Source organism: Marinomonas sp. AWM4_232, assembly GCF_056158325.1.
Genome location: NZ_JBSWTA010000001.1, coordinates 1842501 through 1900171 on the forward strand (window position 1 = coordinate 1842501; position 57671 = coordinate 1900171).

Consider the following 57671-nt stretch of genomic DNA (forward strand, 5'->3'; position numbering starts at 1 on the left):
GGTCAACGACTTAATTTTAGTAGCAAGCTTAACCATTTAGGGGAGGCGTAGGAAAACCGAGTCTTAATAGGGCGTTCAGTTGCTAGGATTAGACCCGAAACCGGGCGATCTATCCATGAGCAGGTTGAAGGTTGGGTAACACTAACTGGAGGACCGAACCCACGTACGTTGAAAAGTCCGGGGATGACTTGTGGATAGGAGTGAAAGGCTAATCAAGCTCGGAGATAGCTGGTTCTCCTCGAAAGCTATTTAGGTAGCGCCTCGCGTATTGCCATTGGGGGTAGAGCACTGTTTGGGCTAGGGGGTCATCCCGACTTACCAACCCCATGCAAACTCCGAATACCAATGAGTATGAGCGCGGGAGACACACGGCGGGTGCTAACGTCCGTCGTGAAAAGGGAAACAACCCAGACCGTCAGCTAAGGTCCCAAAGTTACAGTTAAGTGGGAAACGATGTGGGAAGGCTTAGACAGCTAGGAGGTTGGCTTAGAAGCAGCCATCCTTTAAAGAAAGCGTAATAGCTCACTAGTCGAGTCGGCCTGCGCGGAAGATATAACGGGGCTCAAACTGTACACCGAAGCTACGGGTTTACACGTATGTGTAAGCGGTAGAGGAGCGTTCTGTAAGCCGTTGAAGGTCAAGCTGTAAGGCAGGCTGGAGGTATCAGAAGTGCGAATGTTGACATGAGTAACGATAAAGGGAGTGAAAACCTCCCTCGCCGGAAGACCAAGGGTTCCTGTCCCATGCTAATCAGGGCAGGGTGAGTCGGCCCCTAAGGCGAGGCTGAAAAGCGTAGTCGATGGGAAACGGGTTAATATTCCCGTACCGATGTATATTGCGATGGAGAGACGGAGAAGGCTAGGCCAGCACGGCGATGGTTGTCCGTGTTTAAGGCGGTAGGCTGAGTACTTAGGCAAATCCGGGTACTTAAGGCCGAGAACTGATGACGAGTCCTCTTTTGGACGAAGTGGTTGATGCCATGCTTCCAGGAAAAACTTCTAAGCTTCAGATATACATTGACCGTACCCCAAACCGACACAGGTGGTCAGGTAGAGAATACCAAGGCGCTTGAGAGAACTCGGGTGAAGGAACTAGGCAAAATGGCACCGTAACTTCGGGAGAAGGTGCGCCGGTTAGGGTGAAGGACTTGCTCCGTAAGCTCTGACCGGTCGAAGATACCAGGTGGCTGCGACTGTTTATTAAAAACACAGCACTCTGCAAACACGAAAGTGGACGTATAGGGTGTGACGCCTGCCCGGTGCTTGAAGGTTAATTGATGGGGTTAGCGTAAGCGAAGCTCTTGATCGAAGCCCAAGTAAACGGCGGCCGTAACTATAACGGTCCTAAGGTAGCGAAATTCCTTGTCGGGTAAGTTCCGACCTGCACGAATGGCGTAACGATGGCCACACTGTCTCCACCCGAGACTCAGTGAAATTGAAATCGCAGTGAAGATGCTGTGTATCCGCGGCTAGACGGAAAGACCCCGTGAACCTTTACTATAGCTTCACAGTGAACTTTGAACCTACTTGTGTAGGATAGGTGGGAGGCTTTGAAGTGCAGACGCCAGTTTGCATGGAGCCAATCTTGAAATACCACCCTGGTATGTTTGAGGTTCTAACTCAGGTCCCTAATCGGGATCGAGGACACTGTGTGGTGGGTAGTTTGACTGGGGCGGTCTCCTCCCAAAGAGTAACGGAGGAGCACGAAGGTGCGCTCAGCATGGTCGGAAATCATGCAAAGAGTGTAAAGGCAAAAGCGCGCTTAACTGCGAGACAGACACGTCGAGCAGGTACGAAAGTAGGTCTTAGTGATCCGGTGGTTCTGTATGGAAGGGCCATCGCTCAACGGATAAAAGGTACTCCGGGGATAACAGGCTGATACCGCCCAAGAGTTCACATCGACGGCGGTGTTTGGCACCTCGATGTCGGCTCATCACATCCTGGGGCTGAAGCCGGTCCCAAGGGTATGGCTGTTCGCCATTTAAAGTGGTACGCGAGCTGGGTTTAGAACGTCGTGAGACAGTTCGGTCCCTATCTGCCGTGGACGTTTGAGATTTGAGAAGAGTTGCTCCTAGTACGAGAGGACCGGAGTGAACGAACCTCTGGTGTTCCGGTTGTCACGCCAGTGGCATTGCCGGGTAGCTACGTTCGGACGGGATAACCGCTGAAAGCATCTAAGCGGGAAGCCTCCTTCAAGATAAGATCTCACTGGAACTTAGAGTTCCCTAAAGAGCCGTTCGAGACTAGGACGTTGATAGGTTGGGTGTGTAAGCGTTGTGAGGCGTTGAGCTAACCAATACTAATTGCTCGTGAGGCTTGACCATATAACACCAAAGTGGTTTTGCTGAGATTGTTCCAGACAATCTCGAGTACTTCCTCCATCCATGGAGGTCGTGCACTACAAAGATTTACGATACAAACCAACGGTTTGACCTTGGTTATCGACTACTTCAAAGTCTAATTGTTAAAGATATCAAGTTTACGAACTTGCGTGTTTTGATCAACAGAATCAGAACGAACGCAAACCCGTTTGCTTGACGATCATAGAGGCGTTGAACCACCTGATCCCATCCCGAACTCAGAAGTGAAAAGCGCCATCGCCGATGGTAGTGTGGGAGATCCCATGTGAGAGTAGGTCGTCGTCAAGCTTTTAATTTAAGAAGCCCTGATAGCTCAGCTGTCAGGGTTTTTTTACGTCTGAAGAAAATCCCTCGCCTTGATCTCCCCTGGGGTTCTATCCCCGATCGAATCGGGTCGTACGAGTCATCTGATCGAGAAAGGTACCGTCCCATTGAGTGTGTCTCTGCTCTCATCAAACATCTTTATTTATCTCTTATTTAAATAAATTGCTCTTTTGGAATCGACTCACTGGGTGACGATAAGTACTGCTATTCATATCAATCGCAACCTTGCTTAAAAGAGTTAACACTGATTCAACATTAGGCATCGAGTTTCTAATTTTCAATGTTCTTTTGAAGGCTTTGTTCAGTCGCTCAATCCAGTTGGTGGTGTAAATCATATTTCGGATATCATACTCGAAGCTTAGATAAGTTGAGTAATATGAGAGCCAATATGGATCAGCTAGCCTTTTCATATGAGGGTAGTAGCGCTGCCACCGTTGGGCCACTTGTTGTGCTCTGTCTAGCAACTGTTCTTTTGTATCCTCCCGATTTTCAATTTGAAAAATCTCATTCAAGTCACTGACGACGGCTAGGCGATGCTGCTTTTTGACCTTGTTCAGTATGGATCGCTTGAGATGTAGCACACACTTTTGAATTGAAGCATCAAAGTGCTTTTCTAATGTGCTATCGAGTTCGGTAAGGTTATCGATGACGAATAAGTCTGTTTGCTGCATTCCCCTGTCTTTAAGATCTTGGCAAATCTCATCCCAAAAACTTGATGACTCTGTTGGTGCATTATAGATACCAATCACTTCTCGAGTCATATCAGGTAAAACCGCTAACGCTATGTAATACGCCTCACTGGAGACTCTTTCTCGTTTGGTTTTCACAAACGTGGCATCAAGATATACGATGGGATAATAGCTGTTTAGTGGCCGTTCTCTAAACTCTCGCATTGCATCGGACAAGCTAACAGTAATACGAGAGATCTGGCTTTTTGACAGATGCTGACCGTAGATAGTATGTGTAATGGATTCGATATCACGCGTTGTTAAGCCCTTAGCATACAGCTCAAAACACAACTCATTCAGCGTGTCCGATTGATTCCTCATAATATTGAGTAGTGTCGGCTTGAAGTGCCCTAATCGATCCCTTGGGATTTGCAGTGATAAAGCCTCTCCGATACCAAAGCCATTCACGTTGCGATAGCCATTTGCTTTATTGCCTTGTACAGCAGCCTCAAGATAAGCTGCTCGCTCGGCCTTCATCAGGCTGTTGATCGCCATCTCGAGTAATTTATTGATACCGTCAGGCTGCAAAGTTAGCTGATCAACGGCGGCTTGTATCTGTTGAGTGTTTAGTTTTAAAGTGTCCATAGTCTCTCTTTTGTTAAATGGTTTGTTTTTTGGTCGAAACAAAAACATTTAATGAGAGAGAGGCGCCTAATACAACGTCCTTTACTAGACACACTTCTGGGGACGGTATGTCGAGAAATTGATGGAGGTACAGGGGGCTGACCCTTGAGGTTATATGAGGTCTAATTGCTTATCCACATAAAACTGTTGTTGCTGGATTCTTGCTAGAACGTTTTTCTATGTTGATAACTAATATACTTATTAACATAAAAAAGCCCAACATGGAGAGTTGGGCAAAGGAAACCTAAATGATTTGAAAAGCGCATTCAGCGGCGGGCGATGACCCAGACTGCGTGAACGATACCAGGAATGTAGCCTAACAGAGTTAATAATATGTTAAGCCAAAAGGCACCACCTATACCTACCTGTAAGAACACGCCAAGTGGTGGCAGTAAGATAGCAAATAAGATACGTATTAAATCCATATCGTTAAATCCTCATTAGTAGTGGTAACTACTAATAACTTTGTATGAGTTGATGTATTTCAGCAAGCTATTTGGCTACCTTTACACAGTATCATGATATTTATTGCGTAATAGCAAGGCAGTCACCACTATTGTAAGACCTCTTTACTTCATTATGAATTGTTTCACTTTGAGAAATAATTAAGTGCATTTTAGGGTGATTTAATTCATACCGTTATCAGTTAATCTACATTCAATGATTAACTGATAACGGTATCCTAATATGCTTGACCAACGCACTGCCCCATATGCTCTACTGTTACTACGCCTAGCTTTAGGTGGTTTATTTCTAATGCACTTTGGTTTGAAGTTCTTTGTCTTTACTCCAGCAGGCACAGCGCAATTCTTCGAATCACTGGGCCTACCGGGCTTTTCTGCATACCTTGGTATGGGCTGGGAACTAATTGGTGGTATTGCGCTAATTCTTGGTGTCTACGCGCGTTTCTTTGCCATTACCTTAATTCCAATTCTACTTGGCTCCATTGTAATGGTTCACGGTGCTGCGGGGTTCTACTTCAATAATCCAAATGGCGGCTGGGAATTTCCTGCATTCTGGGCATTGGCTCTAACAGTGTTTGCATTAGCAGGCGACGGTAAATTCGCTCTTAAGCCAACATTGCGTTATGGGGCTTAACGACGCTTTAGTCCATGGTTTGGTTTGTACTGAGCAGGAGCATAGCCGCGAAGAATATCTACGGAACGAAGTGCTTTATGCTTGGTCGTACGTCCCGAGACTCGAGCCCGCCAGTTCTTGAAGCTTGAAAGTTTTAAGTGTGAACGCATAAGCCGAATGACGTCTGACTCATTTAGACCATACAACTCTTCAATGGCTTCGAATGGGGTTCTATCTTCCCATGCCATTTCAATGATTCTTGAAATGGCAGCATCGTCTAAAAGTTTAGCTTCACTCATCGTTTAACTCTCAATATAGTAATGGCTACAAAAAAGCCGCGGTAATTGCCGCGGCTTTTGCGTATAAGCTATACGTTTGCGAGTTTAAAATCGGTTTTAGTCGCGGTGATTTTTTTAACTAAAAAAGCCAGTAAAACACCATACATAGGGATGAATAGACCTAAACTTATGATTAGCTTGAAGCCATAGTCAGCTAAAGCAATTTCTTGCCAGTGTGACGCCATAAATGGATCTGGGCTCTGATAAAAGGCGATACCAAAGAATGCTAGAGTATCCAAGCCATTGCCGATAACTGTGGAAGCCGCAGGGGCTATCCACCAGCTACGCAGCTGTCTTAGACGGTTAAACACATGTACATCTAATATCTGCCCTAGAACATAAGCCATTAAACTTGCAGCAGCGATACGCGCGACAAACAGGTTGAAGTCCGACAATGCGCCAAAGTCTTGAAAGACACCTTCATAAAACAATACGGACAAAGCGTATGAAGCGATTAAAGAAGGAATCATCACCAAGAATATGATCTTGCGCGCAAGGGGCGCACCGAAAATTCTAACGGTTAGGTCCGTTGCTAAGAAAATAAATGGAAAAGTAAATGCACCCCATGTGGTATGAAAACCGAAGAGGGTGAATGGGATTTGTACTAAGTAGTTACTTGATGCGATGATCAAAAGATGGAAAGCGATTAAATAGCGCAAAGCCTTACCTTTTTGCGCAGGAGTAAACGAACTCATAGCGTTACCTTTTTAGTTGGTTTGGGGTGAGGGAACCCAAATGCTTCAGGGGATTATTCAACCATGTGGTCAAACAAGGGCGCTGATTATACATTAACCAATGGTAGTGTCTACGATTGGTTACGGATTCGAAGGAGAAGCAAAAAATGAAACGATTAAAGTGGCTGGTGAGTGCCAGTTTGCTGTGTTCTTCGTTCCTACTGCATGCAGGTTCGCTTCATGTAGATAAGGCGATTGAGCTATTGGCTGTTGATGGGAAAGTTTTAAAGTCTCTGAATACGACTCCTAGGGATTTAAAGTCTGGCGATCATCAATTGGTGTTTCGTTATAAGAGCCGCCTACGTGATGGTAGCGGTGAAGTGGAATTTAAAACACTGCCTTATCTGATGACGTTTTCCACCTTGGCCAGTGATGAGGTGCAGATCTTAGCACCAGATTTGTTTACCAAAAGCCAAGCCGAGCTCTATTTTGAAAATCGTAATATGTGGCGGGTGCAATTTAATAAAGGCGCGATTAAAACGATCAAATACCAGCCCTTATCGGAAGAAGACGTTCCGAAAGAAGCAATCCAGTCATTGTTAGATCAATATAATAAAGCGCAAGAAAATGAGTTTGTTCAAAGCAAGGTGGAAGATCCAACTAAGAATGAACTATTAAAATCAATCCAGCTACTTTACTTGCAAGGCAATGAAGAGCAACGCCAACAGATAAAGGAATGGGTAATAAAGCAGTAGCGCCCCGAGTAACGCATTTTATCTAGAGGCCAGCCTTGACCCGTAATAAGGTAAAGGCTGGTCTATCTAATGTAATAGATTAATGAATAAAGTTTGCCGTCAGAACAAACGCATCCATATATCCAAGCTCACCGTTAATTGGCTCAATAGGCGCTGCATAGTGGAAAAAACGGCGATCATTTAAGACAACAAATTCACCATTATTAAGAGGATGCTTCATCATGGCTGGGCTGGTTTCCATTGTATGGACACTTACTTCACCGCCAGTGATGTTGTGGCGTTGAATCACATAGATGCCAATGCGATCAAAACCATCCTGGTGAATGCCTTCTGGCGCAACTTCAACAGGGTTATGATCAGCAAAGATACGCATTTGATGAACCTCTATTGTGCTGCCGTCCGCAATATCAGTCATCTTTTGGAAATGCTCGAATAACTCCAGAAAAGCTGGATCAGATACTGTTTCGTTTTCTATTTCTGGGTAGGTTCGCTGAACATTTCCTTGAAAGTGATTAATACTTTCGTCTTGTACGAATGCTTTGCTTGGAAGACGTTTGAGTGAGTCGTTGCTAAAAGTAAACCGCGAGTAACGGCGTAATCGGTAAGAACCATCGGCGTATGGGTTGTCTGGTAAGTTGTCAAAAGAGGGGGCGAGATGGTTTACACTTGCTTGAGGTAATTGACCTACTTCAAGACGAAAAGCCTCTTGAGCTGATTTAGTCGTCAACATAGTAATTTCTCCTCGTTGGCAGATCATGCACAACGTATGATTATTTTTATTAGAGAGCCGGTAAGCTCCTTACTAAGTTTAGACTGAAAAAGGTGGGCGGGGAAACCCACCTTTACGATCAAAAAGGTTATTTAGCGGTAATAACATCCATGACCAGTTTGCCATCTACTTTGATTGGACCATCCTCTTTGGCTCCTAGAGTGTATTCAAAGACACCTGTCTTCATGCCCCCATTTTCACCGTGTAACATCAGCATCAGCATTTCACCGCTTTTTACTGGTTCTTGCAAAATAGCACTGACATTACTGTTCTTGCCTTTAATAACGGGGGCGTAGCCAACCACCGGACCAGGTTTCATATTGCTATCGGTGCGGTGCACTACTAGCCATCCATTTGCTTCAGACTTGATTGTGCTGGCTGTAACATAACCATGAGAGACATCTTGATCCATACCTTTGACCGCCAATCCGTGATGTGCAGCGTTAGCAGTGGTAACCGTTCCCGCAAGGACCATTCCTAGAGAAAGAGCTTTGAGTGCGTTAAGTTTTGTCGCTTTCATAATAACCTTCCTGTAAATACCTGATTCGTGTTGGGTACTAACACGTCGTTAGTACTTGTATACACGGTGCTTATTTAGAAAAGTTTCATCGCTGCGATAATTTATTTATTTCTATTGGTTAAGCTACGTAGACATAGAGCTAAAAACTCCTTAGCTGGGACTGGCTCGCTATAAAGATAGCCTTGTAGCTGATCACAGCCTATTTGAGTTAAGATCGTCTCTTGAACATGTTGTTCAACACCTTCAGCAACTAATGAAATCCCTAACTGTTTTGCGAGTGTGTTAACTGCTTTGATGATGGCTAAATCATAGTTTTCTCGATCATCGTGAAGATGAGATACAAAAGATCGATCAATCTTTAAGGTATCTAGAGGTAGATGACGTAGGTAGCTCAGGGATGAATAACCAGTACCGAAATCATCTAGGGCGACTTTAATGCCAAGAGAGCGCACATAGGTGATCAGTTCTGTCGAATGCTCTATGTCCTTCAGTAATTGACTTTCGGTTAACTCAAGCTCGATCAAGTTGGTTGGTAATTGTGTAGAGTTTAACGTAAGTAATAGTCGATCTAGCCAACCAGGGTCTGCTAACTGTGAGGCAGATATATTCACCGCAACTGGTAAGTTATTTATTCCTAAGTCATTGAGCTGTTTCGCATATTCACAAGCCTGCTTAAAAATCCAGTCCCCTAAAGGTAGGATGGCTCCGGTATCCTCTGCAATAGGAATAAATTCAGCTGGGGATAACCTTCCAAGTGTAGGGTGATTCCAGCGAATTAAAGCCTCACAGCCGCATACTTTTCTAGAGAGACCGCCTACTTTGGGTTGATAATAGAGCTCAAACTGCTCCGATTGTATGGCGGGGATGATACTTTGCTCTATCATTTTGCGACGCTTTATCTGCTCGTGTATAGATTGGGTGAACATCGTTGCTTGGTCACCTCCCGCTTTCTTGGCAACGTACATTGCTGCCTCGGCGTGGGCAATTAATTCGTCAGGACCGCTAGCATCAAAAGGCAATCGTGCCACTCCTAAACTAAAGCGAATCTGAATGCTGTGCCCGCGAATTTTGAAAGGGGTATTGAAGAGTTCGGTAATTTGAACAATTAAAGCATCCAAATCGAAGTCAGATTTTAGAAAGCAAAATCCCATTAAAAACTCATCACCGCCAAAACGTGCGATGAGGGCTTCTTCGGCACCGGGAATAGGGTATGAAGATTGTTCGTTGATGCGCTGCCAAGTGTTTCGTAACTGGTTTGCAAACAAAGTAAGCAAGTCGTCACCGATCACAAAACCGAAATTCTCGTTGATATCTTTGAAACGGTCGATATCTAAATACAGCTGAATAATTTGAGCGTTTTGAGGGACTAATTGACAGGTCAAATGTAACTTATCGCGATAGCATCTTCTATTGAATAAGCCTGTCAGGGGGTCGATATTAGCCAAGCGCTGTCGCTCATAGAGGCTAGGTGTAGCGCTCTTCGTTTCATAAAAAACACCAATATAATGAGTGATCTGCTCTTGGTTATCTCGGATAGCCTGAATTTTCAGCCATTTGGGGTAAACCTCAGCGTTTTTCCTGCGATCCCATATTTCTCCCTCCCAATGACCAAGTGTAATTAGGTCATGCCACATCGCTTGATAAAATGTTTCGCCATGATGACCTGACTTTATTTTAGCTGGGCGCTGACCTATTAGTTCATCTTCTTTATAACCAGAAATGTCTTGATAGGCTTGATTGACATGCAAGATATATCCTTGCGCATTGGTCACAATGACAGCATCACGAAACAAGTTCATGACTGAGGATGAAAATGTAATATTAGTAGGAGTTGCTTCCATAGATACCTGCTCGATGAGTATGGCATCCAAGACTATAGATAAAATTTATAGTTAGATTGATATATATCAAAATTGTTTAAAAGGCATACAAAAAATTACGGCTATGTCGTGCTTGTCAAGCGGCACTTGCTAACTTAGATGTCTTGGTAGCCATAGGGCAATATCAGGGAAGATGCATAATAGCAGTGCTGCGACACACATCAGAACAAAGATAAAGCGTTTGATGCGATCAATGCAGATGCTAATAAACCGGATACTCGCATAATTCTTCTGTCCCTTTTCCGTGAATGTCGTTCTACTATAAGGTGTATAGATATTGAGCTGAGCTATAAAACGACGAAGAATGTTTTGTTTGCGACACCTGAGGTACTTTTTTAATTATGTTGAAGAGGAGCATATGGCAGAGTTTATTGTATTAGGCGCCGGAATGGTTGGTATTTCTTCAGCGTTAGTACTGCAAGAGGCGGGGCATACTGTAACGGTGGTTGATCGAACTCAACCAGGTCTAGAAACCAGTTTTGGTAACGCGGGGATTATTCAAACGGAAGCGGTGGAACCGTATGCCTTACCACAAGATGTCAGCACGCTGTGGCGCTATGCCATTGGCCAAACTAATGACGTGTTATGGAAGCTGGAACCTACACTTAAGATGGCGCCTGCTCTGTGGCGCTACTTCTTGAACTCAGCAACGGATAAACACCGCAAAATATCCATTACCTATGCAAAACTTGCTGCGCTTGCGACAGCTGATCATGCGCCACTTATTGAAGCGTCCGGTTCAGAGGAGCTGATTATTCGTAATGGGTTGTCCATGTTGTATCGAGACGAAGCCAGTTTTGAAAAAGAAAAAGCTCGTGCTGAACGCTTAGATCGAGAGTTTAGCGTACGTTCTCGTATTGTGGATGGAGTGACTTATCAAGCTGAGGAGCCTGCTTTGAAACAGGCTCCAGCGGGAGCCATTCATTGGTTAGACAGCTGGAGCTGTAAAGATCCAAGTGGGCTGACGCAAGCTTATGCCGCATTATTTGAGCAGCGTGGGGGACGCATATTACATGGTGATGCCAGCAGTCTGACACAAACGACAACAGGCTGGGTGGTGAAAACGGAGCAGGGCATTGTTGGTGCTGAGCAGGTTGTGATTGCTCTTGGTCCTTGGAGTCCTGAATTACTGAAGTGCTTTGGTTACCGCATTCCGATGGTTTATAAGCGTGGATATCATGGTCACTATCAAGAGACGATGTCTCTCAATCGTCCATTCTTAGATGTGGCGAATGGGGTGCTAGCTGCACCGATGAGTCGCGGAATTCGTGTGACTACGGGCGCAGCATTAGTGGATTTAAACGACCCTGCCGATCCAGAGCAACTTGAGCGAGGCGTCAATGCCTTAAGATCCTTACTCGAAATGGGAGAGCGAGTGCAGGAGAACCAATGGTATGGCACGCGTCCGTGTATGCCAGATATGCTTCCAGTTGTGGGTAAAGCACCAAAACATGATCGTATGTGGTTCCATTTTGGTCACGGTCATCAAGGTTTTACACAAGGTCCAACCACAGCCAAAATTCTAATGGCGGACATCGCTGGAGAGCGAGAGAGTCAGTGGTTGTTACTTGAGCCAAGTGCACGTTTTTAGACGCTTCCTTTGGTTTGAGTCAGTTTTATTGGATGCTTTTTGCTAACTTGTAAACAAAAGGAAGATTAGAGATCAAACCTTTTAATGTGTTGGGGATGGCGCTAACTTAAATACTGAATTAACGCACAGGAGGTACAAGATCATGGCTACAGCAAACAGCACTACCCAAGCGAAGAATGGATCACAAGCGAAAAACAATACTCAGTCGAAAGCACATGATGCCGTAGACAAAGCTGCAGAAACAGCTCATAAAGGCGTTGATGGTGCCGCGGCGGCGGCTGAAAATGGCCAAGAGCAAGTAGAGGCGATGGCGCAACAAATCAGTGCTCAAGCTCATCAGATAGCGGACACTGCTCGTGAGCAATCTGAGAAAGTCAGCAATGCAGTGGGGGCTTATGCCAAAGAAAATCCACTTAAGACAGTGGGCTTTGCTTTCCTTGCAGGTGCCGTTGCAGCAAGCCTTCTATGCAAGCGTAAGTAATCAACACTCGATCACGGAAGCCAGTGCATGACGCCACTTGATGAGCGCAATCACACTACTGAAACACCCGCTAAGGAAGCGGCTGTTACCGCCGATCAGCTGACCATGAGTCACAAAAAGTGGCTCAAAAGCATCCTCGGTCTTGGCGCACTAGAAGCCAAGATCTGGATGGCTTCTGGGGCTCAGCTCATCGCTCTGATGTGTGGGGTTGTATTCTTATTGGTCACCAGCTGGCTTCTATTGATTGCGTTGCTTGCCACCGCAGCATGGTATGCAGGTTGGTCTCTAATCGGGATTTTAGCCACTGCTTTGGTCGCCACGCTTATCAGTTCTTTTGGCTTAGTGTTACTGATACGCAAAACTCTTAAGCGAATGGATTTAACTCGTACGTTAGATGCGATCATCCCAACAGACAACGAGGACGACTGATGTTTGGTTTAAATGACATGTATCGAGAACGTGAAAAACTCTACATGCGCTGTAAACGCCAGCAAGCTAAAGCAGGTGCAGATCGTACATTGGCGAAGAAGCAAACCCTTGAAGCTATTTCGAGCACTAAAGGTTTACTGGTGAGCTTTGCCTTGGGATTAACCACACAATGTGAAGCCGCCCTTCAATCTCGTCGAACGCTATTGAAAGGCATTCAAACCGAAGTGTTGGGCGTTATCAGTCAGTATGTGGCTGCACGGTTTAATCCTGAACCTGAACAACCGCAAGCCAAAGAAGATTAGCGCCAAGTAGGATGCAGCGCGCACTCGCCTTGTTCACTTGAGATCCACATCTCGCCGTCTTGGATAGTAACGTTTAACTGCATGGTACGAGCACACAACCCTTCCAGCGCTTGGATTTCAGATTCTGCGAGCTGAAGAACACGCAAATTATCAAAACGGCTGGTTTTGCCTTTGTTCTGCTCCCACCAGATATCTGACTTATCGTTGTAGTTCACAACCACGACATCTTTTGCGCGACCGCAGGCTTTACGCAGGCGCTTTTCATCCGGCTGACCAAGCTCTACCCAAAGCAAAATCTCATCTGAGAAATTCTTCTGCCATAGATCCGGCTCGTCATCGGTGCTCAACCCTTTGGTGAACGACAACTGCTCATCGCCTTCTTTCTCATCGGCTAATAATGCAAACGCAGCTAGGCGTGTCATCATGCGTTCTTCGGTTTCAGAAGGGTGCAGCGCTAGGGTTAAATCGTAACTTTGGTAATGGTGTCGATCCATGTCCGACACTTGCACAGAGGCTTTGTAAATCGTTGCTTTGATAGCCATTTTTGGAGTTCTACTAATTCAGAAAAGATGGCGCGCATTGTACTCCTAAATAGCTGCTGATGGGGAAGTTCTTCAGGCTAGGGTGTTTCTCAGATCAACTCTGAGAACCCATCAAGACAAATATGTTTAACATGGCAGATAGCGGGCGCAACGAGAGGAACAGAAAAAGCGCCTGTCTACACTACGCAAAATTGGGTATGCGAATATCGTATATAAATAAAATGATTTCACAACTGCAACAGTTGGCAACTTTTTGATACGAAATTAATCACTTTCTAAATTGACGGTATCTGCTTAGATGTTCGATCATTTATTCAGTTTAAAAAATTATTAAAGGTTTGAAGCTTATGCAAAACACTTTGTTTGTAAAAAAAGCTCCTACTTGTCCAGCGACAAATATGGCCATTGAAACCAAGTTAGATGAGCTTTCTCGACCTTGGAAAGTAGCTCTGATTGACGATGAAGAGGATGTAATTAAGGTTTCAGAACTGGTTCTGAAGCGAGTTTCTGTTGATGATCGACCTTTAAAGTTTTTGAAAGCTAACTCTGCTAAAGAAGCTAAAGTGCTTTTCGAGAACAATCCTGATATCGCAATTGCCTTAGTTGATGTGGTCATGGAAGATGATCACGCTGGCCTTGAACTGGTCAAATGGATTCGAGAGAGCCATAAGAATACATCAACGCGTCTGGTACTGAGGACTGGCCAACCTGGTCAAGCACCAGAAGAGGATGTCATTCGTGATTATGATATAAACGATTACAAGAATAAAACGGAGCTAAACTCTACTCGTTTAAAAACAATAATTTATTCCGCGATTCGTTCGTACCGAGACATTAAAGAAGTTGAAAAGGGCCATAAAGGCCTTGAAGAAGTAGTGCGCTCTACCACTCGAGTATTACAGGCTTCCAGCAGTGAAGAGTACGCCCACCTCGTTGTTGGTGAAGTAAAAAAGCTTTTACAACAAGAACGAGTTGAGTTCAGCTTGTTTTATCAAATGCACAATGCATTAGGAGATGTGGAAACTATCCAGCTCATGAGTGATGGATTGTCTTTTAAAGTAGATAATATTGGCGATACTTCCTTTTTCAGTAGTAGTACCCATGAGCACTTCATGAAGTCGCTTGAACTCAAAGAAGATGTTGTTATTAGCGATAAACTATTTTGTTACACGACCTTATCTGAAAAAAATGATTGCTGCATTACCAGCGTAAGTATTCCCTCAAACATCACTGGTTTAACGCGTCGATTACTTAACGTTTTCCTCACTAAGGTGTCCATCATCTTTGACAGTTTGACGGCCAAAGAGGAGATCGAGAGAACTCAGCAGGAGTTGATGTTTGTATTAGGCGAAGCTATAGAAAAACGCAGCAAAGAGACAGGTTGTCACGTTCGTCGTGTTTCTTTAATTTGTGAGTTTTTGGCACAACGTTTAGGGCTAGAAGATAGTTTTGTTCACTTGATTAAGCATGCAACACCTATGCATGATATAGGCAAAATAGCGATACCTGAACATATTCTTCACAAACCAGCTAAGCTTGACCAAGATGAATGGCGAACGATGCAAACTCACGCCAAGATGGGACACGATTTACTACAACACTCCAGTCGAGCGTTAGCCAAAGTGGGCGCTAGTATTGCTTTGCACCACCATGAAAAATGGGATGGTTCCGGATATCCTCAAGGGTTGTCTGGTGCAGATATTCCCATTGAGGGACGGTTGATGGCCATTGCTGATGTTATCGATGCGCTAGCAGCGCGTCGCTCTTACAAAGAGCCGTGGTCGAATGACCGTATTTTAAAGCTACTTATTGAGGAGCGTGGAAAACATTTTGACCCCGAGATATGTGATTTGGCGATCAAGCATTTTGACCAGATCATGGCGCTCCGAAGCATTTACCCAGATGAATAAGTTTCTGATATGAATTACGTATTGGAAAGTATATTACTGAGTGTGTCTCAGTCGAAATACATTGATGAGGGTGATTTAGCGAGATCTGCGCGACTTATACTGGATACCTTAGTAGAGGGATTATCGGTTAGTCGCTCGGGAATATGGTTGATGAATGAAGATCATGACTCTCTTATATGTCGGTTACTGATAGACGTGCATAACAATACCGAAGATGAAGATATGGTATTAACGCGCAAGAGCTATCCCAAGTACTTTGCTGCGTTGGATGAACAGAGAACTATTCGGATAAACGATGCTGAGTACAATACGATTATTAGTGAGTTCAAGGACAACTACATCATCCCCTTAGGTATTGGCTCTAGATTAGACACCCCAATTAGGCATGCAGGTAAAATGATTGGCATCGTTTGTTCAGAATCTACTATTCGGGGGCGTGTATGGACTGATGATGAAGCCTCTTTTTCTGGGGCTTTGGCAGACCTTTATGGCAGGGCGATTGCGTCATTCCAACGAAATAAACTGCAGCATGCTTTGCGCGAAGCGAATGCTCGGCTTGAGCAGAAAGTGGCTGAGCGTACTAAGGAATTACAAAAGGCCTTGCAAGAATTGCGCAGCACGCAAGATCACTTAGTTGAAACTGAGAAAATGGCTGCTCTCGGAGGGCTTGTGTCAGGTGTTGCACATGAGGTGAATACTCCTCTAGGGGTCGCAATGACTTCTTTTAGCCACATTAACGAAGAAGTACATAGATTAAGAGAGGACTATCAAAATGGGAGTCTGGATGAAAGCAGCTTTATTAGATTTCTAGAAGAGTTTGACATGGCTTACGGCATTGCTCATTCCAATATGGAGAGAGCGGCTAAGCTTGTTGCGGATTTTAAGAAGACTGCTGTCGACCAAACTTCTAATGTTGTTGAGCCTGTCAATCTAAAGCGTTCAATTGAAGCTTTACTGACAAGTTTACATCCACTCTATAAATCAAAAGGCATTAAAATAGTTGTCGATATTGACGATGCCGTTTCCCTTGTTACGTACTCTGGGGCAATTGACCAAGTAGTGACAAATTTAGTCAGTAATAGCTGTATTCACGGTTTCCCTGCAACGAATAGCAATAATGAAATTAGTATTCTTATAACTAAGTCAGAGCAAGGTGTTGTGATTGATTATTTGGATAACGGCCTAGGAATGGACGAAGAGGTACGTAAGCGTGTATTCGAGCCCTTTTTCACCACAAATAGATCTAATGGCGGTTCAGGGCTTGGCATGTCGATCACCTATAACCTAGTCTGTAAGAAATTGTATGGATCGATCAAAGCTCTTTCCGCAGAAGAAGGTGTCCATTTTCAAATATTCCTACCCGAAGTAATCGCCAAGTGATTAACGGATTTGGCACGAATAATAAGAAAACGCCATTATAAAAAGATAATTATTTTCATTTGTATTATTATATATGCATTATTCTACGGTCTGCTTCCTACCGTCTATGCGAATCGTATATGTCTCTATATAAAAAGCTCAGCGTCTGGGAAGTGAACTGTTCTCATTTTTAGAGGCCATTAAAATGACGATAATGCAAGCCATTGGATTAAAAAAGCTACTCTGCACTTTAGGTCTCTTAATAGGAAGCGTTATGATTCAAGCGTATGCCCAAGACATCTCAAAACCTCAGCCTGTGACGTACACGCTGCCAAACAGTTATTACGTCGATTGGCAGGTCGAGGGCCAAGTGTCGCCTTATCGAGTGTTTGTGTCTGTTCCGGATGCTCCAGCTCCTGAGGAGGGGTACCCTGTTGTCTATCTACTGGATGGTAATGCATTCTTTTCGTCAGCTGCCATGGTTAGCCAAACATTGACGCACGAGCGTGCCGGAGGCAAACAACCTGCGATCATCGTTGCAGTTGGCTATCCCATTGATGGTTTATATGACATAGAGCGACGCTGGTACGACTTAACGCCACCAACGCCAGAGACACCAAAAGCACCACTGAAACATATGGATCGTTTTAAAGACATCCAATACGGTGGTGCAGATGACTTACAAGAGCTTTTAATCGAACAAATACGCCCATGGTTAGCGCAGCAATACGCCATCAATGAACAGCAGCAGATCTTGTTTGGGCACTCGCTAGGCGGTTTGTTTACTCTCTATACCCTTCATACTCGCCCCGATGCGTTTGCGGCGTTTGCCGCAGCCAGTCCTTCGCTTTGGTGGAATGAGGGGTACCTTAAACCAATGTTAGAACAACAGTCGCCAGAACATCTAAAAGACAAATCTTTGCTGATGGTTGTTGGTGGGGAAGAAATGGATTTTATGATCTCCGATGCGAAACTTGCTCAGCAATGGTTTACTGAGCAAGGCCTTCATAGCGAGCTGCGTGAGTTGCCTTACATGAACCATGGTTCGGTATCTCTTCCCGCGTTAACTATGGCGCTACAGGTACTATTGCCTGAGGCTAAACCAGCGACACCATGATTGTCTAGAGAAGGGCTGCCAAGCTAGGCCTGTTTGGCCATGAGAGGTAGCCCTGCTGTCAGCTCAACGGCTTTGAGGCGAGCCGTTTGATCGTGCAGTGGGAACGAGAAAATCATTTCGTCTACTCCTGTTAGCTCAATAAACTGGTTCAGTTTTTGTTCGACAGTCTCTGGAGCACCGACCATCGCATAACGCAGTGTTTGGTTGATCATTGGCATTTCCGCCGCAAGCACCGCACTTTGTAAGTCCTCTACAGGCTCTGGGAAAGGTCGGTTTGCGTTACGACGCAAGTGAGCAAACTTAATCTGCGCTGAGGTAAAGTGGTACTTTGCCTCTTTATCTGTTTCCGCTACGGATGCCATCACACCAGCAGAGACGTAGGGTTTATCTAATTGTTCTGAAGGCCGGAAGTTGGCGCGATAGATATTTAACGCTTCAAGCAACATATCGGGTGCAAAGTGTGATGCAAACGAAAACGGCAAGCCCATATGGGCAGCAAGTTGCGCCGAATACAGGCTCGAACCTAACAACCAAATGGGAATATTCGTGCCTTTCCCGGGGATGGCAATGATGGGCTTAACTTTATTCTCATCGGCAAAATACCCCTGCAGCTCTTCGACATCATCTGGGTAGGTATCCACAGGCCCGCCTAAGTTGCGACGCAGGGCTCGAGCTGTGGCCATGTCCGTTCCTGGCGCTCGACCCAGACCTAAATCGACCCGACCAGGGAACATTTCAGCGAGAGTTCCAAACTGTTCAGCTATCACCAGTGGTGCATGATTTGGCAGCATAACACCACCAGAACCAATGCGAATACGTGTAGTGGCTTCGCCTATAGCGGCTAATAATACTGCTGTTGCAGCACTGGCAACACCGCGCATACCATGGTGTTCAGCCAACCAAATACGTTGATAACCTAAGGCATCAGCAGATTTAGCCAACGCCTTACTGTTTTGAATCGCTTGTGCAACGGTTTGCCCTTCGCCTACCGGAGCCAGATCTAAAATTGAAAATGGGATCGACATACGCCCCTCCATTGAATTCATTATCTCCACACCATGAGGGCGCAGATTTGATGAAGCAAGGTGGTAGCGATGTCATCCTTTTTATTTAGGGTATTCGGTTCTACTGATAATGCGATGGAAGCAAAAGCCTATGACAACAATTAAAAGGCTGCCTATCAGAACTGGATTGAAAATGAATTCCCATGATGCACTTGTCATCATTATAAGTAATGGGTTGGCGCCTGCTGGAGGGTGAAGCGTATTGGTTAGCATCATGATCATGACACCAAGTCCCACGGCTAAGCCAAGCATTAAAGGAGTGCTGTCCATGTAGTGTGACATCAGCACGCCAATGCAAGCTGTCAGAAAGTGACCGCCGATAATATTACGCGGCTGTGCCAAAGGGCTCTTAGGTAAAGCAAATAAGATCACCATGGTGGCACCAAACGGCGCCATGATGCCCAAATACTCGGGTGATAATTCTCCGCCCAGTGCGAGCAAAGATATGCATAAACAAGCCCCTAACCCTGCGACCAAGGCTTTTGGGATTGGGTGAGTACTAAGTGAGCGCAGTAGCATAGCAACCTCATAAACAGTTGTAATTTTCAAAGTAGACCGATCTGTCTACTTGTGAATAGTAGACAGATCGGTCTACCTCTGTCAAACTCTTTGTCAAATTAGGGAGTGCTATGACAAAACGAGACGAATTAATCCACACGGCATTTAGATTGTTCTATATGAACGGTGTGCACAGTATTGGGATCAATCAGGTATTGCTGGAAAGCGGTGTCGCCAAAAAAACCTTATACAGTTACTTTGAAAGCAAAGAAGCGCTGCTTGAGGCTGTGATTGCCTACCGTGATGAGTGCTTTCGTAGCTGGTTATTTGGCGTATTGGATGCTCAACATGACGAGCGAGCGATGGTGCAGGCCATGTTTGATGGTCTGCATGATTGGTTTAATGATCAAGTCGAAAGTTTGATGCCTTTTCAAGGCTGTTTTTTTGCCAAAGTGAACGGTGAATTTTATCAACATCGCGTGAACGAACTGTGTTTCGAGCACAAACAAGCGATCGTGGATTACTTAACTGTTCGGTTGACTGAGTGCTATGGTGAAAAGCAGGCGCAGATGCTGGCTAATCAGCTGGCGTTGCTAAAAGAGGGGGCCATCGAGCAAGCCTACTTAGGAAAAGACCGTCATGCAGCCAAGCGGGCATGGGGGATGGCCAAATTGTTGTTACAGTAGACAGCCTGCTTAATGCAGGCCGGACGCAATTTCTTCCGGCGCTTTTGACTTCAAGAGACACTGATCCGCACGCTTAACTAACGCTTCCAAAGACTATTTTTTGTGGATTTGCGCGTCATCTAAGAAAATATTCAGCATCTTATCGCAGCATCGCGACTTTCTTGAATGACGATCTCATCTTAATTCAGCTATCGTATACTACGAAGTTAATGTCTAATTAGGAATTGTACGGTTTGTCACTGGTTAAGCGAGCGAGGCCTTTAAATAACTTTACAATTGACCAGATCCAAACACCAAGTAGTAGCAAATATCCAACGAAGAACAGCGCCAATACAAAGCCGATCAAGCTAAGTCCTAAGCCCCACCAAAAAATACCGATGATGTTCTGGTAATGATCGTAGAACATCGATCCTCGGGCATCTCTAGCTTTCGCCATGGCCCACACGGCTCCAATTAACCAAAAAATGCCAGTAAACAAGCCAAGCACCATGAAGAGATAGGCCAATAAGGCGTGTTTTTTAGCCTGGTCATCGTGGGGCGACATCGGAATATCATTTAAATCCATGGTGCTTGGTTTCCTTTATATGGAGCTTTTATCCCAACTCTATCACGCAGTTGAAAGCCACCACAACGCGATCCTTTTGACCGAAATAGGGCAGTGCTGAGTGCTTTAAGTAAGAGGGGAAAATGACAACCTGACCTTCTTTAGGCGCAAAGTCCCAAAAGCCTTGGCCGCCTAAGTAAGCCGTGCCTGGGTCAGCGTAATGTTCAGCGTTGACGCGTGGATCATAGAAACGGTTGATGCCATTGCGCCCTTCAAGGTTTGCTTCACCTGGATCAAGGTAATAAATACCACACCAAGAGCAATTAGGGTGTGAGTGCGCATCGTGATAGCCACCGTTTTTAGTGATGTGGTACCAAGACTCAATGACATGGGCGTAGGCTTCGCAGTCTTCTGGCCAATGTTGTTGGTTCACCTCAAAAGCCACTTCAGCGATCAGCTCTTCTACCATGCGACGAAGCTCCATGACTTCTGGCACTTCGTCTTCAAGAAAGTCCAAACGGCTTTCCGATAAGTTGTGCTTGGCCTGTACTGCCACCTCGCTGTCGACCGCGTTTTCTTGTTCTTGCTGACGTTGATAAATATGTGCCAGCAGGGCGTCTTTTAGAAATTCGTGGTCAGAAAGCTCAGTGACAAACAGTGGCGTGGTCCAAGCATCAATGGCTTCAATCGTGGGTGTTTCCATAGTAACAACTCATACAAAAGTGAATGGTGCGGATTTTAGCAGAGATTTGTGCCAATACCGGTGTCATTACTCAAGCGTTTTCGCGAAAATGGTGAGGCACTCATTGTTACTTAATAAAGGTTGAGCGTTATGCATCACTTAGCAGGATTGCTAAATAATTACTTTGGCTTTGATCAGTTTCGCGAAGGACAGCAACAAACGATCGAACAACTGTTGGCTGGGCATTCATCCCTTGCTGTATTTCCCACGGGCTCTGGTAAATCTCTGTGTTATCAGTTTACCGCAACCCAGCTACCGAATCTGACGTTGGTGATCTCGCCGTTGATTGCGCTGATGTACGATCAGCTGGCGTTTTTGCAAAGCAAGGGCATCCCAAGCGCGAGCCTTGATTCGACTCAAACCAAAGAAGAAAGTCAGGCCGTGATGCAACAGGTGCGTGATGGCCAGATTAAAATCTTGATGATCTCTGTAGAGCGTTTTAAAAACGAGCGTTTCCGTCGTTTTATTCAAGGTGTGCCGATTTCCATGTTGGTGGTGGACGAAGCACACTGTATCTCCGAATGGGGACACAACTTCCGTCCTGACTATTTAAAACTGCCGCAATACCAGCAAGAGTTGAACATTCCTTTGGTGTTATTGCTTACGGCGACGGCCACTCGTCGAGTGCAAAAAGACATGGCGCTCAAGTTCAACATCGCGCCAAACCATATTGTTCAGACTGGTTTTTATCGCCATAACTTGGATATCGATTTAATCTCGGCCCAGGACCAAGACAAGCAAGCCTTATTACGCCAAGTTCTGAACGACACCCAAGGGGCGGGCATTGTCTATGTCACACAACAAAAAACTGCCGATGAATTAGCCGCGACTCTACAGCAGTCAGGCTATTCCGCCGTGTCTTATCATGCCGGCCTTGGCAATGAAGTGCGTGCCGCGATTCAAAACGACTTTATGGCCGGTCAAACACGTATCATCGTTGCCACCATTGCCTTTGGTATGGGCATTGATAAGTCTGATATTCGCTTTGTGGTGCATTACGACCTACCGAAATCCATTGAAAACTACAGCCAAGAAATTGGCCGTGCTGGGCGTGATGGTCAGCCGAGTCGCTGTGTCATGCTGGCGAGCCTTGATGGTCTTCATGTGTTAGAAAACTTCGTTTATGGCGATACCCCCGAGCCTCACGCGATCCAAGCACTGTTGCAAGAAATCTTAAACAATACGGTCAATGGTGAATGGGAAACTCAAGCTTATGGTCTGTCGCAAGCGACCAACATCCGAGCGTTGCCGCTGAAAACCTTATTAGTACAAATGGAACTCGCTGGTGCGATTGTTCCGCGCTACAGCTACTACAGCGATGTAAAACTTAAATGGAATCAAAGCCTTGAGCAGATTCGCGCTGCTTTGCCTATTGAGCAACAAGCGGTGTTTAATCAAGTTGCGCAGCAAACGGTATTTAAGAAAATTTGGGGTGTGCCGGATTTTGAACGTTTGCATCAACAAGGCCTAGAGCGTGGTGCGGTCTTAAGCTTACTTGAGCAACTGGCGGATCGAGACCTGATTACCCTAGAAACCAAAGGTCTTACCGAAGTATATGGCGTGCGCACTGAGCAGTTAACTCCCGCACTTGCCGAAGAGCTACAAAGCTATGTAACGCAAAAAGAAACCTCGGAAATCGAGCGCATCGCCACCATGATTCGTTTCTTTGAGCTTGATCGCTGCTTGAACCATAACTTGGCCCGTTACTTTGGTGATCAACAAGCGCCAGAGCATTGTGGCCATTGCTCCGTGTGTCGTGGCAATGTTTTATCTTTGGATAAGAATAGCAGCTATCAAGTGGTAGATAGCTTATCAAGTGACATGCAAACGGCGAAACTTTGGCTGCTGCAAAAACTTCCGCAGAACCAAGTAACGCCAGTCCTAATTGCACGCTTTATGGCAGGGTTAACGCAGCCTGTGTTTACCCGCTTAAAAGGTCGACAAGAAGCAGGCTTTGGAAAATACGAAGAACTGTCATATCAGCGTTTATTGAGTGCAGCGCAAGCGTGTCTTGCTTAATGATTCAGACGTGGAGCAACCGACTTGGGCGTTTGCCCAAAGAACTGTCGAAAGGCGGCGCTAAAGTTAGATGGATGCTCATAGCCCACCGCGTAGGCAGCTTGTGTTACCTGATAGCCTGACTGAAGAAGCTCCCATGCTTTGAGCATGCGAGCTTCCAATAAGAATCGATAAGGACTTTGATTAAAGTAAGTTTTAAAGCCCGTTTGTAGTTTGCTCTCGCTCAATCCCACTTGAGTTGCAATGTAAGCAAGACTCAGTGGTTGCTCCATATTCTGTAACATAAAGGCTTTTGCATTAAGTAACTTTGCTTCGTCTATCCCTCGATGAGCAGATGTCGCGGAGTCTTCTTGATGCGTTAGTTGCATCAGTTGCTCACTTAGCAAGTTCATCACCAAGATATGCTTTTCTAGAGGGCGTTCACTGCGATTTGATTGGGCCAGCAAAGCGAGTCGTTGAACCAAATAATTGCTGCTGGAGGTGGTCATCGCATGACGATGCTTTTGTGGTGATTTAAGGTTCTTTGCTGCGCTAGGAAAGGGCATCTGATAGCGTTCAAATAGGCTTCCATCGACAATAATACGCAGTTGATTCACAACACTACCTGCCTGATAGCAGCGTTCACCGACGCTATGACCAAACGTTGTGACAGTGGTGTATTTTGGCTCAAACACAAATTCATCACGATGTAATTGCTTTGGTCGGTAGCACGATTTGCCTGATAAACCAAAGGTTAAGCTAAAGGTTGTATTGTCCTGTTCCATCACGCTGCTTTCGACGACATCCGTTTTAGGAGCATAGTGCGAATAAGCAATGCTTAAGCCAGGCTCTAATAACAAACGGTCGGTGTAGCAGTGCCCGAGCGCCGGCTCCAGCTGACGCCTTGACCAACCGTTTTCTAATCGAATATCTGGTTGATACAGATCTTGGTGGATACGTTGAGCCATAACGATTCCTTTAAGCTTTACCCTTATCTTGGGTTTGCATAAATAGTTAACAGGATTTCATAAGTTTTTAAATGATAATCACTTTCAATAGAGCATAGCATTTCTACTCATCTGGTAAAGGCTTATAGCATCCGAGGACTGAGTAAATGAGGCAATTCCCCCAAATGAGTAACAAACTATGGCTAACCGCTGTTGCTGCTAGCATAGTTTCAGCGCATGTTTCAGCAGAGCAAGCGCCCCGTACTTCTTTATTACCTGAGCTAACGGTTATTGCTGATAAGCAGCAACAGTCGATTGATGATGTTTCCGCTCATGTCACTGCTTATGATGCTGAGCTGTTGCAGCAGGAAGGTGCGGGCAGCTTGTCTCAGTTAGAGGGCAAGATAGCTGGCTTGAGCTTTCAACCATTTGGCCAGTCTGGTGTGAACTCCCCTGTGATACGCGGTTTGACCGCAAACTTCAATGCATTATCGACTTCCACTCTTTTGTTGGTTGACGGTGTACCCACATTGACTGCACAAGGGTTCGAGAACAGTCTGTTAGGTGTGGATCGTGTTGAGTTGCTACGAGGACCGCAGTCCACGGTATATGGCCGTAATGCTCAAGCCGGCGTGCTGTCGATTTACAGTAATGATCTAAATGGTGAAGAACGTACCCGCATAGGCGTTGAGGTTGGCAGTCGTAATAAACAAGGGCTGCAATTTGCAACGAGTCAATCGTTTCAGGGTGATCGCTTGCGTGTCAGCTTAGCGGGAGAGCTATTAAAACAGGATGGCTTCATTGACCATGCTAACCAAGCTGACACAGTGGATGATCGTGAGCACCAAAATATCAACACTGGGCTGCGTTGGTTAGTTTCTGACGATACGGATCTTACTTTGCGTTATCGTCAGCAAGAGTACGATGATGGCGCCATGCTATGGGGACCTGTAAGAGGTGAGCGAGCGCAAGTCGTGTCAGGCACAGACAGCTGGAACCGCTCACAAAGTCAGACATTCTCTGCAAATCTGATCCATGATCTAGATGCCGATACACGTTTGCATTCAATTACCGCTTATAACCAGCACCAAGATCGAGTACAGCAAGATACCGATTTTCAAGCAATTGAGATGGCGTATATAGGCCGAGATCACACCCTAAGAACACTGTCTCAAGAGTTTCGTTTAGAAGGGCAATTAGGCACTACCGACTGGTTACTGGGGGCTTACCTAGAGCAACAAGATCATGATCTACGCACTTATTCTAAAACATATTTTGGTACGACAGACTTACAGGCTCAGCAGAAAGGCGAGGCCTACGCACTGTTTACCAACTGGACCACTCCCTTAGCCGAAGATACGCGCTTACTTTATGGAGTGCGCATCGCACAGGAAGAGATACGCTTATTTCCTAATGATGCAGAACAGCGAACTCAGGACTGGCAAACAACTTCGCCTCAGGTAACACTGCAATACGATTTGACACCTCAGCACATGTTGTATGCAAGCTATGCTGAAGGCGTACGAGCTGGTGGATTCAACACACTTTCTCCAGCGGTAAACTACTCTGCTTTTGACCCTGAAGAAAGCCAAAGTATTGAACTGGGGTTAAAAGGTCAGCTGAATTCGTCTGCTTTGCGTTATAGCTTAGCTATGTACCATATGAACATCGACAATATGCAGGTCACTCAAATGCCTGCCATGGGCGTTATTTATCTAACCAATGCGGCTCAAGGTACATCCCAAGGAGTGGAAGCGTCGCTCGATTATTACTTTGATGAGCGCTGGAGTACGGAACTAGGGCTGGCTTGGAACAACACACGCTTTGACGAATTTATTGACGGTGATAATGACTATGCCGATAAGCGCAATCCGTTTGCTCCAGAGCTTAATGGCCATCTAACCATTCGCTACGAAGACTTGGATGGTTGGTCTGCTTCTGCCAGCGTCGTAGCGAACAGTTCGGTTTACCTCGATGCCGCTAATACCTACAAGCAAGACGGCTACGCCATACTCAATGTGGCAGGCCAATATCCGCTAAATGAACGCGCGGTGCTGTCTGCCTATGTCAATAATATCGCGGACCAAGAGTACGATGCCGTGGGTTATCAAAATGGCAATGTGACCGTGTACAGCCCACCGCGTGAAATAGGTATGAAACTGACTTGGGATCTTTAGAGGGATTTGATGATGACTACGACAATGCCACATGATTTACAGGCAGCATGGGATTTAGCCGGAGCCCAGGTACAGGCCAAAGCGCTCGAGGTCGCTTTGCAGAAGCGCTTATTTGAGGCCTTGGTGGAGCCTCAGGCATTAGGGGATATTGCAAAGAAGCTGGCGCTCACTTCTAGTAAAGCTCGGGTATGGTTAGAGCTGCTTTGGAGTATGGGTTACCTTGAAAAGCAACCTGAGGATCACTTTTCTATCGGTGCAATCACTCGACGTTACTTGCTGGTTGATGCGCCGCAAAGCTGTGCTCAAGCGGTGTTATTTCGACTGCGGGCCCTGCGACAGTTTAGTGAACAATTTGAAGCGATCTTAGACAGTGAAGCAACCACTATTTCTGCAAGCGATATCAGTCCTGCGTGGGCTCAGGCAGCCAAAGCTCAGATTTTTGAAGAGCAGCGAGCTGTCACCGTACCTGCACTAGAACGCATATTAACCCGCTACAAAGCGCTTCAGCTTGACCCGAAAAAGCCAATTCATTGTTTAGATTTAGGAGCCGGAGCGGGGCTGGTTTCCATTGCTCTGCTGAAACATTTTCAGAATGCTACTGGAGTGGCGTTTGACTTCCCGGCAACGGTTGACGTAGCGAAGCAGCATATCGCTGAGGCAGGTTTCTCCGATCGCTTAGCGGTACAAGCGGGCAACCTTAACGAGGACTACCCCACGGGACAGTTCGATTTGATTTGGTGCTCCTCCGTACTGCATTTTTTAGATCGTCCGCAGCAAGTATTGCAACGGATTGCGGCGAGCTTAGCGCCCAAAGGTTATTTACTGCTATTGCATGCAGAGCACACTTCCGACGTACAGCAGTCGGTGAAAATTCTGCCCTTTTATACTCCGATGACTATAAAAGGGAACTATCTACCGCAAGCAGACGAGTTGCCAGAAGCACTCCGTGTATTAGGGGTACAGGTGCTGCAATCAGAGTGGTTGCATGATTTTCCTATGGCGCCAATCCGTTTCTATCTCTGCCAAAAGGAGGCCTAATGCAGCGCTCGTATTTTGCTTTGCATGGGGTAATGGGGTGGTGCAATTTCACTCTCGCCGCCAGCGCTATTTATCTCTATTTAGGTGTTCCTTTGGCTATGCGTGAGTACGGCTGGAGTGGTACTGAGATCGGTTTGTTTCAGGCCTCTGGGTTGCCTGTGGTGTTGAAGTTTTTAATGGCATCACCAGTGGATAAGTTTCGCTTCGCACATGGCAACTATCTTAAATGGTCTGCGTTGTTATGCATCGGCTTTGTCGTGTGCTTATGGGCTTTGGCTGGGGTAGACATCCGCTTTCAGTCATTGTTCTTGATTGCTTTAGGCATGACCTTGGTAAGTACGTGGTTGGATGTGCCGATTAACGCATTTGTGCTACAGCGTTTACCTGAAAGTGAGCGAGGCAAATCAGGAGCGATACGCTCGGCGGTGACAGCGCTGGCCTCGGTAATAGGCGGCGGGCTTATGCTATTGGTCTATGACCGCTGGGGCTGGCAGTGGCCATTTTACAGTTTTATGGTCATGACGGGAGTTGGTGCGCTAACTATGTATTGGGCTTATTGTCGATATCCGGTGCAATGCAACAAGCCACAACAGAGTACAGTTGTTCCGTCCTTATGGGGCATGTGGCGCAGCTACTTTCAACGCCCGAACCAGCTTGTTTGGAATGTAATACTGATGCTGCACTTTCCATTTATTGGAGCCGCATGGCTGTACCTTAAGCCTACCTTGCTAGACTTCGGGTTAACTGTCTCTGAGATTGCATGGCTTTCTACTTGGGCGGGGCTAGTCGCTGCGTTTGCGGGATTCTGTTATAGCCAAACACTCAAGCATTGGTCGTTAAGTCGTGCCTTATCAGCTTTTTCCTTAGTCAACGCGATTGCCTTATTCGGTATGTATGGCACATCTGTGATGCAGTGGCATGATTGGCGTTTAACGACCGCCGTGATGTCGGTCGCCATTGCCCTTGGGCTGTCGTCTGCCGTGCTGTTTGCCGGCATGATGCGTCAATGTCGTTCAGAGCTGGCGGCCAGTGACTATGGTATTCAAAGTAGCTTGTTTTCTTTATCGCGTATTGTTGTACCGATCAGTGCGGGTGTGCTGATTGATCGGCTTGGCTTTAGTGGCATGTATCTTGGACTAGCCTGCTGCGCGTTGTTGGTGAGCCTCGTCTGTTGCTTTTTGTTTGAGGCAAGAAATAAACATATTTCTGTTGCCTCTAGGGGCTAATGACTTGGGTGAGTGCTAAACTAGCGCCGTCTTAATTTATTGTTAGCACGGTGCTTGTTTATGAGTTTCTCCACCCTAGGTCTTCACGCGGATTTACTGTCAGTCCTCGATACGCTTGGCTATCAAATGCCAACGCCGATTCAGCAAGCGGCGATCCCTGAAGTCCTAGCGGGTCATGATGTAATGGCGGGAGCGCAAACCGGAACGGGTAAAACCGCTGCCTTTGCTTTGCCTTTGATTCAACGTCATGTAGAACGAGAAACATCAGAAAAAGCCATTCGTGTGTTAGTGCTTACTCCGACGCGAGAGCTTGCTCAGCAAGTGCACCAAAGCTTTGTAAAATACAGCCAAGGGTTAGGGTTAAATACGGTCGTGGCGTACGGTGGCGCGAGCATTAACCCGCAAATCGATGCGTTAAACGCAGGGTGTGATGTCTTGGTAGCAACGCCAGGTCGCTTGCTTGAGCTAGCGATGAAAGAGCTGATTGATCTAAGCACCGTGGAAACACTGATTCTTGATGAAGCCGATCGAATGCTGGATATGGGCTTTATTATCGATATCGAACGCATTTTAAAACGCCTGACTGAAACACGCCAAACGCTGTTCTTCTCAGCAACATTTAACGATGAAGTGTTTGCGCTGAGCAAAACCATTTTAAAGCAGCCTAAGTTGATCGAAGTCGCTGAGCGAAACGCTACGGCTGCCAAAGTTGAGCAGCGCATCTATGAAGTGGATAACAAGCGCAAAGCGGGTTTAGTGGCCTATTTGATTGGTTCAAAGAATTGGCAGCAGGTACTGATCTTTACGCGTACCAAGCAAGCCGTGGATGAACTGGCAAAAGAGTTGGGCAAAGATGGCATCAGCGCTGCAGCGGTGCATGGGGATAAATCCCAAGGCGCTCGTGATCGCGGTTTAGAAGAATTCAAAACCGGACAAGTGAGAGCATTGGTCGCAACAGATGTCGCAGCTCGCGGTCTAGACATTGAGCAACTGCAATACGTGATCAACTACGAGCTGCCGTACAACGCTGAAGATTACATTCACCGTATTGGTCGTACGGGGCGAGCAGGCAAAGAAGGCTTGGCGGTTTCCTTGGTCTCAGCAAAAGAGAAATATCTACTCGAAGACATCGAGAAACTAACCGGCGAGCACTTCGTGCCCCAGTGGATGGAAGGCTTTGAACCCAATTTAATGGTCCAAGAAGAACAAGCTAATTCGAAACGCAAACCCTCAAAAAAAGCTCTACGTGCTAAAGCCTTAGGTCAAAGCAGTGGTGGCAAAGCGAAAGGCAGCAAACCTCGTCGTCGTTAGTTTCTAGGTGTTGAGGCTGATTCAATACGAGCCTCACAGCTAATAAAAACCTCTTGAAAATTATTTTGCACATAGTTGCAAAATTTAATCTCATTGAAACATTTCTCTTCTATCGTTGCTCACAACTTAATCAAGTAATGAGCGATAGAAATATGTCTGTAATGACTGACATGACTTGTTCGACCCCATGGCAGCGGTGGCGCTACAAGTTAGAAATTGCTAAACGAGCACCGACCCTGTTTATTGGTCTCGCTTTGCTGTTTATTTTTGGCTGGCTGATTGTTGCGCCGATTGTGAACATGATGTTTGAAATGTTCACCGTACAAACGGGTGATGAAATACGTGTAGGTGCTGAGGTGGGGCAGTTTACAAGCTATTACCTTGAACGCGTATTTTCTTCACGAATGTCTTCGATTATTTTCTGGAAGCCTTTGTGGAACACCTTGATGGTCGCAGTCACTGCGATGATAGTTTCCATGGTCATTGGCTCAATCTTAGCTTGGTTGCTAGTTCGAACCGATTTAATGGGGCGTAAATGGCTATCTACAGCGTTAATTATTCCTTTTATGTTGCCTGCATGGACCTTTGCTCTGGCGTGGACAACCCTGTTTAAGAACGCCACCATTGGCGGCCAGCCAGGGTGGGTAGAAAACATGGGTTACCAGTTGCCAGACTGGGTCTCTTATGGTGCGTTTCCTACCATTGTCATTATGACGTTGAACTACATTCCATTTGTTATTTTGTTGGTCGGAAATGCGTTACGTCGCCTCGATAGTCAGCTAGAAGAAGCGGGTAAAATGCTGGGCGCCAGCCGATCAAAAATTGCATTGTCTATAGTCTTTCCTCTAATGCGTCCGGCCTTGATGTCTTCGGCATTGCTGATTTTTGCGGATGCCATTGGTGAATTTTCGGTGCCTTATGTCCTTGGACTGCCGGTTCACTTTGAAACCTTAGCGACGTCGCTATATCGTGCTATTGGTACCCAACAAACGGGTGTGGCAGCGGTCTTTGCGGGTGTCATTTTAGTGTTTGGTATTGCAACACTCGCTCTGGACGCATGGATGATGCGTGAGGCGCGTCGCTTTGCCATTATTGGCTCGAAAGGAGCCATGGAGCGTCGCCAATCATTGGGTATTTTGCAATGGCCCGCGACAATCTTAGCGCTTGTGATGGTGTTCATCGGTGTGGTTGCGCCATTGGGAGCCTTAGCTCTGTCGACGGTGATGCATATTCCTGGGCGATTTGAATTATCCAACTTCACGCTGGATTATTGGGTCGGTACTAACCTAGACACCGTTGCCATGCAAAATGGCATATTGTTCTCGTCCGAGTTTTGGGCGGCCGCTTGGAGTTCTATCAGTATTGTCGGCAGTGCTTCAGTTTGTGCGGGCATTCTCGGTTTGTTGACAGGCTATATTGTGCTGCGCTCACCACTTCGCGTGATCTCGGTAACCTTACGGCAGGTGACGTTCTTTCCATACTTAGTGCCAGGCATCGCCTTTGCCGTGGCATTTTTAACACTGTTTGCCGTGCCACATGGGCCTATTCCAGCACTATACGGAACCCCCATTATTCTTTTCTTAGCTTTGATCGCAGATCAAATGCCGTTTGCCAGCCGCGCAGGGATATCTGCAATGACACAACTGGGCAGTGACGTAGAAGACAGTGCGCGTGTCTCTGGGGCTGGTTGGTGTCGCCGTATGTGCTCGATCATTATTCCCATTCAACGTAATGCTTTAGTGACGGCTGTATTGATGCCATTCATCTCTGGCATTAAGGGAGTCAGTCTATTCATCATTTTGGCAGTGCCTGCCACAGATGTTTTAACCACCTTCTCAATTCGATTGATTGATTTCAACTACACCCAAGCCGCTAATGCTGTGGTTTTGATGATCGCCTTGATTGCTTTACTGGGCACGATTGCCATTAACAGATTGACCCGAACCGGTCTAGCACAGGGATTGGAGAGCTAACCCATGCCAAACATTACTCTAAACAATATATCTAAGCGTTATACCCCAGACCATCCGCCCGCGGTAGATCAAGTCTCCATGGAGATCGAAGACGGCGCTTTTATGTGTGTACTGGGGCCTTCTGGCTGTGGTAAATCGACGATTTTACGCATGATTGCTGGCCTTGAAAATCTAACTGATGGTGAAATTGCCGTTGCGGGTAAGTCCCTCGATCATGTGCGTAAAGGTATCTTTATTCCTGCGGAGAAGCGACACATCGGACTTGTGTTCCAATCCTACGCTTTATGGCCGCATATGACGGTGGCGCGCAATATTGAGTTCGGTTTGAAACTGCAAAGAATGCCCGCGCAGGAACGTAAGCAGCGTGTGGCTGAGATGGTTACCATGCTCAAAATTGAAGGGCTAGAAGATCGTTACCCTGCACAGTTATCCGGTGGACAGCAGCAACGTGTGGCCTTGGCGCGCACTTTAGCGATGAATCCTGGTGTATTGCTATTAGATGAACCGCTTTCCAATCTAGATGCTGCACTACGTCTATCTATGCGCGCAGAGCTGACTCGCCTTCACAAGGAATTCGGCACAACGATTGTGTTTGTGACCCATGATCAATGGGAGGCCATGACCCTCGCCACGCAAATCGCGGTGATGAACAAAGGTACATTGCAGCAAATCGGTACGCCAGATGATATTTATGAGCGCCCAGCGAATCGCTTTGTGGCTGAATTCATCGGTAATCCACCAATCAATATGCTGTCAGCAGAGTCTTGCGTGGCTCAGCAGCTGATCAACCACTCTGGGCTCTCTGTTCCTGCTCTTATGGATACGGATCAAGCTATGCTAGGTCTACGTCCGGAAGGATTACAACTGAGTTCGGATGCTTCAGGGCAAGGCTTACCTGTGATCATTTCCGACATCATGCCTACTGGTGGCGCTTGGATTATTGAACTGCAAAACAAAGCAATCAATGACAAAAACGAAGCCATCAACTTGGTGTACACCACACAAACGCCGCCGTTGTGGCGCAAAGGCGATCATGTCTTGTTGCGTACGGCGCCTCATGCCATGCACTTATTTTCCAAGGATGGAGAGCGTCTCTCTCTGTCGATCAGCTCCAAAACAACCGCGTTTGCGGAAATGAATACCCCTAATCTATGTCAACCCAAAACTGAGGACATCCTATGATTCGCAAAATCTCCAGCCTACTGTTGGTGGGTACATTGGCTTCTGCTGCTAACGCTGAAAAGTTTGATCTTGAGGCGTTGATCGAAGCCGCGAAAGCGGAACCACCATTGTCAGTGTATGACTCGACCGGAAAAATCAAAAAGCAAGCGCAAGCTTTTGCTAAGAAATACGGTATCGAAACCACTGGCACGAAAATCAAAGCAGGTGCCAACATTAAGATGGTCGTTAGTGAAGCGAAAGCGAACAACGTACGTTCTGATGTCGTGATCATCTCAGACGTACCAGCTGCTTCAGCGCAACTGCTGCAAACAGGTTACACCTACAGCTATTTGCCAGAAGATATGGTCGACAAAATCCCAAGCCAGTTTAAAAATCCACTTGTGGTTTCGAACTCTCCCGTGGTTTGGTCTTATAACACGGCGCTTAATGATACTTGCCCAGTGGATAATATTTGGGCACTAACTGATCCCGAATGGAAAGGTCATGTATCGATGCCGGATCCGCTCAACAAATCTGTCTATACGGACTTCTTTAACCAGATCGCTATGCACCATGATCAAAAGATTGCTGATGCGTATGAAGCACATTATGGCAAACCGCTTAAGACTGATTTGAACAATGCTACCGAAGCATTTGTCGCGGCATTGGCTGCCAACCAGCCTCTTCTGACTAACTCGGATAGTGATGTAGCAGCTGCGGTTGGCGCACCAGACAGTACTGAGAACTTTATTGGTATTATGTCTTCTGCGAAGTACCGCGAAAATGAAAACGGCATGAAGCTGGGTATTTGTGACACGATCAAGCCAATGACGGGCTTGCTGTACCCAAAATTTATGATGATCACAAAAGGAACGGATAGCCCGAATGCTGCGAAGCTGTTCGTGCATTACATGTTGACCGAAGAAGGTTATGCCCCACAAGCGATAGACGGGAAAATCTCTACTAATATCGACAACGAAATCCCTGCCCAAGAGCCATCAGGTGTGGCAGCTCATCTAGATGAGCTTCTGAAATACGACACTACAACAGCGCAAGATGATTGGGCTTCTCGCCAAGAATGGCAAGACCTTTGGGCGCTGGCCCGTGCTGGACAATTGTAAACAACACCCATAGCTCGTTCAGTTCGCTGGAGGTGCTATGGGCATTTTTTGAAAACGCAGACCAAACAGTCTGTTTTGCTATAAAAAGGCTTACTTTGAAACACTCGGATTCCATTGAAACTCGCGCAGGGTTTCTAAAAACGTTGATAAAAAAAGCATCAAACCGTGCCTTAGAAGGGTTTTTAAACCGTACGGCGGGTGATTATGATTTAAAAGGCCCTCAAGACTTTCTCACCGAAACAGATCTCGCCGTCGAGGCTTTAATCAAAGATGAGATTACACTGGCTTTTCCTGAAGATGCCATTTTGGGGGAAGAGGGTGGTGGCGAACCCGAACATTTCACATGGGTGATTGACCCCATTGATGGTACGGCTAACTTTGCCCGGGGCATTCCACATTTCTGCGTGATTATTTCATTTTGCGTCGATGGCGAAGCGCAGCTGGCAGCCATTGCCCAACCGGTGACACAGGAATTTTATTTTGCACAGCGTGGTCAGGGAGCGTTTAAAAATGAGCATCCCATTCGCACGTCATCAACAGTCGATATGAACAGAGCGCATTTTGAGCTAGGGTGGTCTCGTCGAGCAACTATTGAATCTTATTTAGATACGCAAAATTACTTATTAGGCCTGGGGGCTAGTATCCGTAGAGGAGGCTCTGGCGGCTTATCTTTAGCGTGGGTAGCGGAAGGCCGCACCGATGCCTATCTAGAGATCAGTATGAACAGTTGGGATTGTGTTGCAGGTATGTTGTTGATCGAAGAAGCGGGTGGCCGCGTAGGTAATTGGCCTCGCACTTTAGCGGATCTAACTGAAACAGGTCCAGTATTAGGCTCAAATCCCTATTTGGCGGAACAGGTAGCGACCGTCGATTTTCCCGGTTTAGCGCTGAAGGATGAATAATGAAAACTGAAGCTGAAATTCTAGATATCAAACGATTATTCAAGCTCGCGGATGAAGGTCGTGCACCACTGCATTTGATCCATGAGAACTTCCTAGGTCGTGGGATTGATCTTTACATAGGCAACAAGCAAGCTGCCTCAGATCCAGAGCTGTTGGAAGAACATAATATTGGCACGGTATTTAACTGCGCGGTGAATCTCGATATCAATCTGGTGACGAATGTTGACCCGCTCAGCAAATCATTACCATTTGGTTGGTCGCCTGTGCGTTATTACAAATGGGGTATTGTTGATGGCCCAGGTAACCCGCATCCCATGATGTTGGCGGGCTACTATCAACTGCGCAGCATTATTGATCAGGAATTGCCAAGAAAGGAGAGTTATCCGTGGACAAAAACAGGTAATATACTGATCAATTGTCGCGGAGGGCGCAGTCGTTCAGTCACCTTGACTGCTCTTCTCCTACATTTGGATGAGCCTGAAATGTACCCCACGTTAGATGCTGCAGTAGCGCATATTCGAGAAGCTCGACAGCTGATCAAAGAAGAGTGGCCAGAAGCACCCAAGCAAGTGCTGGTCGATGCCGCACAATGGGCTGCTGAGCAAGTGAAACGAATCAGGCCTTTTTTGCCCGATGAGAATTCGTGAATGACAAAGCTTAAAGGTCCGGCTAAAAGTCGCGCGGCTTCCGCTACGGAAGTAGCGCGCTTGGCAGGTGTTTCTCGATCTGCTGTCTCAAGAACGTTTACTGACGGAGCGAGCGTCTCAGCGAAAACCCGTGAAAAGGTATTGGCCGCCGCTGCTGAATTGAATTACCACGTTAACCATCTAGCGCGAAGCATATCAAAAGAAAAGAGTCGTCCAGTGTGCCTGTTGGCGGCCAATCTTGATAAGCCGTACCATAATTTGCTGCTTGATGCGTTGACGCGACAACTTCAAGCCGATGGTCGTATGGTGATGATTATTAACGTCACTTCAGACCCGCAAAGTGCCGATGAAGCACTGCAAAAAGCACTCAGCTACCGAGCTTCCGCCAGCATCGTCATGTCTGGCACACCGCCAGAGGCCATGGTGCAAGCCTGCGTTGAATCGGGTCAAAAAGTTATCTTAATCAACCGCAGTAACGACATCGAAAACGTGCATCATGTGCAAATTGATTACAATCAGGCGATGCATGATGCCGTGGATCGTTTTTTGGAAGCGAGGTGCAACAAGTTGTGTCTAGTGAGCTCAACTAAAGGCACGCCTAGTTTGCTGGCTCGCGAGCGCTTTTTTATCGAAGCGGCCAAAGAAAATGGTGCTGACGTTAGTGTTTGGCGTAGCCATGACACCAACTATGAAGATGGTCAGCGTGCCGCACGTGAGTTGTTGTGCGAGCCTGAGCGGCATCAAGCGTATTTTTGTATTACAGATCTTGTAGCTTGTGGTTTTCTAGATACCGCGCGTCATGAATTCGGTGTATTGATTCCCGATGACATCAGCGTACTGGGGTTTGACGATATTCCCCAGTCTGGCTGGCAGGGATACAACCTAAGCACCTTTGCCCAGCCTTATGATGGGATTGCTCAACGCGTCACTGCGATTCTGAATGAGCAACAGAATGAAAATCTAAGCACAAGACTGGCGGTTATTCCCAAAATGCGCGGCACCATTCGCCAGCGCAGGTAAAAGGGCTAGCTATAACTACTTCATGCTTTTTGATTGTTCTCAAGTGTCTGGCCACCTAGCATGTGGCCTGACTTTTAACATTTAGAGCAAGAGACGTAGTATGGAGCTAGACATCCAGACCAGGACCTTCGCAGGCGTAGAATTCCAAGTTACCGTGGTGGAAGGCATAGTCTACTTTAACCACGCACAACTGCTGGATCTAAGCGATCGCATTATGACCGAAAAAGCTAAGATTACATGTCGTGGACATCGCCGAAGCGCAAAAGTACCTTGATGATTCCCAGAGATCTTTGCCGAAATGCGCGAATGGAGCCCAGAGCCGGGCATTGCCGCGACAGTGAAGTTGGGGTAGCTAGCGTCGTTTTTTTCTTTTAGAGGACGGCTTTTTTGTAGCGCTCTTGAATACCCCTGCCTGCCGTCCTTGTTCTTGTATATATCGCTTTAAATCGCCTACTTCTGATTTTAGTGATTTATGCTCTAAAGCGAGCTTCTCAAGAGGCACCATAATTTCTAGGGCCTGCTTAAATCGCTTGATTTTGAGCAACGCCTCAATAGTATCTATGTGGAAGTTTAAAAGAGTTCTTTTTATCTCTGGACTGTAAACTTCGATGATTCCATCAGATGCTTTTTTAAAAGCTATTGCAGCCTGTTGAAACTCTCCAAGCTTACTTAACGTAACTCCAATATTGTTGTAGCTATAAATAGTGTGAGGGTGCTTCTCCCCAAGCACTCTCTGTCTTATTAAAAGAGCTTTTTCTAGATAATCTAGCGATATCATATATTGCTCAATTGCACGATACGCTACCCCTAAATTATTATATGATACTGCCAAGTCAGGGTGCTCTTCACCAAATGTAGCCAAAACAATTTTAGCTGATTTTTCTTGGTACTCTACTGCTTTTTCATTCTCATTAAGGGCATTATAAACACTTCCAATATTATTGTAGCTATTTGCCACACTTGGATGCACTTCGCCAAATATTTCTTTTCTAAGAAGTAATGCTTTTTCTTGATAGTCTAGAGCATCTTTATATTTCTGTAGATCAGTGAAAGTAGCTCCAATGTTGCTATAGGCGGTTGCTAACTCTGGGTGCATTAGTCCTAGAGATTTATTTAGTATCTCGATTCCTTTTTTCTGATATATTAATGCGGCCTCATGCTGATGTAGCGAGCTGTAAGTACCTCCAATATTATTATAAATATTGGCTAAATCAGGGTGCCATTCACCTAGAATACTTTCTGTTAATGATGCTGACCTTTTTTCAAGATCTAATGCTATAGAGTAATCCCCTAAAAGATAATATGTATTGCCAAGGCTTTGATAGCTTTTTGCTATATCTATGTCTGAATTACCAAATAATAGATTGCGAATTTCGAACGCTTTATTATGATAGTCGAGAGCAATATGGTGGGCGCCAAGTGAATTATAGGTATGTCCAATACTGTCATAACTGTTTGCTACATCTTTATGTTGATCACCAAATATAGCCTTCCGTAGATCTAATGACTGGTGTTCATATTCTAGAGCTTTTTGAAATTGAGCTAGTTTGCAATATAATTCTCCTAAATCACTTAATAATATTGCTTTTATTCTATGTTGATTTTCTGAATTCTCCTTTTCATCGCTCAGAAAAAGAGCTTTATTTAATATGCTAATACCTTCCTTATACTCACAAAAGTACCAAAGGGACTTTGCTTTGAGCGTGAGCAATTGAATCGTCTGAGGCCATTCACGGTTTTCTGAAATAACTTGCCAATGATCTAAATGATCTATCTCTGCTTGGTATTCTTTAATATACTCGAAACCTTCACGACGGCTTTGGAACCAGTCCGTAATACGAGCACAAATATCTCTTCCCCAATCTAGATGGTTTTCTATGGGGTGCAAATGATTTTGAATTTCTTTTAGCAAACGATGAACTGAATAACGCTCACCTTCCTCCATAGAAAGAAGTCGCAGCTCAACTCCAAGTGCAAGAGGCTCAATGAGTTCTTCCTCCGAGACATTTAATAGATGTGAAATTAATGAGGTTCCCATTGAGGCACTGGCACTAAAGCTGAGCAAGCGAACAATATCCTCTAACAATGGCGACTGAAAGATTTCTTGTTCAGTGAGAGACAAGGTACTGAAGAGCCCTGCATTATGATCGGTTAAGCTGTCTATGTATTTGCTGTTTACAGCTTGTGGCAGGTTGTTACTTAACAGGCTTTTATACTTTGAGAATGTAATGCTAGGAAACTTACGTAGATAGGCTCCGGCTAATTCAATTGCTAGAGGTAGGTGGCCTAAACTACTAGCGATTTCGTGGCAGTCATTTTGCTCGGGAAGTGTGAGATCGTCTCGTTGAGCCTCTATTAGCAATAACTCTACAGATTCATCAGGGGTCAAAAGATTAAGTGGTAAGGAGTTAAACCCTTTAATATCGATACGGCTTGTTATTAATACATGAGGTGTTGCATCGACTTCAGGTAGATATTCTTTTATCTGTTCTAAGGATTCAACATTGTCAAAAATAATTAAGCGGTCAGAGCTGTTTGTCAGCTGCTTGCGAGCGATCGATAACTTATCTGCTGGCTCTAGATAGTGGGAGAACCATTTGGCTCGTTCAGCAGCTTCAACAAGCTGGCTATCAATATCTTGATCGGCAAATAGCCAAAAAACGCCCTTGGGGTATTCATCTTTAAATCGATATGCATATTCAATAGCAAGCTGTGTTTTGCCAAGTCCGCCCATACCGCGAAATGCCGCAGCATGGCCAATACTCGTCGGTCGACCTGAAGTGAGCTGTTTTCTCAGGTCTTGTAAAACTGACTCTCGACCGACAACACCATCGCCTTTTTGGCGATAGGGTAGGTTAAATATTTTATTACTCGGGCTGAATGGTTCATTAATTTGCTTAGCGCTCGTTTTACCAATAGAGGTTAGATTTCCTACGGTTGCACACTCAGTGATAGCTTCTAATACCTTAGGTAGGTCTGTATGATCTTTATAAGTGATAGGAGTAAGCGGGAGATCTAGTGTTTCTATGCTTTGCTTTTGACTTTCCTTGATTAGAATATAGTGATTGTTGGAATTTCCTTTAAAACAATCGCGAATTTCTTTAAGCACACTTGCAAAAACTGTATCGCTAAAACTGAATCCAATGAACAAAAGTGTATGTGTAGTGAACAGTGTTTGTAATGTTCTAAGTGCTGCTTGGTACTGTTCTGTTGATGATTGACTGCCGTATAGTTGTTTATAACCACTTGGGGTTAAGATCAGTTTATCTACATTAGATATGCGACCATGTAAATGCCAGATTGTCGGCCTTTTCAGATTGCCAGCAAGGAAGCTCGCTTGAGCGTGTGCGGACTCAATATCCCAATGTTCTAAATCAGACTTATGCTCATCAGGGCAGGCCCAATCGAGTACCTTATCATAATTAGTAGTGATGAGTAGCTTTGGGTTGAGTGACCAAATCGCTTCGGCGACATTCAAGCTTTCAACTGAACAGTCTGCTTTTTTGAAATCCAGCTGATCTTTTAAAAATTTATTCCAGCTCTGATGACCTAGAGTGTTCCTTGCCAGCTCGGCAGCCTGAAGGTAGCTGTCCTCTTCCCCATGTTCTAGGTGAGCTAAAATAAGTTTTGCAGCAGAGTCTTTAATTCCAAGCTCTTTGATTGTATTTGCGCTATTTTCTAATAGGGTTTTCCAGCTTGGATATAGAGAATTGTCAGAGCCGTCTTTTTTGACAGACATGGATACGCCTGCTCCAATAAATGGGATAAGGCGCTCATTGTTTAGTGCTTGAATTAAGTCTCTTGAAAATGAGGCCTTGTTATATTGTTGGTTCGGCATGAATCTAGCTTAGTCCCTGTCATAGCTTTAAGCATCCATTTTAATAATTTCTAAGACCTAGTGTCATTATTTAATAGCTATAAACCACTTCGGGTCCATTTCAAAGAAATCCGTACGGATATTGGAGTCAAGGTAAGCGGCTGAGTCGTAGACCATGGCTTCGCCGTCGATGCGTTTAAACACTACCCAGTGCCAGCAGTTTTGGCCGTCACGTTCGTGATGTTTGATCGAAAGTAGAGCCGTGTCTGGTAGGTCGTCCCATAGGGTAAAAGGCGTTTCCTCCGAAGAAGTGCTGACGCCTGCATGGTTGAGTAATGTGCGGACGTATTGGGTGTCGGAGTAGAGGGCAGGATCGTCTGCGTAGATGCCAAGTTGGTTGGCGATGGCTTTTATTTCAGGGTAAGTCTTGCCCAAAATATTGGCAACAGCGGCGATACCACAGCCAGTGGCTTCTTGCTGTACAACAGGGGAATTCATACTCTCTTCCTTACTACAATTTGCTAAGCAAGAGAGTAACGGTTTTGGAGGGTGAGACCAATACTGTTTACGACGCCATCACCCAGTCAGTCGCTTCTTGTTTGTGTCTAAACACTTTTAAGTTTGGTGAGATGAGCCAGCTTAGGGTGCTGATCATAAGGTTGTGCCAGTGGTTTTGGCCGTATACGGCGATGCGTTTAAATTCAGGACCGATTTGCAAACCATGGAGTAGTTCATTCCAAGCGTTTTTTGCGCTGATACTTGTGAGTTCACTTAGGTCGACGAACAAGCAACTTCTTGGGAATGTATGGCATACACCGCACTGTTTGTCATGTCGGACAGTTTGTTAAAGTCGTCACTGCTAGGTCGGCCAGACGGCTTGATGTTGAGCACTAATGTAGTGTGATGACGTTGGACATTCAGTGAAATATGGCTTGTCTGATTGATCATGATACCGCACTCCAGTTTCTGCGTTTTGATCGCTTTAATGTAAAACAAAATCACACGCTGAAAAGTCGATTAACTCAGTATCAATTGTCAGTGAAAATCTAGGAGATTTGAGCTTGTGTCAGTGGGGTTAACAAAGCCTACACGGTTGTGAGGCTTTGTTAGTTCAGTGTAAAAATCAGGCGCTCAATACGCCTGACTCGAGTGTGTTAACGGTTATTTAAGATAGCGATGTAATGGTCTGTGCGACCTGTTTGGTCTTTAGGAGCAACTTCTCGTATTTGCTGAACCCCTTCAAAGTCAGCTCGAAGCGATTTGATTAGAGCAAACATCATCATAAAGATAATAAAAGCAAATGGTAATCCTGCGGCCAGAGAGGCTGTTTGTAGGGCTTTTAGCCCGCCCGCGAGTAATAATACCGCCGCTACAGCGCCTTCACTTAACCCCCAGAAAATACGGTAGCTAGATGGTGGATTCTCATTTCCCATGGATACCAAAGTGGTAATGACCAGGGTGCCTGAGTCAGACGATGTGATGAAATAAGTGATGATAAGAATCACTGAGATAAAGGCGACAATTTGTGTCAGCCAGCCAAGGTTCAACTGTTCAATGACAACAAAAAGAGGCTTAGAGATATCTTCGTTTACGGCTGCGATCACTCCGCCAGTACCAAAGCCCGCGTCAGCGAAAAGCTCCATAAACAGGCCAGTTCCACCAAATACTGCCATCCATAAGAAAGTGATTAATGTCGGAACGATCAGCACTCCCAGACAAAACTCACGGATAGTACGGCCTTTAGACACACGAGCAATAAACATCCCTACAAATGGCGCCCAAGCAATCCACCAGCCCCAATAGAAAACTGTCCACCAACCTTGCCATTGTCCTTGTGGGTCTGGATCAACCCAAAAGCCCATCGGGATAAAGTTTATAATGTAATCACCAATATTGGTTACAAAGAAGCCAAGAACAAAGACCGTTGGGCCAGCAATAATAAAGATGGAAATCAGAACGATCGAAAGCCACATGTTCACTTCGGACAGAATCTTGATGCCCTTACCCACACCCGATACCGCAGAAATCGTTGCCATAATCGAGACCACAGCAATAATAATCACCTGCTGAGTTGTGCCCACTTCAATACCAAACATATAGTTGAGTCCAGCATTGATTTGGCCTGCGCCAAGCCCCAGCGTCGTTGCCACACCGAAAAGGGTACCAAATACAGCTAAGAGGTCGGCGACGTGGCCACGCCAGCCAAAAATCTTATCACCAAAGATTGGGTAGAGTGCTGAGCGGATCGTCAATGGTAGATCGTGACGGTAAGTGAAGTAGGCCAAGGCGAGTCCGACAATAACGTATACGCCCCAACCATGCAGCCCCCAATGGAGAAAGGTAACTTGCATCGCTGTTTCAGCCCCATCAATCGTGTTTGCCGCTCCAGGTGCGAGAAAGGGGTTGTTCTGGATGTGGTAGGCAGGTTCTGCAATGGACCAAAACAATAATCCAATCCCCATGCCTGCTCCAAATAACATGGAAAACCATGAAAAGTAGCTAAACTCTGGACGATCATCGTCTTTTCCAAGACGAATCGTGCCATATTTAGAACACATTAAGTAAAAGGTAAATCCGACAAAGACACACATGGATAAAACGTAGAACCAATCTAAATTGGTTTGAATCCAGGATTGTACCCCGGAAAATAAAGAGGCGGCTTGTTCGACATCGTAAAGGGTGAAAATGACAAAGGCGAGGATTAACCCCTTAGAGAAAAGGGCCATGTTTGGGTTTAAATCCCGAAACATACCTTTCTCCGCGAGGATGACATAGTCCGTGTCAGAAGCTTTTGTTTTCTTATTCATAAGTAGACCTGTAGAGTGCTCTTGATCTTTTTAAAGTTACCGAGCAATGTGGAAGCCGTAAACGACCCTAGAATTTATATAGGGTATAAATACAGCTAATGCTAAGTGCATGAAATTAATTTTCGGGTATTGAATGGGCTCTTTGGAACAGTTTGAAAGATATAATTTTGTTTATATCAATAAATAAGCTATCGATTTCAAGGCATTGTTTTAAATCGAGTTTTATTGCCTGGTGCTAGATTAAACTGAGTTACCGTAATTGTGTTTTTTGGTTTTTTATTATTGTACAAACCTAGCTGCCCATAGGGTAAGTATTATACTGCTTTATGTACCAATACTTTTACCTCATCTCTGAAAGTTGAGAAAAGGTTAACATTTCGACGTTTATGAGCAAGACTTTACTCACAGGAAGATTAAAAAATGTTGTTGATAGATCGCGCTCTAAGCGCTTAGTTGCCTCTCTATGTAGGCTCTATTTGTTGAGATAAGGACGTGAGTCAGGTGGCTACGAAAGCCTATGTGAAGTTTTTATGAGTTATAGAAAAGCACCAAAAACCCTTCAAGGAAAGGGCCTTTTGGCGCTATTGTCACGTCATAGGATTTACATTTTTGCTGCTAGCTTGTCAGAGATACGTTGCGCGGCCACTTTTGCAGCGGGCTCGAACTCTTCTGTGCCCGTTGCCAGTTGCTCCGCTAGGATCTTCTTCATGCGACGAGACCAAAACTTGGTGATATGGCTTTCCACCATATCGGCCACGTCAGACTCGGTTCCCGCACTCACATTGTTTTGCGCAATGTGATTGATCATGGTTACGATGCTTTCTTCTTCAGTATGAAACATAGTTTATCTCTCAATACCTACTTATTTAACAACATCAGCGGATGACGCTGAGCCACGCAAGAACTTGTATTGGCGCTCGTGGTTGTCTTGGAAGTTCTTCTGCCACTCAGATGGCTGAGACACTTTCTCGACTTGCACCGCAGTGACCTTGTACTCAGGACAGTTAGTCGCCCAGTCTGAGTTGTTCGTGGTGATGACGTTTGCACCACTGCCTGGGTGGTGGAAGGTTGTGTATACCACGCCCGGTTGCATACGTTTAGCAACACGCGCACGCAATACCGTATGACCTGCACGGCTGGTGATGCCCAGCCAGTCACCGGTCTTGATGCCGCGTTCTTCTGCATCATGAGGGTGTAACTCAAGGATGTCCTCATCGTGCCAAGCTTGGTTGTCGGTACGACGGGTTTGCGCCCCGACATTGTATTGGCTCAAGATACGACCAGTCGTTAGTAACAGTGGGAAACGGCTGTTGGCACGCTCTGTTGTGGGTACGAATTCTGTCACCGCAAATTTCGCTTTACCTTCGTCACCGATTGGGAAACTTTCTGTGTGCATGATTGGCGAGCCCATTGGGAAGGCATCGTTACATGGCCACTGCAAGCTGCCGTGCTCTTCTAAACGCTCATAGCTTACGTTGGCGAAGCTTGGTGTTAGGCTGGCAATCTCATCCATGATTTCAGATGGGTGAGAGTAGCTCATTGGATAACCCAATGCGTTGGCAAGATCTACCGTTACTTCCCAGTCTTCTTTCCCTGCAACGGGTGCCATCACTTTACGAACGCGGTTGATACGACGCTCAGCGTTAGTGAAAGTACCGCTTTTCTCTAGGAAAGTAGAACCCGGTAGCAATACGTGTGCGTATTTCGCCGTTTCGTTCAAGAAGATATCTTGTACGATCAAGCAATCTAATGCCGACAATGCCGCTTCAACGTGTTGTGTGTTCGGGTCAGACTGAGCAATATCCTCACCTTGAACATACATTGCGCGGAATTCACCAGCGAGCGCAGCATCGAACATATTTGGAATACGCAGGCCTGGCTCGTCGTCCAGTTCAACGCCCCATGCTTTTTCGAAACGGGCACGGGCAACAGAATCTGCAACGTGTTGGTAACCTGGCAGCTCGTGAGGGAAAGAGCCCATGTCACAAGACCCCTGTACGTTGTTCTGACCACGTAGAGGGTTTACCCCCACACCTTCACGACCGATGTTACCGGTTGCTAGGGCAAGGTTGGCGATACCCATGACCGTTGTTGAACCCTGGCTGTGTTCTGTGACACCAAGACCGTAGTAGATCGAAGCGTTTTTCGCCGTGGCGAACTTACGCGCTGCTTCACGTACTTTCTCAGCTTTAACGCCTGTGATTTCTTCTACTGCTTCTGGTGCATGACGTTCATCGATGATGAACTCGCGCCATTTCGCGTAGGCTTTGGTATCACAACGAGAGGCGATGAACTCTTTGTCTTCAAAGCCTTCCGTCACAACCACGTGTGCTAGGGCGTTAACCATCGCAACGTTCGTACCTGGGCGTAGTGGCAAGTGTGTTGCGTCGCCTAGGTGTGGTGTGCTTAGTAGGTCGATCTCACGTGGGTCGGTCACAATTAAGCTTGCGCCTTCACGTAGACGGCGACGCATGAGCGAGCCGAATACCGGGTGAGCGTCGGTTGGGTTTGCTCCGATTACCAAAATACAATCTGAATGCATCACCGAGTCAAAGGTTTGTGTCCCCGCTGATTCACCTAGGGTTTGCTTCAGACCGTAACCGGTTGGGCTGTGACAGACACGCGCACAGGTATCGGTGTTGTTGTTACCGAATGCCGCACGGATCAGTTTCTGAACCAAGTAAGTTTCTTCGTTGGTACAACGAGAAGACGTAATACCACCGATGCTTTCACGGCCGTATTGCGCTTGAATGTCTTTTAGGCGTTTCGCCGCGAAACCGATAGCTTCTTCCCAGCTAACTTCTTTCCAAGGCTGGTCGATAGAGTCACGGATCATAGGCGCTTTGATACGGTCTTTGTGGGTGGCGTAACCGAATGCGAAGCGACCTTTGACACACGAGTGACCGTGGTTGGCATCGCCTTCTTTCGCTGGCACCATGCGTACTAGCTGGTCGCCTTTCATTTCAGCTTTGAAAGAACAGCCGACACCACAGTAAGCACAGGTTGTGGTCACACTGTGCTCTGGTGTCCCAATGTCGATGACCGAGTTTTCCATCAGGGTTGCGGTTGGACAGGCTTGCACACAGGCACCACAGGACACACACTCAGAATCAAGGAATGGCTCGTTTTGGCCGGCTGCCACTTTCGAGTCAAAGCCACGGCCATCGATGGTCAGTGCAAAGGTTCCTTGTACTTCAGAGCAAGCGCGTACACAACGTGAACAGACGATACATTTGCTCGCGTCGAAGGTGAAGTAAGGGTTAGATTGGTCTTTTTCAGCGTGTAGGTGGTTGTTGCCTTCGAAGCCGTAACGTACTTCACGTAGACCTACCGCCCCCGCCATGTCCTGTAGCTCACAGTCACCGTTGGCTGGACAAGTTGGACAGTCTAGCGGGTGATCAGAGATGTACAGTTCCATGATGTTACGACGCAGCTTAGCCAGCTTGTCGTTTTGCGTCGTGACTTTCATACCAGCATCTACCGGCGTGGTACAAGATGCAGGTGTGCCACGACGACCTTCGATTTGAACGGCACAGATACGGCAAGAGCCGAAGGCTTCTAGGTTGTCTGTTGCACAAAGTTTAGGGATGTTGATGTCATACATCGCTGCCGCGCGCATCACTGACGTACCTTCTGGTACGTTCACTTCCACACCGTCGATTTCTAGCGTCACCAGCTTCTCGCTCAGAGAAGCGGGTGTGCCGTAATCCTTATTAGGGTCAAAATGTTGCAACATGATCAGACCTCCTTCGCTTGGGTCGCTGAAGCTGCATTCTTAACGAAGTCCTCAGTAAAGTGCTGCATGGCACTTTGGACTGGGAATGGCGTCATACCGCCCATGGCACAAAGAGAACCGTCTAACATGGTGTCACAGAGATCCGTTAACAGTTCCATATTGGCATCGACGTTTTGGCCTGCGCGAATACGGTCGATCACTTCGACGCCGCGAGTTGAGCCAATGCGGCAAGGAGTACACTTACCACAGGACTCGGCGACGCAGAATTCCATCGAGAAGCGCGCTTGCTCACTCATGTCCACGGCGTCATCAAACATCACCACACCACCGTGCCCCAGTACGGCTTGTTTCTGGCTAAACTCTTCGTAACCAAGTGGCGTATCCCACTGGCTTTCGGGTAGGTAAGCACCGAGTGGGCCGCCCACCTGAACTGCACGTAGAGGACGACCGCTGCGCGTACCGCCACCGAATTCGAACATCAATTCTTTGAGTGTAGGGCCAAAGGCGAGCTCTACTAGGCCGCCGAATTTTACGTTGCCTGCGACTTGGAAAGGCAAAGTTCCGCGCGAGCGGCCAACACCGACATCCGCGTAGGCTTTGGCACCCTTATCAAGGATGAAGGGCACCGCAGCAAGAGAAAGTACGTTGTTCACAACCGTTGGTTGGCCAAACAGACCCACGATCGCTGGTAGTGGTGGCTTAGCGCGCACTAGGCCGCGCTTACCTTCTAAACTTTCGAGTAGTGACGTTTCTTCACCACAGATGTAAGCGCCGGCCCCCATACGCACTTCTAGGTCGAAGTGTTTACCACTACCTTGGATGTCAGCACCCAATAGGTTGTTGTCGTAAGCGGTTTGGATGGCGCGGTTTAGGTTTTCGATCGCCAGTGGGTACTCAGAACGACAGTAGATGTAACCTTGCGTGGCGCCGACAGCTAGACCCGCGATGGTCATGCCTTCGATCAGCATGAAGGGATCACATTCCATCACCAAACGGTCAGCGAAGGTTCCTGAGTCACCTTCGTCGGCGTTACAGACGATGTACTTTTGACCTTTTGGTGATTCTACGTCTAGAACGGTTTGCCATTTGATGCCAGTGGGGAAGGCGGCACCACCACGGCCACGTAGGCCTGATTCTTTGACGGCATCGACGATATCTTGTGATGACAGTTTGATCGCGTTCGCTAGACCTTTAAAACCGTCTTTTGCTTGGTAATCTTCTAGGGACAGTGGATCGTTGATACCTAGACGTGAGAACGTGAAACGCTCTTGACGTTTAAGGTAAGGAATTTCTTCAACTAAACCGACTGCAAGAGGATGCTCTACATTACCTTTGTAGAACTCTGCTGCAAATAACGACTCGATATCGCTGTCTTTTACTGGGCCAAAGCCGTAACGACCTGTGTCAGTGTCGACTTCTACCAGTGTTTCTAGCCAGTAAAGACCGCGCGTACCGTTGCGACGTACTTCAACGTCAACTTTGTGTTCTTCCGCTACGATTTCAATCAGACGAGCTATGCGATCAGCGCCGCGTGCTTTGGCCGTGGTATCCGAAGGAACGTGAATACGAAAGGTCATAGCAGAATCTCCACTCGGTCCGTTTTTAGCCCTTCCACAAGCTCATCAAAACGGGTTGTATCCACGTCCGCATGAATCTCATCGCCCACACGAATAGAGGGGCCACAAGAGCAATTGCCCAAGCAATAAACTGGCTCAAGGGTAATGTTGCGGTCCGCGGTCGTCTGGTGGTAATCCACCCCTAGAGAGGCTTTGGCATGGGCTTCTAGTGCTCGCGACCCTTGTGCCTGACACGCTTCTGCGCGACAAATCTCTACCACATGGCGCCCAGGTTGCTGTGTACGAAAATGGTGATAAAAACTGATCACGCCATGTACTTCGGCACGGCTTATGGTTAAGGACTGGGCAATCAACGCCACAGCTTCCTCTGGGATAAAGGAAAAGCGATCTTGGATGGCATGTAGAATCGGCAGCAAAGCGCCTGGCTTTGACTTAAGGTCATCGATTAAGGCTTGTGCGGTGACTGGCTCCCAGGCAACAGCTTTCGATGTGGTCATGGCGGTCTCCTCCTATTGTCCAGTCACGAAGTTGGCCTCGTAAGCTGGTGGAAGTGTTACTTATTATTGTAGTGGTAAGGCATCCGCATGAGGTCATCGATTCAAGACGCTCCTGCAACGTCTTGAATCTGCTAAATGCCTTCCTATGTTCAAAACTGCTGGCACAGTAGCACAGCCAATTTTGGGTCATTTATCTTATTGCGACACATTCGGAGTGAATGACGCATTTCCTCACACTTTTCTTTCGATCATTGCGACAGATCACTTAACCAGTATAGAAGGGTATCCCCTAAAAACACTCTTATACCTTGGACGTTTGTCGTTGTTTGAACGCGCGATCTTTGCTGGGTCGTCGTAATCGTGTCTTGTCCTGACGCTGGTGTGCAAGAGCATCACAGGACGCTAGTTTCTAATGGCTGACGCTCCATTGTGGGTTGTGGTGCTCAATTAAAGAGCGCGCAAAAGCACTGTTAGTGAGCGAGTAACTAGGTGTTGGTGACAACTTGGATAAAAATAATTACGGCATCATTATGAAGATTGGAATACCAAAAGAGATAGAAGACGGCGAGCTGCGGGTGGCCATGACCCCTGCGGTCGCGGAAAGGGTTAAGCAGCTAGGCTTTGATTTAGTCATTGAAAGCGGCGCGGGTGAAGCGGCGTCTTATTCAGACGACGCCTACCTTGCGGCGGGCGTGGAAGTGACCAGTGACACCAAAGCACTGTGGCACGATTCAGATATCCTTATAAAAGTGCGCCCACCGATTGAGCACCCAGAGCTAGGCTTTTACGGCATTGAGCTACTAGGTAAAGATCAGACGCTGATTAGCACTCTCTATCCTGCGCAAAATTCTGCCAAGTTGAACGAATTGGCTGCCCGTGGCACCAATGCTGTGGCGCTAGATGCCGTGCCACGTATCTCCCGAGCACAGAAAATGGACGTGTTGAGCTCGATGGCCAACATTGCCGGTTACCGTGCTGTTGTAGAAGCTGCACAACACTTTGGACGTTTCTTCACAGGTCAAATTACGGCAGCGGGTAAAGTGCCGCCAGCGAAAGTATTGGTGATCGGTGCAGGGGTTGCCGGCTTGGCAGCCATTGGGGCAGCGAAGAGCATGGGGGCGATCGTGCGAGCGTTTGACACGCGTCCAGAAGTCAAAGAGCAAGTAGAAAGTATGGACGCTGAATTCCTTGTTCTAAATTTCAAAGAGGAAGATGGCAGTGGTGAAGGCGGTTACGCCAAAACTATGAGCCCTGAGTTTATCGCAGCAGAGATGGCACTATTCGCAGAGCAAGCGAAAGACGTGGACATCATCATCACCACCGCTCTCATTCCAGGTAAACCTGCGCCAGAGTTAATCACTGAACAAATGGTGCGCTCGATGAAGCCTGGCAGTGTGATCGTGGACTTGGCGGCAGAAACGGGCGGTAACTGCAAACTGACCCAAGCCAATGAGATCGTGCATAAGCACGGTGTCACTATGATTGGTTACACCAACTTGCCAAGTCGTATGGCCGCGCAATCGAGTCAATTGTTTGCCACCAATATATATCACTTGCTAACAGAGTTGTGCCTGAACAAAGACGGTCAGATCGATCTGAACATGGAAGACGAAGTGATTCGTGGTGCAACCGTGGTGAAACAAGGCAACATCACTTGGCCACCACCAGCACCGCGTTTGTCTGCAGCGCCTAAGAGTGATGTCAGCGAGCCGTTGCCGGAGACAAAAGACATTAAGAAAGAGCAGAAGAAGCCCAGTGCGTTTGGTTTCCTTATCCCTGTCTTCATTGTTGGGGCATTGCTAATGGGCATCGGGAGCGTTGCGCCTACCGAGTTTATGGGGCACTTAACCGTTTTTGTATTGTCATGCTTTGTCGGTTACATGGTGGTGTGGGGGGTGAGCCACTCGTTGCATACGCCTCTTATGAGTGTGACCAATGCCATCAGTAGCATCATTGTCGTTGGTGCGTTGACACAGATCTCTAACGACAGCTCAGTGGTCGCGATACTCGCGGCGTTAGCCATCTTTATCACCAGCATTAATATCGTCGGCGGCTTTGCCGTGACGCATCGTATGCTGAAAATGTTCCGTAAGTAGGAGACGACAATGAACTTTGGAGTAATGACGGCTGCCTACATCGGAGCCAGTGCCTTATTCATCATGGCATTGGGTGGCTTGAGCCATCAAGAAAGCGCGCGCCGCGGTAACATCTACGGCATCCTAGGCATGGGCCTAGCAATGGCGGTGACCATCATCGGTGCCGTAACCGATAACTACGGCCTACTACTATTAGGTCTAGTACCTGGAGGTGTGATCGGTTACATCCTAGCAAAGCGTGTCGAAATGACATCGATGCCAGAATTGGTGGCGATCCTACACAGCTTGGTCGGTTTGGCGGCGGTATTCGTCGGCTTTGCTAACGCATTAGGTCACGGTGTGTACGAGTCGGTTGTGGCGCAGCGTATCCATGACGTGGAAACATCACTCGGCATCTTTATCGGCGCGGTAACTTTTACCGGTTCTTTGGTTGCTTACTTGAAACTAAGCGGCAAAGTATCGGGTAATCCACTGCAGCTACCGGGTCGTCATGTGATTAACCTTGCGATCGTATTCGTGTCTTTGTACCTAATCGTTGAATTCGCCGCGGTCGGTGCATCGGACGGTATGGTTTACCTAACCATCATCACTGTCCTTGCGTTGATATTCGGTGCTCACCTAGTGGTTGCGATCGGTGGCGCGGACATGCCAGTTGTCGTGTCGATGCTGAACTCCTACTCGGGCTGGGCCGCCGCGGCAATGGGCTTTATGCTCGGAAACGACCTGCTGATCGTCGTTGGTGCCCTAGTCGGTAGTTCGGGGGCGATCCTGTCTTACATCATGTGTCGTGCGATGAACCGTAAGTTCTTAAACGTTATCTTGGGTGGTATCGGCACTAAGAAGAAATCGGCTCCCAAAGCCGGTGCGGTGGAAGAAGAGCAAGGCGAAATTGTTGAAATTCATTCTGAAGAAGCCGCTGATATGCTGGAATCTGCAAAAGAAGTCATGATCATTCCTGGTTACGGTATGGCAGTCGCGCAAGCGCAGCACACGGTGTTCGAGATCACTAAGAAACTGCGTGAAAAAGGCGTCAACGTGCGCTTTGGTATCCACCCTGTAGCGGGTCGTATGCCGGGTCATATGAATGTATTGCTCGCAGAAGCGAAAGTGCCCTATGACATCGTTTACGAAATGGACGAAATCAATGAAGATTTCCCTAAAGTAGACGTATCGGTGGTGATCGGTGCCAACGACATCGTTAACCCTGCGGCGAACGAAGTAGAAGACAGCCCCATCGCGGGCATGCCTGTCCTAGAGCCTTGGAAAGGCAAACATACGATCGTGCTTAAGCGTGGTATGAGCCGCGGTTACGCAGGCGTTGAAAACCCACTGTTCTTCAAAGACAACACGCGTATGTTGTTCGGCGATGCGAAACAGACAGTGGATGCCCTATTGAAGCATTTAGCTGCTTAGTACGGCTCTTACTTTCGAGTGAGCTTTGTTTAAGTGGGTCCAAGGTGAACGCTTTGGTCCCACTCGCTTCGCTATTGCATGCGTTCAACGGCGAATAAACTGTCGGCAAAATACTCAATTTGAGAGGGTGCCAACCCTGCGATATTAAGGCGTCCATTGTCGAGTAAATAGATTGCTTTTTGAGTGCGTAAACGGTGTACGGAGTCCGCATCGATCCCTAGCATAGAGAACATCCCCTGATGCTGTTCGATGAAACTGTAATCACGGTTAAAACGATGTTCTAAAGCCTGACGCAGCTGCTTACGTGTGTTCTGGATATGCTGAGTCATATTGCTAAGCTCTGCCTGCCATGATGCTTTCAATGATTCATAAGACAGAATCGCTGCCACGATGGCCGCGCCATGATCCGGTGGCATGGTGTAGCTATTACGTGCGAGGCTTAATAATTGCGAGAGCATGCTGTCACTGGCTCTTTCCGAATGTCCTGCCATCATGGCGACGCCCACTCGTTCACGGTAGAGACCGAAGTTTTTTGAACAGGAGCTGGCCAACAAAAAGCTTGGTACTCGTTCAGTCAGATAGCGAGTGCCTAGGGCATCTTCTTCCAAAGAGCGACCAAAGCCTTGATACGCCATATCGATAAAAGGTAAGAACCCTGTCTTAAGCGACAGCTCTGTCACCTGTTGCCACAGCTCCAAACTCATGTCAGCGCCGGTTGGGTTATGGCAACAGCCATGCAGTACCACCACGTCATTGGCGCCCAGTTGTGACAGTTGGGCAATCATAGCATTGCTGTTTACTTGCTTAGTGGCCGGATCAAAGTATGGGTAATAACGAACGGCTAAACCCGCCGCGCGAAAGATGGGCTCATGATTGGTATAGCTCGGATCGCTAAGCCAGATCGTAGCATCCGCGTTGGTTCGCGCAATTAAGTCTGCGAGCAAGCGTAGTGCGCCGCTGGCCCCCGGTGTTTGTAGCGTGCGGACTCGGCTCGTATCCCATTGCTCACCCAGAATCAGTGACGTCATAGCACGGTTAAACCCTAAATGTCCTTGCATGCCAACGTAGGCTTTGCTGTCTTGTGCGGCGACTAAAGACTGTTCAGCGGCTTTCACTGCGTCAAAGACTGGCGTCTGGCCTAAGGCATTGCGATATACGCCGATACCCAGATCCAGTTTCTGTGAGCGAGTTTCCTGCAGACACAATGAGGACAGCGCCATGATTGGATCATGAGGCGCAGAGGAGAGAGATTCAAAAAACATACGAGGGCACCTCTTAACGGGAAAAAATGGATCGCAGCGACAAACCACTGGCTAACACAACACCACTACAGACCAATGCCAGTCCTAAGCCAGAAGCCATTGAAAGTGATTCATTCAGTAAAGGAATGGCGAACAAAGACACCAGCACTGGTGTTAGGGAACCAATGGCGGCGCTTAACTCAGCACCAATCAGGTTAATGGCGAAACCATAGGTGAAGCCTGCCACGATACCGACGAGCACCGCTTGCACAATAAACTGTGTCATGACCGTCAGTAGCGGTGTGTCAGCTATGCCCGAGGTAACCTGTCCGGAGATATACAGCAAGCCGAGAATAACACTCGAAACAAGGCACAAAAGCCCGGTAATCGCTAACGGAGGCAGGCCTGCTAAGCGCAAACAGATGGTGTATACCGCCCAGAAAAATGCGGCCAGTAGAAAGATCAGATCCCCTTTCCAAAGCTCCCCACCACCTTGCAGTATCGACATCAAGACGAGACTTAAAACACCTAGACCAATGCACAAAAGACCGACGAAGCGTTGCGACGAAATCGGTTCTTTGAAAACCAACACGGCGATAGCGGTGACAAACAACGGAAAAGTACCGGGAATCAATAATCCCGAATGTGCCGCTGGGGCGTAGCTGGCACCTAAACTACTGAGATAAAAGAACGGCACGCCCGCGCCAATGCAAACACCCAATAGCATCCATGGGGAGGTCGACATCAATAAACGCCAATCACGCATGACCCAGGGCAGTAATACCAACCCAGGTAACACAAAACGCATTAGGGCTAAATCAAAGGTGGTGAGGGCAGAGACGGCACCCGCGCGCATGGACAGCAGGAAACAGCTCCAAATAAACACCGTTGCCAAAGCCGACAGAACACCAAGCTTGAAGGCTCGACCTTGCGCGGTGAGACGATAGGTAGGTGCCGAGTTGGGGATCGTTGGAGAGCTAACATTCGTCATTAAGTGTGACCTCAATCCATATTGATGAGAGGGCGCTCTGGAATCGAAGCGCGCTTTAATGACTTCATTATTTAGCAAATAGGCAAAGCATGTCTTTGCTATGTTGATAGGTTTTACAGACTCAAAAGACACATTGTGCTAATTTTTAATCAAATAGTTTTCGAGTATGCCAATATGATGGATAAAGTGGATTTTGCGATCTTGCGCCAGCTACAAGACGACGGACGCTTAACGAATGTGGATTTGTCGGAACGCATTCATTTGTCGCCCTCGCCCTGTTTAAGACGGGTTAAGAAATTGGAAGCGGAGACGGTCATTACCGGATACCGTGCCACCCTAGATCGAGAAAAAGTTGGCTTAGGCATGACTGTCTTTGTGGATGTCTCCCTTGAGAATCACAAAGACCAAACCAGCTTGCAGTTTGAAGAGTCCATCATTGCCATGTCCAATGTGCTCAGCTGTTTTGTGGTATCGGGGCAGTCTGATTACCGCTTAGAAGTGGTGGTGCATAATTTGAAGGAGTACGAGGCGATTTTAAGGACCATTCAGACCTTGCCGTTTGTGAAAGACATTCATAGTAACTTTGCCATTCGAGCAGTTAAAACCGACGCTCCGTTGCCGATTCAAGAGGCCCAATCTTAGACCTCTTAAAACGGCCAAAGCACTAGGCCATATCCAAGGTTAGCAGCAAGCGCTGCTGGCCTTGTTCGACACCAGGAGAGCGGTGCACAATGCCGCGGCCTTCATTGCCTTCCCAGCGCTCGCCTTTTAACAACGCCACATCACCGACCGTGATTTGCTGGATGTTGGCATTGGCTTGGATTAAGCCAGAGGAACTGTCCGGTTGACCATTGCTACCACGACCTAGCTTGGAACGGTTTAAGCTGCTTTCCTCTAACCACTGGGTAGCGGGACCGGCAAAAGTGGTGATCAAACGGCAAGGCACTTGATCCACATGAAAGCGGGGACACATGGCGCGATCCACTTGTGTTAAACGTAAACCCGCTGTCTCTAGGTCAAACAAACAACAGTAAGCATCAACCAATAAAGCAATATCGCGAATCAAAGCATCACGACCTTCGACTTGAGGTAAACCACGTTTAAGGGATTGGCTGACGTTCTCAGGGGTGACGATTTGATTCAAGGAAAGGGGGCGGCCAGTTTGCAGCACAGCCGACACCGATTGTGCTGTTTCTGAGTCCAAATTGCGTTGCCATACCATCAAGTTCACATCGTCTTGATAGATGCCCGCGAGTCCTGATAATTCCTCTGAAAAGGCCGCGGTTGGAGAGGGCAGAGCACCAAATATTTCTTCGATCACACTCATGCTGCGGACTCCTGCCAAGCTTGGAAAGGGTCAGTCATCGCTTCCCATGCGTCTTTGCCAAGAACCAGTTCCTCATTCGTCAGGAGTGCGGCTTCTAGCGCCTGAGTCATGGCAGCTTGATCAAGGTTTTGGCCAATAAACACCAGTTCTTGGCGCATATCACCAAAGGGTTCGTGCCAATTTTCCATAATGGTCGCCAAAGAGGCTTCGTCAGTAGGCCAATGCTGTTTAGGTACCGCGCGCCAGAACATGCCTGCAAAACCGTATTGTGCAATACCGCCTGCTTGGCTCCATTGCCCCGCAAATTGAGGGCGTGACGCTAACCAAAAGTAGCCTTTAGAGCGAATCAATTTGCCATATTGCTCGGTGCTGTGCAGCAAGTCATAGAAGCGTTGCGGGTGAAAAGGCTTGCGTGCCACGAAACTGAAACTGGCAATGCCGTACTCTTCGGTTTCTGGTGTGTGCTCGCCACGCATTTCGGCTAGCCAACCTGGGGCTTGCTGGGCCTTCTCAAAGTCGAATAGTCCTGTTCCAAGCAGTTTCTCGTTAGGGACTTGGCCTCGCTCCATAGGAATGATCTCGGCCATGCTGTTTAAGCTACGCAGGATGGCTTTTAGCTCATTAAGTTCTGCTTCGGTGACTAGGTCAATTTTGCTGATCAGCAGTAGGTCGGCAAACTCCACTTGATCCACCAGTAAATCGGCAACATTACGTTCGTCATCTTCGCCTAAAGATTCCCCCGCCTCTTTGATGCTTTTGGCGGTGTTGTAATCTTTTAAGAAATTCACGGCATCCACTACCGTGACCATGGTATCCAAGGTGGCGATGTCCGAAAGGCTAACACCATCTTCATCGGCAAAGGTAAAGGTTTCTGCCACTGGCAATGGTTCAGAAATCCCGGTGGATTCAATTACGAGGTAATCAAATTTGCCAGCCTCGGCAAGGGCGCGAACCTCGATGAGTAAGTCTTCGCGCAACGTACAACAAATGCAACCGTTGCTCATCTCAACTAGCTTTTCTTCGCCTCGATTTAAAGACACTTCTTGTTCAACAAAGGCGGCATCAATGTTGATTTCACTCATGTCATTAACGATGACTGCGATGCGCAAGCCATCGCGGTTATTGAGTAAATGACTCAATAGGGTGGTTTTACCGGCACCGAGAAACCCTGACAGGACGGTGACGGGTAATTTTTTAGAATCGTTGATTGCTAGCATCGTTCTCTCCTCTCTCAACTAAATGTTATAACATAACATTTAGTTGAGAGAAAGATGGCGTCTTGTGCAGTCAACTTAGACCTGAATGGAAAATGCTTTTATCATGTCTCATACGGCC

At 46.8% G+C, this 57671-nt stretch carries 51 protein-coding genes and 2 rRNA genes (1 of these 53 only partly in view); 27 read left to right on the plus strand and 26 right to left on the minus strand.

Annotation, left to right across the window (positions count from 1 at the left end; genetic code table 11):
- Both ACXAC1_RS08740 and rrf read left to right on the plus strand, forming a co-directional pair.
- A 23S ribosomal RNA gene (locus ACXAC1_RS08740) occupies positions 1 to 2323 on the plus strand (it extends 564 nt beyond the left edge of the window).
- 209 nt (positions 2324 to 2532) lie between these two features.
- Positions 2533 to 2647 (plus strand): 5S ribosomal RNA (gene rrf, locus ACXAC1_RS08745).
- 185 nt (positions 2648 to 2832) lie between these two features.
- On the opposite strand, the gene ACXAC1_RS08750 is transcribed toward rrf, so the two are convergent.
- Positions 2833 to 3996, minus strand: a complete 1164-nt coding sequence (locus tag ACXAC1_RS08750; RefSeq protein WP_475058256.1) for an IS256 family transposase — start codon at positions 3994 to 3996, stop codon at positions 2833 to 2835.
- A gap of 305 nt (positions 3997 to 4301) precedes the next feature.
- The gene (locus tag ACXAC1_RS08755; protein WP_072242132.1) at positions 4302 to 4460 is read right to left on the minus strand and encodes a YqaE/Pmp3 family membrane protein; all 159 of its coding nucleotides are present in this window, start codon (positions 4458 to 4460) and stop codon (positions 4302 to 4304) included.
- Between the two features lie 262 nt (positions 4461 to 4722).
- Here ACXAC1_RS08755 and ACXAC1_RS08760 point away from each other — a divergent pair, with 262 nt between their 5' ends.
- Entirely contained in the window at positions 4723 to 5133 is a 411-nt protein-coding gene (locus ACXAC1_RS08760; protein WP_475060906.1) for a DoxX family protein, read from the plus strand.
- Here ACXAC1_RS08760 and ACXAC1_RS08765 read toward each other — a convergent pair.
- Positions 5130 to 5411 carry a TIGR03643 family protein gene (locus tag ACXAC1_RS08765; protein ID WP_475060908.1) on the minus strand — a complete coding sequence of 94 codons (282 nt, stop codon included), beginning with the start codon at positions 5409 to 5411 and terminating at the stop codon, positions 5130 to 5132. The genes ACXAC1_RS08760 and ACXAC1_RS08765 overlap by 4 nt on opposite strands.
- A 68-nt stretch (positions 5412 to 5479) precedes the next feature.
- Positions 5480 to 6145 (minus strand): 7-cyano-7-deazaguanine/7-aminomethyl-7-deazaguanine transporter, encoded by a 666-nt coding sequence (locus ACXAC1_RS08770; RefSeq protein ID WP_475060910.1) that lies wholly within the window; start codon positions 6143 to 6145, stop codon positions 5480 to 5482.
- Positions 6146 to 6291: 146 nt separating this feature from the next.
- Here ACXAC1_RS08770 and ACXAC1_RS08775 point away from each other — a divergent pair, with 146 nt between their 5' ends.
- Complete coding sequence (locus ACXAC1_RS08775; protein ID WP_475060913.1) at positions 6292 to 6879, plus strand: DUF2057 family protein; 588 nt, start codon at positions 6292 to 6294, stop codon at positions 6877 to 6879.
- Positions 6880 to 6958: 79 nt separating this feature from the next.
- On the opposite strand, the gene ACXAC1_RS08780 is transcribed toward ACXAC1_RS08775, so the two are convergent.
- The 3 genes from ACXAC1_RS08780 to ACXAC1_RS08790 all read right to left on the minus strand — a co-directional run bounded on the left by ACXAC1_RS08780 (position 6959) and on the right by ACXAC1_RS08790 (position 10009).
- Complete coding sequence (locus ACXAC1_RS08780) at positions 6959 to 7609, minus strand: 2OG-Fe dioxygenase family protein (protein ID WP_475060915.1); 651 nt, start codon at positions 7607 to 7609, stop codon at positions 6959 to 6961.
- Between the two features lie 127 nt (positions 7610 to 7736).
- On the minus strand, positions 7737 to 8168 hold the full coding sequence (locus ACXAC1_RS08785) for a DUF7282 domain-containing protein (protein WP_475060918.1): 432 nt from the start codon (positions 8166 to 8168) through the stop codon (positions 7737 to 7739).
- Positions 8169 to 8269: 101 nt separating this feature from the next.
- The gene (locus tag ACXAC1_RS08790; protein ID WP_475060922.1) at positions 8270 to 10009 is read right to left on the minus strand and encodes a putative bifunctional diguanylate cyclase/phosphodiesterase; all 1740 of its coding nucleotides are present in this window, start codon (positions 10007 to 10009) and stop codon (positions 8270 to 8272) included.
- A gap of 397 nt (positions 10010 to 10406) precedes the next feature.
- Between ACXAC1_RS08790 and ACXAC1_RS08795 the strand changes: the two genes are divergently transcribed.
- The 4 genes from ACXAC1_RS08795 to ACXAC1_RS08810 all read left to right on the plus strand — a co-directional run bounded on the left by ACXAC1_RS08795 (position 10407) and on the right by ACXAC1_RS08810 (position 12851).
- On the plus strand, positions 10407 to 11639 hold the full coding sequence (locus ACXAC1_RS08795) for an NAD(P)/FAD-dependent oxidoreductase (RefSeq protein ID WP_475060924.1): 1233 nt from the start codon (positions 10407 to 10409) through the stop codon (positions 11637 to 11639).
- 142 nt (positions 11640 to 11781) lie between these two features.
- On the plus strand, positions 11782 to 12120 hold the full coding sequence (locus tag ACXAC1_RS08800; RefSeq protein WP_475060927.1) for a hypothetical protein: 339 nt from the start codon (positions 11782 to 11784) through the stop codon (positions 12118 to 12120).
- A 27-nt stretch (positions 12121 to 12147) separates the two neighbouring features.
- A complete protein-coding gene (locus tag ACXAC1_RS08805; RefSeq protein ID WP_475060930.1) occupies positions 12148 to 12549 on the plus strand; it encodes a hypothetical protein in 402 nt (133 codons plus the stop codon).
- Positions 12549 to 12851, plus strand: coding sequence for a hypothetical protein (locus ACXAC1_RS08810; protein ID WP_475060932.1), 303 nt, complete (start codon positions 12549 to 12551; stop codon positions 12849 to 12851). Before ACXAC1_RS08805 ends, ACXAC1_RS08810 begins: the two co-directional genes overlap by 1 nt.
- Here ACXAC1_RS08810 and ACXAC1_RS08815 read toward each other — a convergent pair.
- Positions 12848 to 13393 (minus strand): YaeQ family protein, encoded by a 546-nt coding sequence (locus tag ACXAC1_RS08815; protein WP_475060934.1) that lies wholly within the window; start codon positions 13391 to 13393, stop codon positions 12848 to 12850. The two genes, ACXAC1_RS08810 and ACXAC1_RS08815, sit on opposite strands and share 4 nt — an antisense overlap.
- Positions 13394 to 13740: 347 nt before the next feature.
- On the opposite strand from ACXAC1_RS08815, the gene ACXAC1_RS08820 reads away from it, so the two are divergent.
- The 3 genes from ACXAC1_RS08820 (at position 13741) to ACXAC1_RS08830 (ending at position 17779) form a co-directional block, all read left to right on the plus strand.
- A complete protein-coding gene (locus ACXAC1_RS08820) occupies positions 13741 to 15303 on the plus strand; it encodes an HD domain-containing phosphohydrolase (protein ID WP_475060937.1) in 1563 nt (520 codons plus the stop codon).
- A gap of 9 nt (positions 15304 to 15312) precedes the next feature.
- Positions 15313 to 16683: a sensor histidine kinase gene (locus ACXAC1_RS08825; protein ID WP_475060939.1), complete on the plus strand. Its 1371-nt coding sequence runs from the start codon at positions 15313 to 15315 to the stop codon at positions 16681 to 16683.
- A gap of 253 nt (positions 16684 to 16936) precedes the next feature.
- Positions 16937 to 17779 carry an alpha/beta hydrolase gene (locus ACXAC1_RS08830; protein WP_475060942.1) on the plus strand — a complete coding sequence of 281 codons (843 nt, stop codon included), beginning with the start codon at positions 16937 to 16939 and terminating at the stop codon, positions 17777 to 17779.
- A 23-nt stretch (positions 17780 to 17802) separates the two neighbouring features.
- Here the strand turns inward: ACXAC1_RS08830 and ACXAC1_RS08835 are convergent, their stop codons facing one another.
- Both ACXAC1_RS08835 and ACXAC1_RS08840 read right to left on the minus strand, forming a co-directional pair.
- The gene (locus ACXAC1_RS08835; protein ID WP_475060945.1) at positions 17803 to 18804 is read right to left on the minus strand and encodes an LLM class flavin-dependent oxidoreductase; all 1002 of its coding nucleotides are present in this window, start codon (positions 18802 to 18804) and stop codon (positions 17803 to 17805) included.
- A gap of 81 nt (positions 18805 to 18885) precedes the next feature.
- Positions 18886 to 19362 carry an HPP family protein gene (locus ACXAC1_RS08840; RefSeq protein WP_475060948.1) on the minus strand — a complete coding sequence of 159 codons (477 nt, stop codon included), beginning with the start codon at positions 19360 to 19362 and terminating at the stop codon, positions 18886 to 18888.
- A 110-nt stretch (positions 19363 to 19472) separates the two neighbouring features.
- Between ACXAC1_RS08840 and ACXAC1_RS08845 the strand changes: the two genes are divergently transcribed.
- Positions 19473 to 20027: a TetR/AcrR family transcriptional regulator gene (locus ACXAC1_RS08845; RefSeq protein WP_475060950.1), complete on the plus strand. Its 555-nt coding sequence runs from the start codon at positions 19473 to 19475 to the stop codon at positions 20025 to 20027.
- Positions 20028 to 20244: 217 nt separating this feature from the next.
- On the opposite strand, the gene ACXAC1_RS08850 is transcribed toward ACXAC1_RS08845, so the two are convergent.
- Positions 20245 to 20592 carry a DUF4870 family protein gene (locus ACXAC1_RS08850; RefSeq protein ID WP_228190470.1) on the minus strand — a complete coding sequence of 116 codons (348 nt, stop codon included), beginning with the start codon at positions 20590 to 20592 and terminating at the stop codon, positions 20245 to 20247.
- Positions 20593 to 20620: 28 nt separating this feature from the next.
- Positions 20621 to 21274, minus strand: coding sequence for a TIGR02466 family protein (locus ACXAC1_RS08855; RefSeq protein ID WP_475060953.1), 654 nt, complete (start codon positions 21272 to 21274; stop codon positions 20621 to 20623).
- A gap of 129 nt (positions 21275 to 21403) precedes the next feature.
- On the opposite strand from ACXAC1_RS08855, the gene ACXAC1_RS08860 reads away from it, so the two are divergent.
- Positions 21404 to 23332, plus strand: a complete 1929-nt coding sequence (locus ACXAC1_RS08860) for a RecQ family ATP-dependent DNA helicase (protein ID WP_475060955.1) — start codon at positions 21404 to 21406, stop codon at positions 23330 to 23332.
- Here the strand turns inward: ACXAC1_RS08860 and ACXAC1_RS08865 are convergent.
- On the minus strand, positions 23329 to 24279 hold the full coding sequence (locus ACXAC1_RS08865; protein WP_475060957.1) for a helix-turn-helix transcriptional regulator: 951 nt from the start codon (positions 24277 to 24279) through the stop codon (positions 23329 to 23331). The two genes, ACXAC1_RS08860 and ACXAC1_RS08865, sit on opposite strands and share 4 nt — an antisense overlap.
- A 164-nt stretch (positions 24280 to 24443) precedes the next feature.
- Here ACXAC1_RS08865 and ACXAC1_RS08870 point away from each other — a divergent pair, with 164 nt between their 5' ends.
- The 11 genes from ACXAC1_RS08870 to ACXAC1_RS08920 all read left to right on the plus strand — a co-directional run bounded on the left by ACXAC1_RS08870 (position 24444) and on the right by ACXAC1_RS08920 (position 37108).
- Positions 24444 to 26435 carry a TonB-dependent receptor gene (locus ACXAC1_RS08870; protein ID WP_475060960.1) on the plus strand — a complete coding sequence of 664 codons (1992 nt, stop codon included), beginning with the start codon at positions 24444 to 24446 and terminating at the stop codon, positions 26433 to 26435.
- 9 nt (positions 26436 to 26444) lie between these two features.
- Entirely contained in the window at positions 26445 to 27473 is a 1029-nt protein-coding gene (locus ACXAC1_RS08875) for a class I SAM-dependent methyltransferase (RefSeq protein WP_475060962.1), read from the plus strand.
- The gene (locus ACXAC1_RS08880) at positions 27473 to 28699 is read left to right on the plus strand and encodes an MFS transporter (protein ID WP_475060964.1); all 1227 of its coding nucleotides are present in this window, start codon (positions 27473 to 27475) and stop codon (positions 28697 to 28699) included. The genes ACXAC1_RS08875 and ACXAC1_RS08880 overlap by 1 nt, the downstream gene beginning before the upstream one ends.
- A 60-nt stretch (positions 28700 to 28759) precedes the next feature.
- The gene (locus ACXAC1_RS08885) at positions 28760 to 30010 is read left to right on the plus strand and encodes a DEAD/DEAH box helicase (RefSeq protein ID WP_475060966.1); all 1251 of its coding nucleotides are present in this window, start codon (positions 28760 to 28762) and stop codon (positions 30008 to 30010) included.
- Between the two features lie 152 nt (positions 30011 to 30162).
- Positions 30163 to 31983, plus strand: a complete 1821-nt coding sequence (locus ACXAC1_RS08890) for an ABC transporter permease (RefSeq protein ID WP_475060968.1) — start codon at positions 30163 to 30165, stop codon at positions 31981 to 31983.
- Positions 31984 to 31986: 3 nt separating this feature from the next.
- Positions 31987 to 33165 (plus strand): ABC transporter ATP-binding protein, encoded by a 1179-nt coding sequence (locus ACXAC1_RS08895; RefSeq protein ID WP_475060971.1) that lies wholly within the window; start codon positions 31987 to 31989, stop codon positions 33163 to 33165.
- Entirely contained in the window at positions 33162 to 34265 is a 1104-nt protein-coding gene (locus ACXAC1_RS08900; RefSeq protein WP_475060974.1) for an ABC transporter substrate-binding protein, read from the plus strand. The genes ACXAC1_RS08895 and ACXAC1_RS08900 overlap by 4 nt, the downstream gene beginning before the upstream one ends.
- Before the next feature lie 95 nt (positions 34266 to 34360).
- Positions 34361 to 35167 (plus strand): inositol monophosphatase family protein, encoded by an 807-nt coding sequence (locus ACXAC1_RS08905; RefSeq protein WP_475060976.1) that lies wholly within the window; start codon positions 34361 to 34363, stop codon positions 35165 to 35167.
- A complete protein-coding gene (locus ACXAC1_RS08910; protein ID WP_475060979.1) occupies positions 35167 to 35814 on the plus strand; it encodes a dual specificity protein phosphatase family protein in 648 nt (215 codons plus the stop codon). Before ACXAC1_RS08905 ends, ACXAC1_RS08910 begins: the two co-directional genes overlap by 1 nt.
- Complete coding sequence (locus ACXAC1_RS08915; protein ID WP_475060982.1) at positions 35815 to 36834, plus strand: LacI family DNA-binding transcriptional regulator; 1020 nt, start codon at positions 35815 to 35817, stop codon at positions 36832 to 36834.
- 100 nt (positions 36835 to 36934) lie between these two features.
- Positions 36935 to 37108, plus strand: a complete 174-nt coding sequence (locus ACXAC1_RS08920; protein WP_475060985.1) for a hypothetical protein — start codon at positions 36935 to 36937, stop codon at positions 37106 to 37108.
- Positions 37109 to 37186: 78 nt separating this feature from the next.
- Here the strand turns inward: ACXAC1_RS08920 and ACXAC1_RS08925 are convergent, their stop codons facing one another.
- The 9 genes from ACXAC1_RS08925 to ACXAC1_RS08965 all read right to left on the minus strand — a co-directional run bounded on the left by ACXAC1_RS08925 (position 37187) and on the right by ACXAC1_RS08965 (position 49268).
- Positions 37187 to 40672: a tetratricopeptide repeat protein gene (locus ACXAC1_RS08925; RefSeq protein WP_475060987.1), complete on the minus strand. Its 3486-nt coding sequence runs from the start codon at positions 40670 to 40672 to the stop codon at positions 37187 to 37189.
- A gap of 66 nt (positions 40673 to 40738) precedes the next feature.
- On the minus strand, positions 40739 to 41149 hold the full coding sequence (locus ACXAC1_RS08930; protein WP_475060989.1) for a hypothetical protein: 411 nt from the start codon (positions 41147 to 41149) through the stop codon (positions 40739 to 40741).
- 67 nt (positions 41150 to 41216) lie between these two features.
- Complete coding sequence (locus ACXAC1_RS08935; RefSeq protein WP_475060991.1) at positions 41217 to 41438, minus strand: SpoIIAA family protein; 222 nt, start codon at positions 41436 to 41438, stop codon at positions 41217 to 41219.
- Positions 41423 to 41599, minus strand: a complete 177-nt coding sequence (locus ACXAC1_RS08940) for a hypothetical protein (protein ID WP_475060993.1) — start codon at positions 41597 to 41599, stop codon at positions 41423 to 41425. Before ACXAC1_RS08940 ends, ACXAC1_RS08935 begins: the two co-directional genes overlap by 16 nt.
- A 206-nt stretch (positions 41600 to 41805) precedes the next feature.
- Positions 41806 to 43458 (minus strand): BCCT family transporter, encoded by a 1653-nt coding sequence (locus ACXAC1_RS08945; RefSeq protein WP_475060995.1) that lies wholly within the window; start codon positions 43456 to 43458, stop codon positions 41806 to 41808.
- A gap of 601 nt (positions 43459 to 44059) precedes the next feature.
- Entirely contained in the window at positions 44060 to 44299 is a 240-nt protein-coding gene (locus tag ACXAC1_RS08950; protein ID WP_475060997.1) for a formate dehydrogenase subunit delta, read from the minus strand.
- 21 nt (positions 44300 to 44320) lie between these two features.
- On the minus strand, positions 44321 to 47194 hold the full coding sequence (gene fdhF / locus ACXAC1_RS08955) for a formate dehydrogenase subunit alpha (protein WP_475060999.1): 2874 nt from the start codon (positions 47192 to 47194) through the stop codon (positions 44321 to 44323).
- A gap of 2 nt (positions 47195 to 47196) precedes the next feature.
- Positions 47197 to 48771 carry a formate dehydrogenase beta subunit gene (locus ACXAC1_RS08960; RefSeq protein ID WP_475061002.1) on the minus strand — a complete coding sequence of 525 codons (1575 nt, stop codon included), beginning with the start codon at positions 48769 to 48771 and terminating at the stop codon, positions 47197 to 47199.
- Positions 48768 to 49268: a formate dehydrogenase subunit gamma gene (locus ACXAC1_RS08965; protein ID WP_475061004.1), complete on the minus strand. Its 501-nt coding sequence runs from the start codon at positions 49266 to 49268 to the stop codon at positions 48768 to 48770. Before ACXAC1_RS08965 ends, ACXAC1_RS08960 begins: the two co-directional genes overlap by 4 nt.
- A gap of 530 nt (positions 49269 to 49798) precedes the next feature.
- On the opposite strand from ACXAC1_RS08965, the gene ACXAC1_RS08970 reads away from it, so the two are divergent.
- Positions 49799 to 51364: a Re/Si-specific NAD(P)(+) transhydrogenase subunit alpha gene (locus ACXAC1_RS08970; protein WP_475063806.1), complete on the plus strand. Its 1566-nt coding sequence runs from the start codon at positions 49799 to 49801 to the stop codon at positions 51362 to 51364.
- Positions 51365 to 51373: 9 nt separating this feature from the next.
- Complete coding sequence (locus ACXAC1_RS08975; RefSeq protein WP_475061006.1) at positions 51374 to 52777, plus strand: NAD(P)(+) transhydrogenase (Re/Si-specific) subunit beta; 1404 nt, start codon at positions 51374 to 51376, stop codon at positions 52775 to 52777.
- A gap of 71 nt (positions 52778 to 52848) precedes the next feature.
- Here the strand turns inward: ACXAC1_RS08975 and ACXAC1_RS08980 are convergent, their stop codons facing one another.
- Positions 52849 to 54039 carry an amino acid aminotransferase gene (locus ACXAC1_RS08980; RefSeq protein WP_475061009.1) on the minus strand — a complete coding sequence of 397 codons (1191 nt, stop codon included), beginning with the start codon at positions 54037 to 54039 and terminating at the stop codon, positions 52849 to 52851.
- A gap of 13 nt (positions 54040 to 54052) precedes the next feature.
- Entirely contained in the window at positions 54053 to 55009 is a 957-nt protein-coding gene (locus tag ACXAC1_RS08985) for a DMT family transporter (RefSeq protein WP_475061011.1), read from the minus strand.
- Positions 55010 to 55183: 174 nt separating this feature from the next.
- Here ACXAC1_RS08985 and ACXAC1_RS08990 point away from each other — a divergent pair, with 174 nt between their 5' ends.
- Positions 55184 to 55651, plus strand: coding sequence for an Lrp/AsnC family transcriptional regulator (locus tag ACXAC1_RS08990; RefSeq protein WP_475061014.1), 468 nt, complete (start codon positions 55184 to 55186; stop codon positions 55649 to 55651).
- 22 nt (positions 55652 to 55673) lie between these two features.
- Here the strand turns inward: ACXAC1_RS08990 and ACXAC1_RS08995 are convergent, their stop codons facing one another.
- Positions 55674 to 56336 carry a DUF1826 domain-containing protein gene (locus tag ACXAC1_RS08995; protein ID WP_475061017.1) on the minus strand — a complete coding sequence of 221 codons (663 nt, stop codon included), beginning with the start codon at positions 56334 to 56336 and terminating at the stop codon, positions 55674 to 55676.
- Entirely contained in the window at positions 56333 to 57553 is a 1221-nt protein-coding gene (gene zigA, locus ACXAC1_RS09000; protein ID WP_475061019.1) for a zinc metallochaperone GTPase ZigA, read from the minus strand. Before zigA ends, ACXAC1_RS08995 begins: the two co-directional genes overlap by 4 nt.
- Positions 57554 to 57671 lie beyond the last annotated feature (118 nt).

What these genes read in the sequence shown, in the direction of transcription:
- ACXAC1_RS08750 (WP_475058256.1), bottom strand. Translation starts at nt 3,996, where the DNA reads ATGGACACTTTAAAACTAAACACTCAACAGATACAAGCCGCCGTTGAT.
- ACXAC1_RS08755 (WP_072242132.1), bottom strand. Translation starts at nt 4,460, where the DNA reads ATGGATTTAATACGTATCTTATTTGCTATCTTACTGCCACCACTTGGC.
- ACXAC1_RS08760 (WP_475060906.1), top strand. Translation starts at nt 4,723, where the DNA reads ATGCTTGACCAACGCACTGCCCCATATGCTCTACTGTTACTACGCCTA.
- ACXAC1_RS08765 (WP_475060908.1), bottom strand. Translation starts at nt 5,411, where the DNA reads ATGAGTGAAGCTAAACTTTTAGACGATGCTGCCATTTCAAGAATCATT.
- ACXAC1_RS08770 (WP_475060910.1), bottom strand. Translation starts at nt 6,145, where the DNA reads ATGAGTTCGTTTACTCCTGCGCAAAAAGGTAAGGCTTTGCGCTATTTA.
- ACXAC1_RS08775 (WP_475060913.1), top strand. Translation starts at nt 6,292, where the DNA reads ATGAAACGATTAAAGTGGCTGGTGAGTGCCAGTTTGCTGTGTTCTTCG.
- ACXAC1_RS08780 (WP_475060915.1), bottom strand. Translation starts at nt 7,609, where the DNA reads ATGTTGACGACTAAATCAGCTCAAGAGGCTTTTCGTCTTGAAGTAGGT.
- ACXAC1_RS08785 (WP_475060918.1), bottom strand. Translation starts at nt 8,168, where the DNA reads ATGAAAGCGACAAAACTTAACGCACTCAAAGCTCTTTCTCTAGGAATG.
- ACXAC1_RS08790 (WP_475060922.1), bottom strand. Translation starts at nt 10,009, where the DNA reads ATGGAAGCAACTCCTACTAATATTACATTTTCATCCTCAGTCATGAAC.
- ACXAC1_RS08795 (WP_475060924.1), top strand. Translation starts at nt 10,407, where the DNA reads ATGGCAGAGTTTATTGTATTAGGCGCCGGAATGGTTGGTATTTCTTCA.
- ACXAC1_RS08800 (WP_475060927.1), top strand. Translation starts at nt 11,782, where the DNA reads ATGGCTACAGCAAACAGCACTACCCAAGCGAAGAATGGATCACAAGCG.
- ACXAC1_RS08805 (WP_475060930.1), top strand. Translation starts at nt 12,148, where the DNA reads ATGACGCCACTTGATGAGCGCAATCACACTACTGAAACACCCGCTAAG.
- ACXAC1_RS08810 (WP_475060932.1), top strand. Translation starts at nt 12,549, where the DNA reads ATGTTTGGTTTAAATGACATGTATCGAGAACGTGAAAAACTCTACATG.
- ACXAC1_RS08815 (WP_475060934.1), bottom strand. Translation starts at nt 13,393, where the DNA reads ATGGCTATCAAAGCAACGATTTACAAAGCCTCTGTGCAAGTGTCGGAC.
- ACXAC1_RS08820 (WP_475060937.1), top strand. Translation starts at nt 13,741, where the DNA reads ATGCAAAACACTTTGTTTGTAAAAAAAGCTCCTACTTGTCCAGCGACA.
- ACXAC1_RS08825 (WP_475060939.1), top strand. Translation starts at nt 15,313, where the DNA reads ATGAATTACGTATTGGAAAGTATATTACTGAGTGTGTCTCAGTCGAAA.
- ACXAC1_RS08830 (WP_475060942.1), top strand. Translation starts at nt 16,937, where the DNA reads ATGATTCAAGCGTATGCCCAAGACATCTCAAAACCTCAGCCTGTGACG.
- ACXAC1_RS08835 (WP_475060945.1), bottom strand. Translation starts at nt 18,804, where the DNA reads ATGTCGATCCCATTTTCAATTTTAGATCTGGCTCCGGTAGGCGAAGGG.
- ACXAC1_RS08840 (WP_475060948.1), bottom strand. Translation starts at nt 19,362, where the DNA reads ATGCTACTGCGCTCACTTAGTACTCACCCAATCCCAAAAGCCTTGGTC.
- ACXAC1_RS08845 (WP_475060950.1), top strand. Translation starts at nt 19,473, where the DNA reads ATGACAAAACGAGACGAATTAATCCACACGGCATTTAGATTGTTCTAT.
- ACXAC1_RS08850 (WP_228190470.1), bottom strand. Translation starts at nt 20,592, where the DNA reads ATGGATTTAAATGATATTCCGATGTCGCCCCACGATGACCAGGCTAAA.
- ACXAC1_RS08855 (WP_475060953.1), bottom strand. Translation starts at nt 21,274, where the DNA reads ATGGAAACACCCACGATTGAAGCCATTGATGCTTGGACCACGCCACTG.
- ACXAC1_RS08860 (WP_475060955.1), top strand. Translation starts at nt 21,404, where the DNA reads ATGCATCACTTAGCAGGATTGCTAAATAATTACTTTGGCTTTGATCAG.
- ACXAC1_RS08865 (WP_475060957.1), bottom strand. Translation starts at nt 24,279, where the DNA reads ATGGCTCAACGTATCCACCAAGATCTGTATCAACCAGATATTCGATTA.
- ACXAC1_RS08870 (WP_475060960.1), top strand. Translation starts at nt 24,444, where the DNA reads ATGAGTAACAAACTATGGCTAACCGCTGTTGCTGCTAGCATAGTTTCA.
- ACXAC1_RS08875 (WP_475060962.1), top strand. Translation starts at nt 26,445, where the DNA reads ATGATGACTACGACAATGCCACATGATTTACAGGCAGCATGGGATTTA.
- ACXAC1_RS08880 (WP_475060964.1), top strand. Translation starts at nt 27,473, where the DNA reads ATGCAGCGCTCGTATTTTGCTTTGCATGGGGTAATGGGGTGGTGCAAT.
- ACXAC1_RS08885 (WP_475060966.1), top strand. Translation starts at nt 28,760, where the DNA reads ATGAGTTTCTCCACCCTAGGTCTTCACGCGGATTTACTGTCAGTCCTC.
- ACXAC1_RS08890 (WP_475060968.1), top strand. Translation starts at nt 30,163, where the DNA reads ATGTCTGTAATGACTGACATGACTTGTTCGACCCCATGGCAGCGGTGG.
- ACXAC1_RS08895 (WP_475060971.1), top strand. Translation starts at nt 31,987, where the DNA reads ATGCCAAACATTACTCTAAACAATATATCTAAGCGTTATACCCCAGAC.
- ACXAC1_RS08900 (WP_475060974.1), top strand. Translation starts at nt 33,162, where the DNA reads ATGATTCGCAAAATCTCCAGCCTACTGTTGGTGGGTACATTGGCTTCT.
- ACXAC1_RS08910 (WP_475060979.1), top strand. Translation starts at nt 35,167, where the DNA reads ATGAAAACTGAAGCTGAAATTCTAGATATCAAACGATTATTCAAGCTC.
- ACXAC1_RS08915 (WP_475060982.1), top strand. Translation starts at nt 35,815, where the DNA reads ATGACAAAGCTTAAAGGTCCGGCTAAAAGTCGCGCGGCTTCCGCTACG.
- ACXAC1_RS08920 (WP_475060985.1), top strand. Translation starts at nt 36,935, where the DNA reads ATGGAGCTAGACATCCAGACCAGGACCTTCGCAGGCGTAGAATTCCAA.
- ACXAC1_RS08925 (WP_475060987.1), bottom strand. Translation starts at nt 40,672, where the DNA reads ATGCCGAACCAACAATATAACAAGGCCTCATTTTCAAGAGACTTAATT.
- ACXAC1_RS08930 (WP_475060989.1), bottom strand. Translation starts at nt 41,149, where the DNA reads ATGAATTCCCCTGTTGTACAGCAAGAAGCCACTGGCTGTGGTATCGCC.
- ACXAC1_RS08940 (WP_475060993.1), bottom strand. Translation starts at nt 41,599, where the DNA reads ATGATCAATCAGACAAGCCATATTTCACTGAATGTCCAACGTCATCAC.
- ACXAC1_RS08945 (WP_475060995.1), bottom strand. Translation starts at nt 43,458, where the DNA reads ATGAATAAGAAAACAAAAGCTTCTGACACGGACTATGTCATCCTCGCG.
- ACXAC1_RS08950 (WP_475060997.1), bottom strand. Translation starts at nt 44,299, where the DNA reads ATGTTTCATACTGAAGAAGAAAGCATCGTAACCATGATCAATCACATT.
- fdhF (WP_475060999.1), bottom strand. Translation starts at nt 47,194, where the DNA reads ATGTTGCAACATTTTGACCCTAATAAGGATTACGGCACACCCGCTTCT.
- ACXAC1_RS08960 (WP_475061002.1), bottom strand. Translation starts at nt 48,771, where the DNA reads ATGACCTTTCGTATTCACGTTCCTTCGGATACCACGGCCAAAGCACGC.
- ACXAC1_RS08965 (WP_475061004.1), bottom strand. Translation starts at nt 49,268, where the DNA reads ATGACCACATCGAAAGCTGTTGCCTGGGAGCCAGTCACCGCACAAGCC.
- ACXAC1_RS08970 (WP_475063806.1), top strand. Translation starts at nt 49,799, where the DNA reads ATGAAGATTGGAATACCAAAAGAGATAGAAGACGGCGAGCTGCGGGTG.
- ACXAC1_RS08975 (WP_475061006.1), top strand. Translation starts at nt 51,374, where the DNA reads ATGAACTTTGGAGTAATGACGGCTGCCTACATCGGAGCCAGTGCCTTA.
- ACXAC1_RS08980 (WP_475061009.1), bottom strand. Translation starts at nt 54,039, where the DNA reads ATGTTTTTTGAATCTCTCTCCTCTGCGCCTCATGATCCAATCATGGCG.
- ACXAC1_RS08985 (WP_475061011.1), bottom strand. Translation starts at nt 55,009, where the DNA reads ATGACGAATGTTAGCTCTCCAACGATCCCCAACTCGGCACCTACCTAT.
- ACXAC1_RS08990 (WP_475061014.1), top strand. Translation starts at nt 55,184, where the DNA reads ATGATGGATAAAGTGGATTTTGCGATCTTGCGCCAGCTACAAGACGAC.
- ACXAC1_RS08995 (WP_475061017.1), bottom strand. Translation starts at nt 56,336, where the DNA reads ATGAGTGTGATCGAAGAAATATTTGGTGCTCTGCCCTCTCCAACCGCG.
- zigA (WP_475061019.1), bottom strand. Translation starts at nt 57,553, where the DNA reads ATGCTAGCAATCAACGATTCTAAAAAATTACCCGTCACCGTCCTGTCA.